Source organism: Agrobacterium sp. CMT1 (assembly GCF_037203725.1).
Classification (GTDB): Bacteria; Pseudomonadota; Alphaproteobacteria; order Rhizobiales; family Rhizobiaceae; genus Agrobacterium; species Agrobacterium pusense.
This window is the reverse complement of record NZ_JBBCAR010000003.1, coordinates 1-57671: the sequence shown is the minus strand read 5'-3', so window position 1 is coordinate 57671 and position 57671 is coordinate 1. Positions and strand designations below refer to the sequence as shown.

Below are 57671 nucleotides of genomic sequence, written 5' to 3'. Positions count from 1 at the left end.
CCATCCTCGCCCACAAGACGCCGGTGGAACTGGCGATCATGAAGGTCGAGGTCTTCCTCGGCGTCTTCATCGGCGCGGTGACCTTCACCGGCTCTGTCGTTGCCTTCGGCAAGCTTGCCGGCAAGGTGGATGGCAAGGCGAAGAAGCTGCCGGGCGGGCATCTGCTGAACGCCGGTGCTGCGATCCTGTCGCTGGTGTTGCTCATCATGTATTGCAACGGCGCAGGCGCATGGACGCTCGTCCTGATGACACTTGCCGCCTTCTTCATCGGTTACCACCTGATCATGGGCATTGGCGGCGCCGACATGCCTGTCGTCGTCTCGATGTTGAACAGCTATTCCGGCTGGGCGGCAGCAGCCATCGGCTTCACGCTCGGCAACGATCTGCTGATCGTCACGGGCGCGCTGGTCGGCTCCTCGGGTGCGATTCTCTCCTACATCATGTGCAAGGCGATGAACCGCTCCTTCATCTCGGTCATCCTCGGCGGCTTCGGCGGCACGACGGGCCCGGCGATGGAAATCGAGGGCGAACAGGTCGCGATCGACGCCGAAGGCGTGGCCGCAGCGCTGAACGATGCCGACAGCGTCATCATCGTGCCCGGTTACGGCATGGCGGTGGCGCAGGCGCAATCGGCCGTATCGGAACTGACCCGCAAGCTGCGCGCCGACGGCAAGACCGTGCGCTTCGCCATCCATCCGGTGGCTGGCCGTCTTCCGGGCCACATGAACGTGCTGCTCGCCGAAGCGAAGGTGCCTTACGACATCGTGCTCGAAATGGACGAGATCAACGACGATTTCCCAAGCACCGACGTCGTCATCGTCATCGGCTCCAACGACATCGTCAACCCGGCAGCGCAGGACGACCCCAACTCGCCCATCGCGGGCATGCCGGTTCTGGAAGTGTGGAAGTCGAAACTCGTCATTGTCTCCAAGCGCGGCCAGGGCACGGGCTATTCCGGCATCGAGAATCCGCTGTTCTACAAGGACAATACGCGGATGTTCTATGGCGATGCGAAAAAGTCGATCAACGACCTTCTGCCGTTGATCAAGTAAATGAGAAGGGCGTTTCCGGGAGACCGGGAACGCCCTTCGACTTTCTGAGAAACGACGATAGGTTTCGTCCGTCATGCCGGACTTGATCCGGCATCCAGCCATGGCGCGTCTGCGCCGTGAAAAGAGTCTTACGCGATCGAGGACTTGATCGCGCTGGACCCCGGATCAAGTCCGGGGTGACGGTGTGCGGATGCTATGGCCGCGCCAAACAGAATCGTCCCGCGGGATGTTGTCGATAGACCGCCTTCAAAGCACCCGGTAACGCCGGTTGAAATACATCAGCGCCTCATCACCCGCATTGATCTTCATATCCACGACCTCGCAGATGAGAATATCGTGCGTGCCGCCGTCATGGGCCTCGCGGATACGGCAATCGAATGAGACGAGCGCATCTTCGAGAACCGGCGCACCGGTTTCGAGCACGCCCCAGTTGCCCGCAGCGAAACGTTCCTCAGCAGGCGTCTTGCCACCGAAAAGCGTGCTCAGCACCTCATGATGGGCGGCGAGCGTGTTGACGCAGACCACACCATTGGCCTTCACCACCCTGTAAGCGGAAGAATTGCGGTTGAGGCAGATGAGAAGTGTGGGCGGATTGTCGGAAACGCTGCAAACCGCCGTCGCGGCGAAGCCTGCCCGGCCTGCGGCGCCATCCGTCGTGACGATATTGACCGCCGCACCGAGCCGCGCCATGGCGTTTCTATAATCGAGGCTGCGTTGCTCTGCAGTCTTCGTCTCCATTGCCGCTTCCTTTTCAAGAGACATCATCTGCATCTAACTCATCCTTCCTTAACAGGCCCTCAAGCCAGCACACAGGCGTCGTCAAAGCCAAGGCGCGGCAGGCGGCCAAAGAGCTTTGACGGATCGCCATAACCGAGATTGATCAGGAAATTGGATTTCCACGTCGTGCCGGCAAAAAACGCCGCATCCACCTTGCCCTTGTCGAATCCAGACATGGCCCCGGTATCCAGCCCCAGCGCGCGGGCGGCAAGGATCAGATATCCGGCCTGAAGCGTGGCGTTGCGAAAGGCAGTTTCTTCGGCCACGGCAGGGCTGGAGGTAAACCACGAACGCGCATCGGCGTGCGGAAACAGTTCCGGCAGTTTCTCGTAAAATTCGCTGTCGATGGCAGCGATGACGGTGACCGGCGCGGCCATGGTCTTTTCGAGATTGCCCGAGGAGAGTGCCGGCCGAAGCTTTTCCTTGGCTTCCGGGCTGCGCACGAAGACGAAACGTGCCGGCGAGCAATTGGCCGAAGTCGGTCCCATCTTCGTCAGGTCGTAAAGCGCGTGCAGCGTCTCGTCACTGATCGGCTTGTCCGTCCAGCCATTGTGGGTGCGTGCTTCGGTGAAAAGCGTTGCGAGTGCTGCATCATCCAGTGCTTTCGTCATCGTGCTCTAAAATCCTGTCAGAATGTTTGGTCAACCGGCAGCAGAAACTGCAAAAGCCGGGCGTTGAAAATGTCGGGTTCGGTAATGTTGACCGCGTGAGCCCCGAAATCGAGAAGGCAAAGCTCGCTTTGCGGCAAACCGTCGACAAGACGCAACGAGCGGGTATAGGGCACCAGAAGATCGTCCTTCGTTGCCACCACCAGCACCGGATTGCCTATCTCGCCAAGCCGTGCGTCCACATCGAAGGCCCGCAGCGCCGCAATGCGGCGGAGCACATTGTCCTTGCCCTGAAAATGCGCCACGCCATGGGCATCGTCGCGTGCCAGCCGCTCCTGATTTTCAGACATCCACGCCGCCGGATAAAGGAACAGCGGCTGCGCTTTGACAAAAGCCTCGACGCCCGACTTTTCCAGAAGCTCGATCCGCACATCAAAGCAGCGTCCGGAATGCGGATCGGCCTTGCTCCACGCGTTGATAAGCACCAGCCGGTCGACAAGGCCGGGCCGCCGCAGCGCGATATCAAGGCCGATCAGGCCACCGAGGGCATGTCCCATGAAGTGGAATTTTTCGAGGTTCAGGGCTGAGACAATTTCCAGCACATCATCCGCCATCGCCGATATGCCGCCATCTTCCGGCACCTTGCCGCCTGTCCTGCCTGTTCCGCGATGGTCATAGGCGACGACCCGGAAATGGCCGGAAAGAGCCTCGATCTGCGGCGTCCAGTAAGCACCCGATCCGCCCAGTCCCGAGGACAATAGGATAGTGGGGGCCTCAGGCTCGGTGCGACCATGAACCTCGAAATGCATCATCTGCCTTTTCGCCCTATTTGCCGATATGGGCGACGGTGGCGATTTCCACCAGCGCATCGGGCTTGACGAGGCCGCACTGGATGCAATAACGCGCCGGCTTGTCGCCGGGGAAATATTCCGCATAGACTGTGTTGACGGCCTGATAATTCGCCCAGTCGGTGATGAAGATGTGGTTCATCGTCACGTCTTCCATCGTGCCGCCGGCGGTCTCGATGACCGACTTGATGGTTTCGAGAACATGGCGGGTCTGCGCGCTGGCATCGCCCACATGCACGACATTGTTGTCCTTGTCGAAGGGCAGCGTGCCGGACACGTAAACCACGCCATCGGCGAGGGTTCCCGGCGAAAAGGGAGCGATGGGTTTGCTGGTGCCAACGGGCACGATGATCGTTTTCGGCATTTCGTTCTCCTCTTTGTGGTTCTCAATCAATCGGTGACGGGGGCTGCCTGCGAAATCACGCCGCAGAAATCATTGACGGTGGCAACCCAGCCGAAAAACTTCTCGACATTGTAGACCGTCGCCTGCTGAATAAAGTCCGGACCGAGATGATGGGTGGCATCCTCCAGCATCACCCCGAAATATTCGAGGTGGAAGGCATCGCGCAGCGAGCTTTCCACGCAGACATTGGTGGCGATGCCGACAAAGACCAGATTGCGGATGCCGCGGGCGCGCAACACGCTGTCCATATTGGTGTTGAAGAAACCGCTGTAACGCGTTTTCGGCACCAGAATATCGCCGGGCTGCGGTTGCAGCTCATCGACAATGGCGTAGTCCCATGTGCCCTTGGCCAGCAGCTGGCCCTGCAGTTCCGGCCTTTTGCGCATGGTCTTCAGCGCATTGGACTTGTGCCAGTTGGGCGAACCCGGCCCGCCCGCCTCGACATAGTCCTTGTCCCAGCCATTCTGGAAATAGATGACCTGGACACCGGCGGCCCGCGCCGCATCCAGCGTCTTCTTGATGTTGGCGATGGTGCCCTTTGCGCCTGAGATGTCGAAACCGGCCAGATCGACATAACCGCCCTCGGTCGAATAGGCGTTCTGCATGTCGACCACGACAACGGCGGTCTCGCTGGGTTTCAGGGTAATCGGCTCCGGCCTTGCGGGAAGCGTGACACTTTCCGAACGGCTCTTCGGGCCCTTGTAACCTGCCATGACGGCTTCGCTCATTCCGCTGCCTCCAGTGCCGCTTGAACATGCGCGCGGCTCTTCATCAGCGGCTGCACGTATTTGCCGAATTTTTCGACCCCTTCGAGGAAATCATCGAAGGTCAGCATCACGCCCCCCGTTCCCGGCACCTCGCTCATTTCATCCAGCATGGCCGCCACTTCCTCATAGGAGCCGATCAACGTTCCCATGTTGATATTGACCGCAGAGACGGGGTTGGACATATGCCGGACATTGGTGTCGGAGCCGGATTTGGTATCGACGGCGCTCTGAAGGCCAAGCCATTTGATCGCGTCCTCGTCGGCACCAGCCTTGTAATGCTCCCACTTCGCCCAGGCATCCTCGGATTTTTCCTCGGCTAGCACCATGGTCAGCACCACGGACTTAACCTCGCGGCCGCTCTTTTCCGTTGCCGCCAGAAGCCGCTCATTGGTGGGCGCAAAGGCCTTGGGTGTGTTGACACCAACGCCAAAGCAGAAGCTGTAATCGGCGAACTTGGCCGAAAATGCCATGCCGGAATTGGACGAACCGGCGCAGATGAGCTTCACATCACCCTGCGGCACCGGCTTCATGCGGCAATCATCCATCTGGAAGAACTTGCCCTTGTAGTCCGACTGACCTTCCGTCAGCAGCTCTTTCAGCACAGTCGTATATTCACCGAGATATTCGTAACGATCACCGAAATAATCATCGCCCGGCCAAAGACCCATCTGGCTATATTCCGGCCGCTGCCAGCCGGTAATGAGGTTGATGCCGAAACGGCCACCGGAAATGGAATCGATCGTCGTCGCCATTCGCGCAACGATCGCCGGCGGCATGACCAGCGTGGCGGCGGTGCCGAACAGCTTGATCTTTGACGTGACGGCGGCCAGCCCCGCCATCAGCGTGAAGGATTCCAGATTGTAATCCCAGAATTCGGTCTTTCCGCCAAAGCCGCGCAGCTTGATCATCGACAGCGCAAAGTCGAAACCATATTGCTCCGCCTTGAGCGTGATCGCCTTGTTCAGGTCGAAGCTCGGCTTGTATTGCGGCGCGTTTTCGGAAAGAAGCCACCCATTGTTCCCGATCGGGATAAAAACACCAACTTCCATTTTGCTGTTCCCTTTTTTGCGTCAGGTGTCTCCTGACTTGCCAAAAGAGTAGCAGGTTCTGTGCCAGACCAAATAAAATAATTTTATCAAATGGATAAAATTTCGGGACAGATCGAGCTTTGACCGAAAGGCAAATTTTTTATCATTTGGTAAAAATATTTGCCTGTTTATTCAGCAAATATTGAGAGCGGCACATCAAAGGCGAGTGGCCCTTACCACAGTCGCAGACCGATTTAAGAAATCCGAAGGCTCTCCTCCGTCGTGCCGGACCCGATCCGGCACCCAGACACGGCGCGTCTGCGCCGTGAATGGAATCTTTCGCGATCAAGGACTTGATCGCTCCTGACCCCGGATCAAGTCCGGGGTGACGGCGGTAGGGAGTTAAGACTGAATCAAATGCGCACGCGCGAGGGGGCATTTCTGCGCGATGAGGACAACAACCGCGCAGTTATGCGAAACCCTCAGCCCATCCGCTGCTGCGCATAAGCATGGACCGCCCGAAACGCCTCTTCCGCGCCGGCAACAACACGCTCCTCTTCTTCCACCGTCAGCGAAATTTCATCGAGGGCCGCAGTAAAGGTGCGCCAGTGCAGGCCGCGTCCTTCCGGTGCGCCGGCCAGATGGCGCGCGCCGAATTCTTCATTCAGACCGAGCTTGGCTGCATCCTTCAGCAGGAAGGCAGCGCCAAGATTGGAGCCCTCAACCACGTAAAGCCAGCCCATGGCCTCCGGCAGATCGAAGGGCGTTTCGGCGGTAAAGCGTGGTTCGGACGTTTCCGGAATGGCAAGACCGAGATCGGCAAGGTCCTGCTCGATCATGGGAAGACGACGACGGCCCTTGAGGTCGGGGAGCAGACCATCAAGCGTGTGGTTGGAGAAAAAGGCATCGAGATCGCGATGGAAGAGATATTGCGTTTCCACGAATTTGCCGAAGTTCTCCCGGCTCTCGAACGGCTTCGCCGCCATGATGAAGGCATCCAGATCGCCATGCGCACCGCGCGTTGCAGCTTTCAGGCGCTTGACGCGGCTCTGCTCGATCTCTGCTACAGGCGCTGCCGGCTCGGCGATGGTCATGATGATGGTCCCTTTATCCCTATATTCAGACTGCCTGATAAAAATCTTTACTCCAACAGTCAAATTTATTTTCGCACTATCGACACGCCTTGAAAAGAGCATGGGGCCGCCATCTCCCTGGCAGGGCAGCCTACTCTAAACTTGCTTGACCTTTCGTCTCAACACCTGACGGCGCGGCCTGAAACGAAGAGAAACCTCAAATCGCACTTCCGGACAATCATATTGCAATTAGCTCTTTACAACTAACATGTCAGCATGCCATCAATTCGTAGTCACCTTGGAGGAGCATCTTAATTGACCCAGAAATTCGGCCTTTCGGCAGCCCTGACAACCCCTTTCAAAACGGACGGAACGGTCGATATCGATGCCATGATCGCCCATGCCCGCCGTTGCCTGTCCAATGGCTGCGACAGCGTGACACTCTTCGGCACGACAGGCGAAGGATGCTCGGTCGGCAGCCGCGAGCGGCAGGTCATTCTCTCACGCTTCATCGAGGCGGGTGTTGCGCCTGCCCGTCTGGTCACTGGCGTTCTGGTGGATTCCATCGAGGACGCGGCCGACCAGTCGGCTGAAGCGCTGAAAGCCGGCGCCCGCAATATTCTGCTCGCGCCCCCCTCCTATTTCAAAAATGTCAGCGATGACGGCCTGTTTGCCTGGTTCTCGGCGGTGTTCGAAAAAATCGGCAAGGATGCGCGCGACATTCTCGTCTACAATATTCCTTCCGTAACCATGGTCACCTTGTCCGTGGAACTGGTCGGAAGGTTGAAAAAGGCATTTCCCGGCGTCGTCACGGGCGTGAAGGATTCCTCCGGCAACTGGAGCCACACCGAGCGCCTGCTGAAAGAGCACGGCGATCTCGCCATCCTGATCGGCGACGAGCGCGACTTGGCCAAGGGTGTTCGCCTCGGCGGTCAGGGTGCGATATCGGGCGTAGCCAATTTCCTCACACAGGAAGTGCGCGCCATGGCCGTCGACGGCAAGGATGACAAGCGCGTCGAGGATCTTGTTGTGGAACTTCTGAAATTCCCGGTTACACCAGCCGTCAAGGTGCTGGTATCACACACGACAGGGGAAAATATCTGGTCGGATGTGCGTGCACCGCTGGTGGCGATTTCACCTGAGGATCGGCGGCAGATCGAAGGCGCTTTCGACGCGCTGTTTCGCAGGCAGGCCGCCTGAACGGAGCTGAAAGGTTGAGCATGGACGATACCGGCGAACAGACATTGCGGGAACGGGCGTATGAAAGCTTTACGCATCACCTTCTCTCGCGTGATGTTCGCCCGGGGCAATTCATCTCGCAGCGCCGCCTTGTGGAACTGACAGGTCTACCCCTCGGCGCGATCCGGGAGGCAATTCCGCGGCTGGAGGCGGAAGGGCTGATCAAGACCGTGCCGCAGCGGGGATTACAGGTTGCCCATATCGACATCAATCTCATCCGCGAAGCATTCCAGTTCCGTATCTTCCTCGAAAAGGAGGCCGTGGCGCTGTTTACCCGTTCTGCCTCAGACGCAGCTATTGCGAAACTGTTGAAACAGCATCGCGATATCGCCGAAGCGGCCGAAAATGGCGGGGAATCGCCGGAACTTGAGCAGCACGCGCAGCAGGTGGACTGGGGCATGCACGATGCCTTCATCGATGCGCTCGGCAATTCGATCATCTCGAATGCCTACCGGGTCAATTCCATCAAGATGCGCCTCATCAATCAGGAGCGCTTTCGCATCGCCGGCCATGTGAAGTCGGTCATGAAGGAACATCTCGCCATTCTCGAAGCCATCGAGAGACGATCCGTGGAAGACGCCGTGGAACGGCTGACCGCCCATATCCGCAACGCAAGGGACAGGGCGCTGGCGGTTTAGGGCAAATCCGGCGGGACAAAGAGGGTCTGCGCCGGCCTTACAGGGAATAAGCAACAAGCCGGGGTGAGGAGAATTTCCGGCTAACTGGAGGAGAACAGACATGACGCATTCATTGCTCAACCCCACGCGCCGCGCCTTTCTGGCAGGCACGGCGGCGCTTGGCGGCAGCGCGGTGCTCGGCATTCGCCCGGCATCGGCGGCGGTGAACTGGAAGAAACACGCGGGCACTACCCTTGAAGTCAATCTCGTCAAAAGCCCGCGCAGCGAAACGCTGATCAAATATCTCGGCGAGTTCGAAGAGCTGACCGGCATCAAGGTCAATGCCGAAGCGACACCGGAACAGCAGCAGCGCCAGAAGGTGGTTATCGAACTTTCCTCCGGCAAGCCGAGCTTCGACGTTGTGCATCTGAGCTATCACGTCCAGAAGCGCCAGTTCGAAAAGGGCAAGTGGCTGGCTGATATCAGCGGCTTCCTGAAAGACCCGTCACTCACCGATCCGTCGTTGGTCGAAAAGGACTTTGCCGAGGCCGGCATGCTGTTTGCCAAGGATAGCGACGGCGTGCTGCGCTCGCTGCCCTTCTCGGTGGATTACTGGATCGTCTACTGGAACAAGGAGCTCTTCGAAGCCAAGGGCCTGAAATACCCCGAAACTTTCGAGGAGCTGGTAACGGCCGCGGAAAAAATCACCGATCCCTCCACCAACACCTATGGTTTCGTGGCGCGTGGCCTCAAGAACGCCAATACACCGGTCTGGACCTCGCTGATGCTCGGCTACGGCGCACAGCCGATCGTGGATGGCAAGGTCAACACCGAATCCAAGGAGGCGGTTGAAGCGGCAAAGCTTTATCAGCGCCTGATGACCAAAGCCGCTCCTCCCGGCGTCTCCGGCTTCAACTGGGCGGAAGCGCAATCGGCCTTCCTGCAGGGCAAGATCGGCATGTGGTTCGATGGCGTCGGTTTTGCGCCGCCGATCGAGAACCCGGAAAAATCCCGTGTCGTCGGCAAGGTTGGTTATGGCGTCATGCCGAAGGGCCCGGCAGCGCAGGCCGCTGGCACATTCGGTGATGGCCTCGGTGTCGTCGAAGCCAGCAGCAAGAAGGAAGCCGCTTACCTCTTCTGCCAGTGGGCGATTTCGCATGAAATGGGCGCTCGCCTTTTGCAGGCAGGTGCAGGTGTCCCGTTCCGCCAGTCCATCCTCGAAGACCAGAAGGTCCGCGAGGGCGTCAAGATGCCGGCCGCCTGGCTGGATGCCGTTGTCGGTTCCGGCAAGGTCTCGCAGCTTGCCCTTCCCGTTATCATTCCGGTGACGGAGTTCCGCGACATCTACGGCGTCGGCCTCACCAACATGATCGGCGGTGCCGACCCGGCGGCGGAACTCAAGAAGGCAACGGAACAGTTCACACCCGTTCTGGCGCGTAGCGAGGGATAATGGCCTCCGTGAGCATCGAAAACACCAAGACAGGCGCCAGTCGCAAAGAAGGGAGCGGGCCGGCAAGGCTTGCTCCCAACTACTGGCCTTTCGTCATACCGGCACTGGTCGTCATTTCGGCTGTCATCGTTTTTCCATGGGTCTTCACGCTCTGGATGAGCGCGCATCGCTGGACGCTCGGGCAGGAGCAGAGCTTCATCGGGTTCGAGAACTACGTAAGGCTCGCAAGCGACGCCAGGTTCTGGGAATCGCTCTGGCATACGCTCGTTTATACCGTGCTGTCGGTTGTCGCTCCGCTCTTCCTCGGAACATTGGCGGCGCTGGTTTTCGATGCGCAGTTTCCGTTGCGCGGTTTTCTGCGCGGCGTTTTCGTGATGCCGATGATGGCGACCCCGGTCGCCATCGCGCTGGTCTGGACGATGATGTTTCATCCGCAGCTCGGCGTCCTGAACTATCTCCTGTCCTTCATCCACATCGGCCCGCTGGAATGGATCTACAATCAGTCAACGGTCATTCCGTCGCTGGTCCTTGTGGAAACCTGGCAATGGACGCCGCTCGTCATGCTGATCGTGCTCGGTGGGTTGGCGGCTGTTCCGCGCGAACCCTATGAAAGTGCGGAAATCGACGGCGCCAATGCCTGGCAGAAGTTCCGTTATCTCACCATGCCGATGATCGCGCCGTTCCTGATGATCGCCGTCATCATCCGCTCCATCGATGCCGTCAAGAGCTTCGACATCATCTATGCGATGACCCAGGGCGGACCCGGCACGGCCTCCGAAACCATCAACATCTACCTCTACAATACGGCGTTTGCTTATTACGACATCGGTTACGGCTCGGCCATGGCCGTCGTCTTCTTCATCATCATCGTGGCGCTTTCCTTCGTGCTTCTGATGGTGCGCCAGCGCTCGCAATGGAACGAGATGGAGGATCGCTGATGTCCGCAAAAATCCTGAAACGCAGAAATCTCGACCGGCTCGGCCTGTTCTTCGTGGCGCTGGTGATGATTTCGCCTGTTATCCTGTTCTTCATCTGGATGATCTCGCTGTCGCTGAAATATGAAATCGACAACGGCGCCTATCCGCCGATCCTCATTCCCGAACGCTTCGCCTGGTCGAACTATGTGAAGGTGTTCGAAGAGAACAATTTCTTCCTCTATTTCTGGAACTCGGTTCTCGTGACAGGGGCGGCCACCATTCTGGCGCTCGTCATCGGCGTTCCCGCCGGTTACGGCATCGCGCGGCTGAAGGCGGAAAAATCCGCCGTCGTTATCATGATCGCCCGCATGACGCCCGGCCTTTCTTTCCTCATTCCGCTGTTCCTGCTGTTCCAATGGCTGAACCTCTTGGGCACGCTCTGGCCGCAGATCATCATCCATCTTGTCGTGACGGTGCCGATCGTCGTCTGGATCATGATCGGTTATTTCGAGACGACGCCGAAAGAGCTGGAAGAGGCCGCAAGCATTGATGGCGCATCCTCCTGGCAGGTGTTTCGCCTCGTGGCGCTACCGATCGCCAAGCCCGGAATCGTCGTCTCCTTCATCCTCGCGGTCATCTTCTCGTGGAACAACTTCGTCTTCGGCATCGTGCTGGCCAGCCGTGAAACCCGCACCCTGCCGGTCGCGGTCTACAACATGCTGTCCTTCGAACAGGTGAGCTGGGGTCCGCTGGCTGCAGCCGCGTTGATTGTGACGCTGCCAGTGCTGCTGCTCACCATGTTCGCACAGAAACAGATCGTGGCGGGCCTGACCGCCGGCGCCGTCAAGGGCGGCTGAACCATCAAACAAATAAATACGGGAACCCGCACATGGCACCGGTCAATATCCAAAACGTCCAGAAGCGCTTCGGCTCCGTCAACGTCATCCACGGCATCGATATCGACATCAAGGATGGCGAATTCGTCGTGCTCGTCGGCCCTTCCGGCTGCGGCAAATCCACACTGCTGCGTATGATCGCCGGGCTCGAAGAGCTGAGCGATGGCGAAATCCATATCGGCCCGCGCGAGGTCAGCCACCTGCCCGCCCGCGACCGCGATATCGCCATGGTCTTCCAGAACTACGCGCTTTATCCACACATGACGGTCAAGGACAATATGGGCTTTGCGCTGAAACTGAAGAAGGTGAGTGCCGAGGAAACCAAGGCCAAGGTGGACCGGGCGGCCGCCATTCTGGGCCTGGAAAAACTGCTCGACCGTTATCCGCGCCAGCTCTCCGGCGGCCAGCGCCAGCGTGTCGCCATGGGCCGCGCGCTGGTGCGAGACCCGCAGGTCTTCCTGTTCGATGAACCGCTTTCCAATCTCGATGCCAAGCTGCGCGTGCAGATGCGCGGCGAGATCAAGGCCATGCATCAGCGCATCGGCACTACTACCATATACGTCACCCATGACCAGGTAGAGGCCATGACGATGGCCGACAAGATCGTGGTGCTGCATGATGGCGTCATCGAGCAGATCGGCGCGCCGCTCGAACTTTACGACAATCCCGCCAATCTCTTCGTTGCCGGCTTCATCGGCTCGCCCGCCATGAACTTCATTCGCGGCCGCGTTGAGGAAGGCGTCTTCCGCACTGCCAAGGGTCTCAGCCTGCCGCTGCCCTCCCATGCCGATATCGGCAAGCTCGGCGGCCGCGACCTCGTCTACGGCGTGCGGCCCGAACATATCCGCGCGGCCGAGACCGGCATCGAAGGCCGCGTCGAACTGGTTGAAGGCACCGGCTCGGAAATCTATGCCAAACTCGATTGCAAGGGCGACGACATCGCCTGCCTGTTCCGCGAACGCCTCAATGTCCGCTTCGGCGATATGATCCACATTGCCATCGATCCGGCAACGGTGCATCTGTTCGACAGGGACACCGGTAAGCGTCTTTGAACACGGCAGGAGTGAGCAGCATGGCAGACAATCAGGGTGGCAAGCATGTCCTCTGCGTGGGGGCAGCCGTGCTCGACACCCTGTTTCGCGTTCACGACATGCCAAAGGGTGAAGGCAAGGTCCTGCCCTATGAAATGCTGCAGATCGCCGAAGGCATGGCTTCCAGCGCTGCCTATGCCGTGCATCGCATGGGCGGCCGCGCCAGCCTGTGGGGAGCGGTGGGCGACGATGAGACCGGAAGCCGTATCCTGCGCGATCTTAGCGAAAGCGGCATCAACACGAGCGGTATGACGGTCGCGACCGGCGCACGCTCGGCCCTGTCAACGATCATCATCGATAACAGGGGAGAGCGGCTGATCGTGCCGTTCTACGATCACCGGCTGCACGAGAAGAAGCGGTCGTGCACGCCGCAAGACATCGCGCCTTTCGACGCCGTTCTGGTGGATGTGCGCTGGCCGGAACTGGCGCTTGATGTGCTCACGGTGGCGCGCACGCTTGGCAAACCCGCGATTCTCGATGGAGACGTTGCACCCGTCGAAATCCTTGAGAAGCTTGCGCCAGCCGCGAGCCATATCGTCTTTTCCGAACCCGCAGCTGCCCGGCTGACGGGGCTTGAAACGGTGAAAGACATGCTGCCGGTGCTGCATGCTCGCTACCCTGAGACCTTCATCGCCGTTACCGCCGGACCAGCCGGTTGCTGGTGGACCGAGCCCGATGATCCCACGGTGCATTTTCAGGAGACGATGTCCATCGAAGCAGTCGACACACTGGCGGCGGGCGATGTTTTCCACGGCACGTTTGCGCTCGCAATGGCTGAGCGCATGGAAAGCCGCGCCGCCATCCGGCTCTCCTCCGTTGCTGCCGCGCTCAAATGCACAGTCTTCGGCGGCCGTGCCGGCGCACCGACGCGCGAAGAGACGGAAGACGCAATGCGGCACTGGCTGGAGCGTGATGGCGAACCCGCGTTGCGCGCCTCCTGAGGGCATCCATTGCCCGCATAAAACTATTCCATTTTTGCGATGCCGTTTCCCGGCGAACTAGGCTAACGTCAAGTCAGAGCAAAGCTTTTCGCAAGATGCGCTCGCCTCGACCTCAGCCCGAATTCCGCAAAAGTGATCGCCCGATGCATCAGACGACCCGCCCGAGACTGCGCGATATCGGTTTCCGGCCCGGCCATTTCGAAACCGGCCGGCTCAACGCCATCACCGATGTCGAAGGGGTGGCCGTTGGCCATTCGACCGTCATCGAAGGAGACAGAATACGCACCGGCGCAACCGCGATCCTGCCGCATGACGGCAACCTGTTTCAGGACAAGGTGCCCGCCGCCTTCGCCGTTTATAACGGCTTCGGCAAATTTGCAGGCTCAACCCAGATTGAGGAATTGGGCGAACTCGAAACGCCAGTTATCCTCACCAATACGCTGGCAACCGGTCGTGCCATCGAGGCGATCAACCGCCATACGCTGGCGCAGCCGGGGAATGAAAAAGTCGTCTCGATCAATGCCGTCGTCGGCGAGACCAACGATTCCCGCCTGAACGACATCCGCGCCGGCCGGCCGACCGTCGAGGAAATCTCGTCCGCGTTGAAAAATGCGACCATCGGCCCCATCGCAGAGGGCGGGGTGGGCGCAGGAACCGGCACGGTCGCCTTCGGCATGAAGGGCGGCATCGGCACCGCCTCCCGCATCGTCACCATTGCCGGTGATGCTTACACCATCGGCGTTCTCGTACAATCCAACTATGGCGGCCATCTGCTGGTCTGCGGCAAACCCTATGTCAGCCCTGATCACCAGGACAAGGATGGCTCCATCGTCATCATTGTTGCCACCGACGCGCCGCTCTCTTCCCGCAATCTGAAGCGCTTGGCGGCCAGAAGCTTCGGCGGACTTGCCCGCACGGGTGCGGCACTCAGCAATGGCTCCGGTGATTATGCGCTGGCATTTTCCACCGATCAGCGCCTGCGCCGCACGCCTGCGCGCCGCAAGGCCGTTACGGACTACCCCGAGCTTTCCAACGACGCGATCTCGCCGCTCTTCGAAGCCACGATAGAGGCGACGGAGGAAGCGATCCTCAATTCGCTCTGCGCAGCAGAAACGACAACCGGCTTCAATGCCGGCACCGGCAAAGCCTCCACGGTCGAAGCCATTTCCATCGACACCCTCAAAACCCTTCTTTCAGCCTGACTTTTCCAGACGGAGTTTTCATGACTAGCCCATCCGGTCGCATCGTTTACGTCAACGGCGAGTTCCTGCCCGAAGCGGACGCCCGCCTTTCCATCTTCGACCGAGGATTCCTGTTTGGCGACGGCATCTACGAGGTCACCTCCGTTCTGGAAGGCAAACTGATCGACAGCGACCTGCATATGGCCCGGCTGGAGCGCAGCGCCCGCGAAATCGACGTGGCCCTGCCGGTCACGACCGCGGAGATCGTCGAGGCCGAACGCCGCCTGATCGCCGACAACAATCTCGTCGAAGGCATGATCTATCTGCAGCTGACGCGTGGTGCGGAAGATCGCAACTTCCTGTTCTCTGCCGATCTGAAGCCGACGCTGGTCATGTTCACCCAGGCGAAGAAGCTGATCGGCACTCCGGTCGAAGAGGTCGGGATCGCCGTCAAGTCGGTTCCCGACCAGCGCTGGGAACGTCGCGACATCAAGACCGTCTGCCTGCTTCCGCAGGTCATGGCAAAGCGCATCGCGAAGGCCGAAGGCTGTGACGAGGCGTGGATGATCGAGAACGGTTTCGTCACTGAAGGCGCGTCCTCCACCGCCTATATCGTCACCGCCGATAAGAAGATCATCACCCGCGGCAACAGCAACAAGACCCTGCCCGGCTGCACCCGCCTCGCCGCCCTGCAACTGGCAAAGGAAGCAGGCTTCACGCTGGAGGAACGCCCCTTCACGCTGGAAGAGGCGCTGAATGCCGATGAAGCCTGCCTGACCAGCGCCTCCAACTTCGTGGTTTCGGTCACGAAGATCGACGGCAAGCCGGTAGGCAACGGAAAGCCCGGACCGATGGTAAGCCGCCTGCGCGCGCTCTACCTCGAAAACGCACGCCGCACGGCGATCTGATCGAACGCGTTTTGTTTATCGCATTTCCGGTCGGAGAACCGCGGCCGGAAATGCTCTAGTCTTCGAGAACCGCCCAGATGCGCTCGACAACGGGCCGGCGGTTCTCCTTGGAGCGATAGAGCCTGATATCGACCGCGATATCGTAGGTCGGGTCTGCAGCCCGCACCAGAGCACCGCTATCAAGCTCGTGCCGCATCAGGCTTTCCGGTACCCAGGCCACACCCCAGCCGGCCATCGCCATGGCCTTCAGCCCCACCGACATGCTGCCCTCATGCACCCGCTCGAATTGCGGCAGCCGCGCGCTCAGAAGATCGCGAAGCAAAGGCCCGAAGAACGACGCTTTTTCATAATCCAGATAGGCAAAGGGTTTTTTCGCACCTTGCTGAAGCGCGTGCAGCGGTGAACCGTCTTTTGCGGGCGCTGAAACGGGAATGATCTTTTCCGCGCCCAGCACGCGGAATTCGAAAAGCTGCGCATCGAGCAACATCGGCACTTCGGGATGGGCATAGGTCAGAAGGAAATCGCTTTGCCCGTCCACCAGTGAATTGAGGTTTTCCTCCATGCTGCCGGAATCGGGCCGCAGAACCGAAAACAGCGGCCCGGCCTTCTCGTTCACACGTTTCAGCCAATCCGGAAAGAAGGTGAAGGATAAAGTATGCAGCGCCGTCAGACGAACAGTTCTGGCATCGGCCCCTTCTTCCTGCAACAGGGTGCGCCGCGCATGGTAAAGCTGCTTCAGCGTCTCCTGCGCCACCGGAACGAACTTGACCCCGGCCTCGGTCAGCCGCGACGGATAGGATGCGCGGTCGACAAGCGTCGCGCCCACCCAGGCCTCCAGCTGCTTGATGCGCCGGCTGAAGGCGGACTGCGTCACATGCCGTTCATCGGCGGCCTTCGAAAAATTGAGCGTTCCGGCCAGCGCCAGGAAATCCTCGAGCCATTTGACTTCCACGGCTCACACTCCCAACAAAAAATCTTTCCGGTTATTCAGAAGCGTCTTTATTAGGTGCAATGAGGCGTGAATGAAACCCTCTTGTAAGCTGCAAGGCTGCGGCCAAATCGCCGGTCGGCCGGACGGCCTAACGGCTGCGATGATATTCGATCATCCGCGCTCGGCTGGACACGAGTTCGATCCGGTCGTTGCTGAGCCGGTTGAGGCAGACACGCTTCGTCCAGGGCCCATCGGTGAGCGTAAAGAGAAAACGGCCATTGCCAAGCGCCTTAAGCGGCATGCTGCGGCGGGTCGGGCCGATGCCCATTGTCAGCGATGAACCGCCGATCGAAAATTCCGCCCCCTCATCCGAACGCCACGTTCCCGAGAGATCATCCGGCACCGTATGCTCTTCGACAGGCAGGAAACGGCGGGTGGCATGACCGGCCTCGCCGGCAATGGCATCGCCATTTAACCTGAGACGCATCGGAGAAGATGCGGAGCGGGAAGAAACCCAGCCATCGACATCTTCATAGAGCGTGTCGTCGCCATCGATGAAGGTGGATATGCTGCCTTTGATTTCCAGCCACCACGGACCGCTTTCGGTGACATAGAGGCCTTCCGGCAGGCTGGCGGCCGGCTTGGGCAAAGGCAGGCCGGTCAAAGCCGCCATGCTTTCAAGCGCGATCTTGAAACCGTTGGTATCCTCGCGATTGGACACCACGACGAATCCCGTGCCGTTTTCGGGATCGAGCAGGAAGTAAGTTTTGTAGCCGGGATGAGAACCGCCGTGGCCGACAAACCGGCGGCCGCCCAAATGCGACCAGCGCAGACCGAGGCCATATTCGCTCATCCTCCCGTCAGCGAGCGGCCGCTCAGCCGAAAGCCCGTCGAGAACACCCGCAAAGCTGCCCTCGCCCCGCATCAGCCCCTGAAGCCAGCGGGTGAGTGCTTCCGCACTGCCTGCAAGGCTGCCGGATGCGGAGATATGCAAGCCAGCGGCGGAAAGCTGCCAGTTCTCTTCGGACTTCCAGTAACCCGGCACCAGGCCGTTGACCGGATCGTTCCAGACGTCAGGCGCTTTCAGAAACACGTCGAACGGCGCGGCAATATGCTGCTGCACGAAATCGTCAAAACGGAAACCATGGCGCTCCAGCGCCGCTTCCACCAGACGGTAACCGGTATTGGAATAGGAAACTTCGCTGCCGGCATCGAAATTCAGCCGGGTCAGCCGGGACAGGTATTCGAGAAGCGGGCCAGCCTTTGTTTCGGTATAGACGGAAAGGCCAAGCAACGAGAGACACTCGCGCGTATCCGGCAGACCGCCGCTCATATCGAGCGCCTGCCCGACCGTGACGTCGCGCAGCGGCGATTGCAGCTCCGGCAGATGTTTGCCGAGCGGATCGTCGAGCCCGATCAGATCCGCATGGGCCAGCACCATGGCGCAAAAGACATGCTTGGTGACTGAGGCATACCGCACCACGCTCTGCGGCGTGAAGGGCGCAAAGGTCGAAAGGCTCTCGACGCCGCCGGCATGGGCAAAACGAATACCGTCGAGATCGAAGCCGATCACTGCTCCGCCCGGCTCGGAGCCTGTCCATTGCGAGACGAAGGTCTCTGAATGGGCTGACGCGGCGTTCCAGTCGAGTTGCTGTGGCATGGTTTGGTCTCTTATCTCGTCGTCTTTACAGAAAAGCCTCGGCACCGCCGCTTGTTTCTTCTCCCCGCCGGGGAGAAGGTGGCCCGAAGGGATGGATGAGGGGGCGACGCCAGCGATATGCGGAGAGCTGGCCCCCTCATCCCGCTGCCGCGGACTTCTCCCCGGCGGGGAGAAGAAGCGAGCGGCACCCGCTCGATCCATGGTCGCGTGGACTCAGGCCGGCTCTTCCAGCCGGATGCTCAGGCTACGCAGCTCTTCCGTATGCGGATGTTTCGTCCGTCCCTCGCGTAGATCACCCGCGCTCAGCTGCTCCACCATCTCCCCATTCAACATCACGCCCACCTGCGGGCAAAGATGCGCAATGACAGCCAGATTGTGGCTGACGAGAATATAGGTGAGGTTGCGCGCCGCGCGCAGGTCCTGCAACAGGTTCAGGATTTCCGCCTGCACCGACACATCGAGCGCTGAAGTCGGCTCATCAAGCAGCAGCACCTGCGGATCGGCGATCAAGGCGCGGGCAATCGCCACGCGCTGACGCTGGCCGCCGGAAAGCTGATGCGGAAAACGGAACCGCACCGCCTGCGGCAGCGCCACATCCGAGAGCGCCTGCTGGATGCGCTTTTCGATATTGTCCATGCCGTGCACCAGCGGCAGTTCGCTGAGGATACGGTCGATGGTCTGGCGCGGATGCAGCGACCCGTAGGGGTCCTGAAACACCATCTGCACCTGCCGGAAGAATTCCGGCGTACGACGCAGAGGGGCATCCTTGCCGGCAAAGGCGATACGCCCTTCCCAGCTTTCATTGAGGCCGGCCATGGCGCGCAGGATGGTGGACTTGCCCGAGCCGCTTTCACCGACGATGCCGAAGCTGCCGCCCTTTTCCACCGAAAAGGAGACGCCCTTAACCACTTCGCGGTCGCCGAACTTGATACGGAGGTTTTCGACGTCGATCATTGGCTGGACCACGCTGCATCACGGTTGAGAACGGGAAGACGCTCGCGCGGATGCGTCAGCGAGGGAATGCAGTTCAAAAGTCCCTGCGTATAAGGATGCTGGGCTTTCAGAAGCTCGGAAGCCTTCAGCTCCTCCATCACCCGGCCGGAATACATCACCGCAACACGATCGCAGAAATGCGAAACGAGCGGCAGGTCATGGCTGATGAGGATAAGACCCATGCCCCGCTCCGACACCAGCTCCTCGATCAGCCGCAGGATTTCCGCCTGCACGGTGGCGTCGAGTGCGCTGGTCGGTTCGTCGGCAATCAGCAGCTCCGGATCGGGGGCGAGCATCATGGCGATCATCACGCGCTGGCCCATACCGCCTGAAACCTCATGCGCATAGGACGAGGCGACCTGACGCGGATTGCGGATTTTCACCTGATCGAGCAGCGCGATTGCCGCTTCCATGGCGGCTCGCTTGCTGCCGCCCTTATGGGTGCGCCATGCTTCGGCTACCTGCGCACCAATAGTCTTCACCGGGTTCAGCGAATATTTCGGGTCCTGCAGGATGAAGCCGGCCCGCTTGCCGCGGATCTGGCGCATCTGCCTTTCGCTGGCGGACAGCACGTCGATGCCGTCAAAAGCGAGCTTGTCTGCGCGGATATCGGCATTGGAGGGCAGGAGCTTCATCAGCGCACGGGCCGTCAGGCTCTTGCCGGAACCGGATTCGCCGACGATGCCGAGTTTTTCGGTTCCGAGTTTCATGGAGACACCACGCACCGCCTCGAAACGGCTGGTGCGGGTCTGGAAGGCGATCTTCAGATTTTCGATTTCGACCAGCATGGCTCAATGTCCCTTCGGGTCGAGAACGTCGCGCAGGCCATCGCCGAGGAAGTTGAAGGCGAGCGAAACGAGGAAGATGGCGATACCGGGAATGGTGGCGACCCACCATTGTTCGAAGATGAAGCGCTTGGCTGTCGCAATCATCGCGCCCCATTCCGGCGAAGGCGGCTGCGCGCCCATGCCGAGGAAGCCGAGGCTGGCGGCGGTGATGATGATGGAGCTCATGTCGAGCGTGATGCGAACGATAAGGCTCGGCACGCAGAGCGGTGCGATATGCCGGGCGATGATGCGCCAGGCGGAAGCGCCGGTCAGGCGATAGGCCGCGACGAAGTCGCTGCCGCGAACCGTCATGGTTTCAGCGCGCGCCAGACGCGCATAAGGCGGCCAGGCGGTGAGCGCGATGGCGAGAATGGCGCTCTCGACGCCCGGTTTTAGCGCCGCGACAAAGGCAAGCGCAAGGATGAGCCGCGGAAACGCTAGAAACACGTCCGTCACGCGCATCAGCACCGTATCGACGATGCCGCCGAAATAACCGGCGATGCAGCCGATGGCGAGACCGATGGGGGCGACGAGAACGACGACGGCAATGACCATGCCAAGCGTGACGCGACCACCGTAGAGAATACGCGAGAGAATGTCGCGACCAAGCTCATCCGTGCCGAACCAGTGCTCGGCGCTCGGGAACGCCAGGCGGTTGCCGAGGTTCTGCGTCGCCGGATCGTAGGGCGCAAGCAGCGGCGCCAGCAGCGACAGCGCGATGAAGAGGACGATGATCGTTAGACCGACCACCGCCAGCGGATTGGACTTGAGGTTGAGCCAGATGCGATACCGGTTGCCCCAAGCAGCCTGTGTTCGCGAATGCGGCGTCTCATCCAGCGCCCAGTTTCTGAAATTAGCTAACATCATCGAACGCGAGGATCCATAACTCTGTAAAGCACGTCTGCGAGCAGGTTGAGGGCGACATAGATGAAGCCGATCAACAGGGTGGCTCCGACGACGGGGTTCATGTCCGCGTTCATGAGCGAGACGGTGAGGTATTGACCAAGACCCGGCCAGCTGAAGACGGTTTCCGTCACCACGGCGCCTTCGAGAAGGCCGGCATAGGTGAGCGCGAGAACCGTGACGAGCTGCACGGCGACCGTCGGGAAGGCGTGTCCCCAGATCACGGTCATGGCAGAAAGCCCCTTGGCGCGGGCGGTGATGACATATTCGCCCTTCAACGCATCTATCATGAAGGCGCGCGTCATGCGGGTGATATAGGCCATGCTGAAATAGGCGAGAATGCAGACGGGCTGCACCATATGGGCGATGGCGTCGTAAAAGGCGTCCCAGTCGCCCGCAAGCAGCGTGTCGACCGTCATCAGGCCGGTAACCTGCGTGATCATGCCGTCATAGATGATGTCCTGTCGGCCCGGTCCCGGTGCGACGCCAAGCGTGGCGTAAAAGACGAGCAGCGAAATAAGCGCCAGCATGAAGACCGGCACGGAGTGGCCGGCAAGGCAGACGACGCGGATGACCTGATCCGTCAGCTTGCCCTGCTTGACGGCGGCCCAGACACCAAGCGGAATGCCGATCAGCGCGGCAAGAATGAGCGCTGCGGTGGCAAGTTCGAAGGTGGCGGGGAAAACGCGCTTGATATCGATCCAGACCGGATTGCGGGTCAGGATCGAATTGCCGAAATCGCCATGCAGAACCTGCGTGACATAATGGAAAAACTGCACGACCAGCGGCTGGTCGAGACCCATTTCGGCCCGGACCCGCACGATGACGTCTTCGGGCGCATTGTCGCCGACCGCCGCGATGACGGGATCGACGGGCATGACGCGCCCGATCATGAAGGTGATGATCATCAAACCGAACAGCGTCAGAAGGACGCTGCTCAGTATCGACGATATGCTTTTAACGCGCTTGTTCAATGTCACGCTTTCTTCGCATCGTGGTAGGAATTGCCCTCGGAGAGAACGCCGAGTTCAAAGCCGGAAACGCCCTTGCGGAAGGCTGCCGTCTTGGTGGTCTGGAACATGAACACGAAGGGGCTGTTCTCCATATGCTCGCGCTGCAGGGCTTCATAAAGCTCCACGCGCTTTGCAGGATCCTTCTCGTCACGCGCGGCTTCCGCCTTGGCGGCAAAGTCGTCGTTCTTGAAGCGCGAACGCCACAGGAAGGGCTTCGACTTGGCGTCGTCGCCATTGTCCTTGTTGATGTTGAAGACATCGGCGTTGGAATGCGGATCGAAATAATCCGTGCCCCAGGCCGACAGCGCCATCTGGTGTTCGCGGGCGCGCATCTTGGTCAGAACCTGGCGGTTCTCGGCCGATTGCAGGCGTACCTTGATGCCGATATCGGCAAGGTTTGCCTGGATGGCCTGCGCCAGATCCGGATAAGGCTGGGCGGAATAATGGTCCATGCTGATTTCGAAACCATCGGCAAGGCCGGCTTCGGCCATCAGTGCCTTGGCCTTTTCGACATCGCGCTGGAACGGAATGTCGTTGACGGCGCCGGGGAAGCCCTTCGGCTCGAAGCTCTGGTGGATTTCGTGCGTCAGCGGCACGATGTTTTCCTGCATGCCCTTGTAGTCCAGCGCCCACTTGATCGCCTGCCAGACCTGCGGCTTCGCAAGGTTCTCATTGCCCTGGTTGAGCGAGATCAGCACCAGCGAAGCGATGGACTTGCGCTCCAGCTCGATGTTGGCGTCGTCCTTGACGGTACGCAGCTGCTCCGAGGTCAGGTCACGGGCAATGTCGATATCGCCCTTCTGCAGCATCAGCAGCTGGGAAGACGGATCGGTAACGTGACGCAGGATGATACGCTTGATGTTGCCCTTGTAGGGACCGTTCGGGTTGACGTTGAGCGCGACGCTTTCGCTGGGTTTCCAGGCCTGCAGCACGAAATCGCCGGAACCGGCGCTGTTCTTCTGCAGCCAGCCATTGCCGAGGTCTTCACCGGAAGCATTGGCAAGAACCACCTTCTTTTCGACGATCGCGCCAATATTGGCCGAGAGGCAATAAAGCAGGAAGGAGATGGCGGTCGGCCTCGCCGTCGTCAGCTTCACCGTCTTCTCGTCGGCGGCAACAATGGTCGTCTCGACATTGTCAGGCGCAAAGCCGAACTGGCTGATGATGAAGGCCGGGCTCTTGTTCATCTTGATGGCGCGCTGCAGCGAGAAGGCAACGTCTTCCGCCGTGACCTTGGCGCCGCTCGAGAAGGTCGCGTCGTCGCCGATGGTGAAGGTGAAGACCTTGCTGTCCGCATCGGCTTCCCACGACTTGGCGATGACGGGATCGACCTTGGTGGAGTCCTCGCGGTTGGCGCGCACCAGCTTCTGATACATGTTGGAGATGATTTCACCGCCGACAGCCTCGAAACCTTCATGTGGGTCAAGGCTCGTCATGTTGTCCAGCTGCTGCGCGACGACCAGAATATCCTTCGGCGTGGCGGCAAAGGCCGGGATGCGCGCATAGGACAGGAACGGAACGGCGGCGCCGGCAATCAACAGGTTGCGTCTTGAAATCATCGAAAATCCCCTTTCGGACCTTATTTTTCGGAAAATGGTGGGTTTGCCCCAATCCAGTCGTTTTTCTTATGTTTTCCCGCGATTACCACGAGCAAACGAGGCCCGACCAATTCCAAATTTGGCAGAGCCTATGCACGGATTGCATTTGCTCCCGCCTTGACCTTTCCTCTACCAATTCCGAAAACTCGTCAGCAGGCGCGTCCGCGCAATCCCATTTCCGAAGGTGAGACCATGACCGATCAAAAAACCGTACCCGTCTTCGACGGCCACAATGACGTGCTTCTGCGGTTATGGCGATCGGGCAACGCTTCTCCCGAAACGCTTCTGATCGAAGGCGATACCGTTGGCCATATCGATCTGCCTCGTGCAAAAAAAGGCGGCCTCGCCGGTGGCCTCTGCGCCGTCTATGTACCTTCGCCCAGCATGGATAAGGACGCCAACGGCGACTACCCGACGCCCACCGAGGCGGATGCGCTGAAGGCGACGCTTGCCATGGCGGGCCTTTTGTTCCGGGCCGAGAAGCAGTCAAAGGGCGCGCTGAAAGTCTGCCGCACGGCCGCCGATATCCGCAAGGCCATGGCCGAGGGCGCCTTCGCCTCCGTCTTCCATATCGAAGGCGCAGAAGCGATCGGTGCTGATCTCGATGCCCTCCACGTTCTTCACGAGGCGGGCCTGCGCACACTCGGACCGGTCTGGAGCCGCCCGAACATCTTCGCCTACGGCGTTCCCTTCCGTTTCCCCTCAACACCGGATATCGGCCCGGGCCTGACGGATGCCGGCAAGCGGCTGATAAAGACCTGCAACGAACTGAAGATCTTGGTCGACCTGTCGCATATGAACGAACAGGGTTTCTGGGACATCGCCAGGATATCGGATGCACCGCTGGTGGCATCACACTCCAACGCTTACGCAATCTGTAACCACAGCCGCAACTTGACGGATCGTCAGCTGGACGCCATCCGCGATACGGGTGGCCTCGCTGGCATCAACTTTGGTGTCTTGTTCCTGCGTCAGGACGGCGTGAAGAACCCGGATACCGATCTCAACGAACTCGTTCGCCATGTGGACTACATCGTGAACCGCATCGGCATCGATCACGTGGCGCTCGGTTCGGATTTCGACGGCACCACCATACCCGCCGCCATGAAGGATGCGGCCGATCTGCAATTGCTGGTCGAAGCGATGCGCAAGAGCGGTTATGACGACGTGGCGCTTGCCAAAATCTGCCACGGCAACTGGATTCGGGTGCTGGAAAAGACCTGGGGCGCGTGAGCCAAAAATAAAGTTTCATCCCCGGCGCAAAGCGCCGGAGACAGAAAGCGGCGGGCCTTCAGGCCTTTGCCGCTTTTTTCCTGCCGGTCGCACGGAAGGTCAGAAGCCCGGCCACCAGCCCGATCATGGCCCATTTCATCGGCAGCACGTCCGCCGTCTCGCTGCGGATCGGCAGCACGGTTACGGTTCCCGGCTGCGATTCGTAACCCATCTGGCCCTTTGCCTTAGCCTCGGCAATCTGCTGCGGCGAAACGACCCATTCGGCACCGCGCATCTTGTCCACCGCCATATATCCGGCGCCCGCCACGAGCGCGACGACGAGTGAAACGACTATTCTTGTGGGCGTGTTCATTGGTATCTCCTTCAATCCAAAGGAGCGTGTAGTTGCATCAAATGCCGCCACCAAGCAACCGGCGCGATTAATTTCATCGCGTTTTCATCAAACTCGGAAATCGCACATTTCGTGGTTGCATTCATCGGAATATAATTGGCAAATCATCCGGAAACCTGTCCAAACTTCACATCGACACGTCACGCATTTCTGCTAAGCAAATTTCCGCAACTGAAACGAATTAGCGACACAATCCTGTGGTTCGCCAACCGACGGGACGGCGCTGGAAAAGATAAATGGCAGACAAGAGCGAAATTACAGAGACCGATATTGCCGACTCCGCGGTTGAAAGCTTTTTTGCCAGGAACCGCGCCTACCTGACGGCCGCGGCCATAACGCTCATCTTCGTGATGATGACGTTTGCAATTTATCGTCTCACCTCGGAAGTAAGATACGACGATGTGATTGCGGCCCTTCTCGACACGTCCTTTTCCTCGGTTCTTCTTGCTATCGTCTTTACCGCGCTGAGCTTCCTGTCACTGATTTTTTATGATGCCAATGCCATCGAATATGTCGGCAAGAAAGTGCGGTTTCCGTCAATGGCGGTCACGGCCTTCGCGGCCTATGCCATCGGCAACACCGCTGGCTTCGGGCCGCTGAGCGGCGGCGCCATCCGCTTCCGCGCCTATTCCCGGCTGGGGCTTTCCCCGGGAGACATCGCACGGGTCATCGCCTTCGTCACGCTGTCGTTCGGCCTTGGGCTTTTGTCGGTGAGCGCGCTTTCAACCTTCATCGTCGCGCCCCGCATCGCCGCAATCATCGGTTTCGACCCGCTCGTGCTGAGAGGCGCGGCGCTCGCCGTCATCGCCATTCTCGTGGCCACGGCCTATATCGGGCGCAATGGCAGAGCGATACGCCTCGGCAAATGGCGGCTGCGCCTTCCAGACAGCCGTACGTCTTCGCGGCAGTTCCTGGTGTCTGCATTCGACATCGCCGCCTCGGCTTCCGTTCTTTACGTGCTCTTGCCGGAAACGCATCTCGGCTGGCCGACCTTCTTCGCGATCTATGCCACGGCCGTGGGGCTTGGCGTTCTCAGCCACGTGCCCGCCGGCCTCGGGGTCTTCGAAACCGTGATGGTCGCCGGTCTCGGCAATGCGATCAGCGTTGATCAGTTGCTCGGAAGCCTCGTTCTCTATCGCGTCATTTACCACGTGCTGCCGCTGGTGGTCGCCATTCTGGTGATGATCGTTTCGGAAATGAAGCAGTTTGCGGCAAAGCCCGTTGTATCCGATATCAGCCAGCTTGCCGTGCGGCTGGCGCCACCGCTGCTGTCCACATTCGCGATCATTCTCGGGACCATGCTGATTTTCTCGAGCGTGACACCGACGCCGGGCAGCAACCTGGATTTCCTCTCGAACTTCGTCCCGTTGCCTATCATCGAGGCCGCTCACTTTCTGACCAGCATTCTCGGCCTTGGCCTCGTCGTCGCCTCCCGTGGCTTGGGGCAGAGACTGGATGGCGCATGGTGGATCGCCCTCGTCGCGGCATCTCTGGCGCTCATTCTCTCGCTTCTCAAGGCGATCGCGGTTTTCGAAGCGATCTTTCTCGGCTTGTTCATCGTCGCGCTCGCCGCCAACATGCGCAGCTTCAACCGTCACGCCTCTCTGGTCAAACAGGCGCTCGGGCCAAGCTGGCTCGCGGCCATGGCCGTCATCGTCGCCGGCGCGGCCACCATCCTTCTCTTCGTCTATCGCGATACCGATTACAGCCATACGCTCTGGTGGCAGTTCGAATTCTCCGAGGAAGCGCCACGCGGACTGCGCGCCCTTTTAGGCCTCGTGCTTGCCTCCTCCACCATCGCCATCTTCAGCCTCATGAGGCCGGTGGCCTTCCGCCCGGATGCCATCAAGGCCGAAGATATCGCAAGTGCTACAGACATTGTCATGAAGCAGGATGCGGCCGATGCCAATCTGGTGCGCATGGGCGACAAGCACGTGATGTTTTCCGAAAGCGGCAATGCCTTCATCATGTACGGCATTCAAGGCCGCTCATGGATCGCGTTTGCCGATCCGGTCGGCGATGAAGATGATTTCCCTGATCTCGTGTGGCAATTCGTCGAAGGAGCCCGTGCGGCTGGCGCACGTGCCGCCTTCTATCAGATTTCGCCCTTCCTGCTGTCCCATTGCGCCGACGCGGGTCTGCGCGCCTTCAAGCTGGGCGAACTGGCCCTGGTCGATCTCACCGCATTCGAACTCAAAGGTGGCAAGCTTGCCAATCTTCGCCAGTCGCTGAGCCGCGGCGCGCGCGACGGGCTGACCTTCGAGGTCATCGAAAAGACCCAGGTGCAGGATGTTCTGGAAGAGCTGAAACAGGTTTCCGACGGCTGGCTCGCCCACCATAACACCCGCGAAAAACGCTTTTCGCTCGGTGCTTTCGAGCCGGACTACATTCTGTCGCAACCCGTTGCCGTGCTGCGCAAGGATGGAAAGATCACCGCCTTCGCCAATCTGATGGTGACGGATACGAAAAAGGAAGCCACCGTCGATCTCATGCGCTTTTCCCCGGATGCGCCGCGCGGCTCGATGGACTTTCTCTTCGTCAGCATCATGCAATATCTGCGCGAGGCCGGTTACGAGAGCTTCAATCTCGGCATGGCGCCCATGTCCGGCATGTCTAAACGCGACGCGGCGCCCGTCTGGGACCGGATCGGCAGCACATTGTTCGAACACGGTGAACGATTCTACAACTTCAAGGGGCTTCGCGCCTTCAAGGCCAAGTTCCACCCGAAATGGGAACCGCGTTACCTCGCCGTACAGAACGGTGCAGATGCCGCTCTGGCGCTGATGGATGCGACGGTTCTGATCAGCGGCGGTGTCAGAGGAGTGATCGGAAAATGAGAAGATTCAGCATGCTCAAAGCAGTTCTGGCCGCCTCCGCCCTGTTTGCATCCCCCTTGTTCGTTTCTAGCGCCGTTTTTGCTGAGGACAAGCCCGCATACGAAACCGGCATGATCCCCGCCGGGCACATCATGGTGCCTGATGGCGACATCCTCGCCAGCGTCTTCCTGATTTCCGATGCGGACGGATGGTCGGCGGCCGATGAGACCCGTGCCAAGGCGCTGGTAGAAAAGGGCGCCGCCGTGGTCGGCATCGACTTCAAGGAATATCTGAAGGCGCTCGAGGCCGACGATGACGAGTGCATCTATATGATCTCGGACATCGAGTCACTCTCGCAGCAGATCCAGCGCACCGCCGGCACCAGCAGCTATCGCCAGCCCATCCTTTCCGGCATCGGCAAGGGCGGAACGCTGGCGCTGGCGATGATTGCGCAGAGCCCTGTCTCCACCGTGCGGGAGGCCATCGCCGTCGACCCCAAGGCCGGCCTGCCTCTCGAGAAGATCCTCTGTACCCCCGCCACCAAGGATAAAGTGGATGGCGAAACCGTTTATGGTCTGACCGACGGTCCCCTTCCTGCCCCCGTCAGCGTGCTGTTCACCTCTGCTGCGGATCAGAAGGGCCGCGACCACGTCAACGCGCTTGTCAAGCTGCATCCCGATATCGACGTGACGGATGTGGATGACAAGGCGGACGAGGTTCTGACCCAGACCCTCTCCGACCAGGTCGACGCCGCAGGCGACACCGACAGTCCGCTCGGCCTGCCGATCAAGGTTCTGGAAACCAGCCCTGTCATGGACACCATGGCGGTGATCTATTCCGGCGACGGCGGCTGGCGCGATCTTGACGAAGAAGTGGGCGGCGCCTTCCAGAAGGAAGGCATACCCGTCATCGGCGTCGATTCACTCCGCTATTTCTGGAAGGAAAAGAAACCACAGGAGGTCGCAAGCGATCTCGGCCGCATCATCGATACCTATCGCAAGGAATGGAAAGTCCGCAATGTGGTGTTGATCGGCTATTCCTTCGGTGCCGATATTATCCCCGCCACCTATAATCTGCTGCCCGACCGCGACAAATCGCATGTCGTGCAGCTGACCCTGATGGGTCTTTCCACCGAGGTGGATTTCGAAATTTCCGTCGAAGGCTGGCTTGGCGTGGCCGGCGAAGGCAAGGGCGGCAAAACGGTGGATGACATCGCCAAGATCGATCCGAAGCTGGTGCAATGCATATATGGCACGGAAGAAGAAGAAGAAGACCCCTGCCCCGGCCTGAAAGCCAAGGGCGTGGAGGCGGTCGGCATCGAGGGCGGCCACCACTTTGACGAGGATTATGAGGGGTTGGCCAAGCGTATCGTGACATCGCTGAAGACCCGGCTACCGAAATAACGGCGTCTCACTCACCACCTTGACCCGGGCTACGACAGGAGCCCTCGACAATCCTTGGCGGCGAATGGGCCGCCGACGCTTTTCCGCATCGCGCTTGCGGAATCGCCTAAACTATTATTCAAAAGAACCGGACTGCAGTGGGTGTTGATCTATTTCTGCAACCCTGCTGCTGTTGATCGCGAACCATCGATTTATATATCCGGACCGGTTCAGGGAGCCGCCGCATGCTTTCCTCAAAACGAAAAACAAAAACGCCGGTCCTGGTGGAACGCATCGACCACTTTGTCGCACAAGTCAAAGAGGCGATGAAAAACGACGACGCCTCGCGCAACAGAAAGATCCGCGATCTGTGGGACGCCGAGGTCCGCTACCATTTCGACAATGGGCGTACCGAAAAGACTCTCGAACTTTACATCATGAAGTACCGTAACGCCTTGAAGGCCGAATTCGGTCCCAAGAGCACGCCGCTTGCCATTTGCAACATGAAAAAACTGCGCGAGCGGCTGAAAACCTACATCGAACGTGCCGACTATCCGAAAACGGGCGTAGCAACCTCGATCGTCGAGAAAATCGAACGCGCGGAATTTAATACAGCCGGCCGCAAACCCACCGTTCTTCTACGCATCGCGGATTTCATTTCTGCGATGAACGGCATGGGCACGAAAGAAGAGATGCAGACCCTGTGGAATGCTGAAATCAGCACCATGAAGGGCAGAGCCCAGACAACGATCATCTCCTACATCACCAAATATCGCAACGCCATCCGCGAGGCGTTTGGCGACGATCACCCGATGCTGAAAATCGCCACCGGCGACGCTGCGATGTATGACGATGCGCGACGGGTGAAGATGGAGAAGATCGCCAGAAAGCACGGCGCGCTGATCACCTTCGAGAATTACCGCCAGGTTCTGAAGATCTGTGCCGACAAACTCCTGTCAGCCGATCCCCTGATGATCGGCATCGGCCTGATCGGCATGACCGGACGCCGACCCTACGAAGTCTTTACCCAGGCGGAATTTTCGCCTGCTCCCTATGGCAAGGGCATTTCCAAATGGAGCGTCCTGTTCAACGGCCAGGCCAAGACAAAACAGGGCGAGGGAACGAAATACGGTGTGACCTATGAGATCCCGGTGCTTGCCCGCTCGGAAACCATTCTTGCCGCCTACAAGCGCCTGCGCGAAAGCGGGCAGGGAAAATTGTGGCATGGCATGTCGATCGATGATTTTTCATCGGAGACGCGCCTGCTGCTCAGGGACACGGTTTTTAACCTGTTCGAAGATCTCTGGCCTAAGGAGGAGCTTCCCAAGCCCTATGGTCTTCGGCATCTCTATGCGGAGGTGGCCTATCATAATTTCGCACCTCCCCACGTGACCAAGAACAGCTATTTCGCCGCCATTCTCGGGCATAACAACAACGATCTCGAAACCTCCCTCTCCTATATGACCTACACGCTGCCGGAGGATCGAGACGATGCGCTTGCACGGGCAAAGCGCACGAACGAGCGGGCATTGCAGCAAATGGCCGCCATTGCACCGGTTTCCCGCAGCAATCCATAGCGCAGCCGCTCCTGCCTTGCGGCCAAGCACGCGATGGATAACCCAACGCGCAGGACTGTCCCCGCGGAGATTCGACATGCCGTTGCGCCCCGATCCGGGCGCGCGCTCCCGTTCCCCTGCTTTGGATAAACCGCCGATTTTTCTGCCACTTCCAGCCACGATGTATTGTACCGACACCGCTGCGAACAAAATAATTAAATGAATCAATATTTTATAAATTAAACACTAACGAATTATATGAAGTATAAATTAAATAATACAGCCACATGCAAGTTATATCCGAGACAATATTGACAGTTTTCACGAATGAATATTGTCCGGAGGCTTGGGGTGCTGCCCGCATATACAACTTACACCCTCTATAATCGCGACCTGGCATCGTCACTGAAACGCGTCGCAAACGATCCGATCGTATCGCGCGACGCCAAATACTACGCCGACAATATTGGCAAGATCAAAAATCTCGATGAGTTTCTGAAGGACCACAGGCTATATTCCTACGCCATGAAGGCCCATGGCCTCGGCGAGATGACCTACGCCGCCGCCTTCATGAAGAAGGTACTGGAAAGCAATCTCAACGACCCGAACAGTTTCGCCAACAAGCTGAAGGACACCCGCTACCGCGACTTTGCGGCGGCGTTTGATTTCGGCACTATCAAATCGGAAAAAACGGTTCAAACGCAAACCCAGCAGGACCGGCTGGTTGCCGCCTATCACGATGCACACAAACAACGAGACGACGAACTGAAGGAGGAAACGCGGTATTACAACATCGTCATCGACACGGTCGGCCATGTGGATGACATCTTCAAAAACACGCGGTTGCGGGACTATGTTTTCAAATCCTTCGGCATCGACGCCGAAGCCTTCAACTACAAACATCTGCGGGATGTTTTGACCAGCGATATCAGCAGCGCCGACAGTTATGTCAACAGAACCTACAAACCTCTGGTCGAGGAATGGCAGGCAAAGACCGCCGATCTGCGCATCGAACGCGCAAAAGTTCCCTCCGCCGATAAGGCGTCGCTGGCCAAAATCGATTATCTGCTCGGCCAGTACAACAAGCGCATCGCCAATGCACACAAGCTCTTCGAAATGGCGGCAGCGTTTAATTTCCGCGATGACGGTTTCGTGGCTGACGGCACGAAAGCGCAGACGGCAACCCAGAAGCGGCTGATCAACGAAACCTATGTTTTATCGTATCCTCGCCTGACGCAGACCGGCGCAGTTCTCAATCGCGACTTCTTCGCGCAAAAGATGAACGAGATTACCGATGCCCAACAACTCATATCCAATTCCCGTCTTAGAACGATGTTGATCGTCGCCTTCAACCTCAGGGACGACACCGATACCGACAGGAAAATCCAGTGGGCGCTTCGCGAAAATCCCGACGATCCGCAAAGCGCGCTTCACGCCGAAAAGGACAAAGGCTTCATCGATCTTGCGAGAGCGTTCAATTTCGACGGGGAAGGCAAGATCGCTGCCGGAAAGACGATCCAGACCGCCGCCCAGCTCAGTACGATGATGACACTTTATTTTAGCCGCTACGACGACGCACAGGAGGCGGCTGACCAAAAGACGATCAAGGACTACAGACGCTATATCGGCCTGACGAAAAACCTGGAGGACTTCCTCTCCGCTGCACCGGCAGCCGTTACCATTCGCAACTTCGCGCTGAAGGCATTCAACATCAGCCCCGAAGAGGTTTCCACGTTCAAGTTGAAGAAGGTCTTCACCAGTGACCTGTCGGACCCGAAAAGTTATGTCCGCAGCCTCAAAGACGAAAGGTTCGTTCGGCTGGCGAAAGCCTATAATTTCGATGCCGAAGGCAGGATCGGCTCGCCACGGCTGGCCCAGGCCGAAAACGAGATTACCCGCATCTCCCGGAACTACGTTCTCGAAATGACCCGATGGAACACGGCCTCGAAGAGCAGGGAGACGACAGGCAAGCAGGATGAGGAACTCGCCGCCTATCGCCAGAAAAACAGCAAAGACAAGATAAAGGAAAAGGCAAAGACGGAGGCCGCCTATTACCGCCAGCAGATGGAGACGTTGGAAACCGTTGATCAGTTGCTTGCCGATCGCCGTCTGGTGGATTTCATGCTTGTTGCCGAACGCATCGACCCCAAATCGGTCAGCACCGATTATCTGAAAAAGATCTTCAAATCCGACCTCAAAGACCCGAAAAGCTTCGCCAACACCGAAAAGGATCCCCGCTTTCGCGCGCTTGCCGGTTCCTTCAACTTCGACACCAAGGGGAATATTCGCGCGACAGCCAGCCAGCATGTCCAGAACAACCGCGGCCTGATGGAAACGCGTGACAAATACGTTCGGCAGACGCTGGAGGAAAGGGCGGGAGAAGAAAACGCCGGTGTTCGTCTTGCTCTCTATTTCAAGCGGATGGCCGGCGGCATTTCCAATGCCTACGACATACTGGCTGACAATGCGCTTTCGGAATTCACCCGCACCGCCCTTGGAATTCCCGCGGAAACCACAAATTCCAAGGTCGAGATGCAGGCAAAGATGATCGAAAAGAAACTGAAGATGAGGGACCTGCAGGAAGCCGGCAAGGTCGACAAGCTGATTGACCGCTTTTTGCTGAGGTATGAAATGAACAATTCGCCTTCCGATCCCCGTCTCGACTTGTTCGGCAATGGCAAAATGTCCATCAGCGGCAATACGCTGGCAACCCTCGCCCAGCTTCGGAACGCCCGCAGCCGCTAACTCGTCTGCCTGAAAAGGCTGGCTGGCTCTCGGATGGAAGCTGATACTGGCTCCGGTGGCCAGTGTCAGGGCGGTCAATCCCGCCCGTAGCCCTGGTGCTGTAGAGCAGTATCATCACAGTCAACAACAGCCTGTCAGCGCACCAAAGCCGAAATTCCGTTCAGGTGCGCCCCGCTGAAGCACGGGCCCGTCGAGACGACCGTCCATCGCGCCGTCTGCTAGTGTAATGTACCTGCAATGACCTGTTCCTATCCCTGCTGAAATTTACCGCAGCTGAAAGGAATTCCCATGTCCGACAGGTCATCACTTGCAGTCCCGCCAGCAATCACCCTCATCGCCGCCACATCGCTCTTGCTCACAGCCTGCGCATCAACCGTGATGAAAACTTATGTCGGCGCACCCATTACCAGCGTGATGCTGGACTATGGGCCGCCTGACAATGTCTATAGCCTCGGCCCCGGCCAGCAGGCCTATCAGTGGCGCAAGAACAAGACGCAGGTTGTGGCCGGATCATCAAGCGGCGAGGTCCGCTCGACGCGGCATGGCGAGCGTTACGACGTGTCCGAAACGCCTGGTTATGTCGAGCGCATCGATTGCTACTACACTTTCTACACCCGCAGTTCCGGTAACGACTGGTATGTAACGAGCTTCCGGCAACCCTCACTCGAATGCGAATGAACCTCTTACGGCCCCCTCGCCGTTCGAGCCATTTCCCCTTACCGCCGCTTCGACCCGAAAGCGGCGGTCTTATGTTTCTGTGGCACATGTCAGCGGATCAGAAACGATAGTTCAGGCCCGCCTTGACGACGTGATCGCTGACATCCGTCTTCGATCTGCCGCTGGAGGCCGTCGTCGATACATTTCCCGTGTTCACGTAGTTATATTCAAACTTGGCCGACAGGCCGCCGCCGAAACTCTGTTCGACACCCGCTCCCACGAGATAGCCCCGCTTCCAGTCGTCCGGTCCGGTAACGCCGTTTCCATCCTTGAATTTCGTCGTGGTCAGACCTGCGGTGCCGTAAAGAAGGGTACGATCAAGCGCCACACCGGCCTTCAGCTTGGCGGCGCCACGAAAACGCTCTCTCAGGCGGCCATTCGGCACCCGCGCCTCGTTGCCGAGATACGAGCCCTCCAGCTCCGCCCCGACGACACCGGAGCCGAACTGGAAATTGTAACCGGCCTGTACGCCACCCGTCAGACCACGGCCACTGGCCAGAGGATTGACTTTTGGTGAGGCGACGCCGCCATGTGCGCCGATATAAGCCCCATTCCAGGAAAAGGCTGGCGGACTGGTATAATCGAATTGCTGCGCATTGTAGTTGGCAAGATCAGCGGAATAGGCGCTCGGTGCCGCCATAATACTGATGGCAACAAGCGATTTTGCAATGAACGACATGAATGACTCCAGACGAAACCAGGGGCGTCTCAATCTGAGGCGCCAGGATTTCCGTTCGCGTTGAAGAACCGGAAACCGGCTCCCATGGTCTCCTGTGCGAATGAGCGCAGCAGATACGGGCATTTTCCGCGCGAGAATTGCGCCTGGATTACACGCGCCCATTTTATTTAAACATAATTGTTATTTTTCAGGTGTTTATACTTATTTCTTTAATCTTATTTTAAGAACTTCAGGAGTCCGGACTTCCCGGAAGCGATTCATGGCCCCGCACCGCTCCCTGCGTGACGGAGCCGATCTCCAGCCGAACGCAGAAGCCGGGATCAAGGTCGAGGAACAGCACTCTGCCCCCATGCAGCTCAGCTGCTTTCTGCACGAGATTGAGGCCAAGGCCGGCACCGGAGGAGCTGGTGTTGATGCGATGGAACGGTTCGAACACCTGCTCGCGTTCGTCAACGGGTATGCCTGGACCTTCATCGCAGACATCTATGGTTCCTGCTGCACCCACCCGGACGACAATGGCGCCCCTGCCGCCGCCGTGATCGATGGCATTGCGGATGAGGTTGACGACCGCCATCTCAATGATCGACGTCTGGACCGTCAGCAGGGCTTCTTTTTCGCCCGGCTCGAAATCGAACTCGTAACCGGCATCCATCGCAATCGGGGCAAGATCGGTCGCGATGCGTTCGACGAGAACATTCAAATCCTGCTCTTCCGCAGGCAGGTCTACCGCGCCCACCGCCTGCATTTCGAGAAGCTGGTGTGCGACGCGGGTAAGCCGGTCGATATCCGTCCGCAGCTGCCGGCTCAGCGCGTCATCGGGAAGAAGATCGGCGCGGACGCGCACGATCGCAATCGGCGTCCTCAGTTCATGGGCGGCGTCGGCCAGGAAGCGGTTGCGGCGATTATAGCCCTCGTCCAGTTTCGAGAGGGCAACATTGAAGGCATCCACCAGCGGAATGATTTCACTCGGCACCTTCGAGCGAGCGATACGGGCGGACCGGTTCTCGAAATTGATCGACTGCGCTTGGGTGACCGTTTCCATGAGGCCACTCAGTGAACGGCGGACCGCACGTGGGGTCACCAGCAATGTCGCAATACCCGTCAGCAGCAACATGGGCACCACGGCCACAAGAATGATGAACCCAATTCCCGGCAGCACGGTCAACCAACGAATGGCACCATCCGCATCCTTTTCCAGATCCAGCTGTATGTTGATCCAGATATTCACGCCATCATTCGCGAGACCTTTTTCCGTCCCGGCAATGAACTGCAGCCGTCCGGCGGGCGTATCGCGGTTCTCCATCGTGGCCCGGACTGTTTCCCCAGCCTCCAGACGCGCCCTTTCGATGCCCAAAGGAAATGTCCCCGTCACGACGGAAGTGGGGATATCTCCATATCGAAGGTCGATTCCTTCCGCGTCCCGCACCATGAACCAGAGATTGCGATAGCGCTGTTTCAGCGCCTCCAGATCGGGTGTAGCCGACACCTGTGTCCGTCCCTGCCCATCCTTTGTCACGCTTTCCGCAATGATGCGCACAGCCTCTTCATTGGCGCCTTCCAGCCTTGGATCGATGATCCAGATCCAGCCAACGAGAAGAACGACGAAGAGAACGAGCAAGAAAGCCTGCAGGACGAGACGGCGCTTCATCAGCCCCCATCGCAGGGATTGGTTGTGCTGCGAACTCATGACTTTGCCCGAATGAGATAACCGATATTGCGCACGGCTCTAATCTCCACCGTGGCTCCCGCCTGCGCCAGCTTCTTTCTGATACGGGAGATGTGGGCATCGAGCGCATTGGACTCGATCTCGTCGTCGAGCGTATAAACCGCCTCGATCAGGTTGGACCGCGTCACGATACGGTTCGGGCGCCGCATCAGGGCTTCGAGCGCCAGATATTCCCGACGCCGCAACTCGAGGATGGAGCCGGCAACGCTGACTTCATTGCTTCTTTGATCAATGCTCAAATTTCCGAAAATCGCATATCTGTCGGAAATGGAAGGGCCGCGCCTGTGAAGGGCCCTGAGGCGGGCGAGCAGTTCCTCTATCGCAAAAGGCTTGGCGAGATAGTCATCCGCGCCGGCATCCAGCCCGTCAACGCGGTGATCGACACTTCCAAGCGCCGTCAGGACAAGGATCGGTACGGAATGTTTGCTGCGGCGAAGCGCCGATACAAGGTTCAGCCCCTCACCATCGGGCAGGCGGCGATCCAGGACAAGCACATCGTAGGAGCCGTCACGCGCAAGGACATCGGCATCGCTGATGGTACTGACATGATCGGCAAGCACATCGCGCCGGCGCAAGGCTTCGAGCAGCGCCCGCGCCATTTCGGGTTCGTCCTCGAGAAGCAGGATTCGCAATGACTTTCCCCCAAAGATGAGCTCTTGCCATCCCCACCACTGATTGGTGAATATTGCAGATAGGTTGCAGCCCGGCCGCCCCTTCTTCTTGTACCATCCCAAACGGCGTAATCCGACTGGCATCGAAGGCGTTGGCCGCGCCACTTATCGCTGTCCCGAGGGTTGTCCGCGCCTGTCGAGATCGGCATGCGGGCGTCAGGCCCCGGGGCCTGGCCTGTATCCGTGCCTCGCATAAAATCGATCAAGCTCCCGTTGTTGCGGCACCTCGCCGGTATAGATGGCGATATAATCCGCAATTCTCTTCATCCGCACTGCCACATCTTCCTCGGCCTGCATGGAAATGTAGCCGATCTGCACGAGATAAGTGGTGCGGGCGCGCACATCCGCAGTATTTTCGGGATGGCCGAAACGGACGAACATGCGCGAAAGCGCCTCCATTCTCACAGCATCCGCCTTGCGAACCTCGGCAAGGATATCATCGGACTGCAGCGCCCAGCTGCGCACCGCGAATTCGAATTTGCTGTCAAAAAGCGAGGGATCCAGCCAGCAATCGAAGACGTTCAGCATCGCCTCGGCCAAGGTTTCCGCGTAGGCCTCCGATTGCCTGAGGATGCTTCCCGTATTCTTGTCGCGCCAGCGGGACAAAAGCGCCGCCAGCAACTCCTCCCGATCCTTGAAGAACCAGTAAAAGCTGGTGCGCGAGAGATTGAGCTTCTTCGCCAACGGCAAAATCTTGACGGAATCCACCCCCGATTCCAGCAGGGACTCGTAGGCGGCCTCAAGCCAACCCTCCTGCGATCCACGCCAACCGGTTTCGTTTAATGTCGCGTCCATGACAGTTGAGTACCAAATCAGTCCCTGCGCGACAAGGCGAGGCGTACACTCTTGTCTAACTTATAGACACTGGTGTTTTGTTAATTGACACATATGTACATTTTCTCTTAGCCTCGCACCATAACCCCCTTGGAGCAGGCCCATGTCGAACGATCCCCTTCTTCAACCCTATCAGCTGAAGCACCTGACGCTGCGCAACCGTATCATCGTGACGTCGCATGAGCCCGCTTATCCGGAAGACGGCATGCCGAAAGGGCGTTATCGCGCCTATACCGTTGAGCGTGCGAAAGGCGGCGTGGCGTTGACTATGACCGCAGGCTCAGCCGCCGTTTCGAAAGACAGCCCTCCCGTCTTCAACAATTTGCTCGCGTACAAGGATGAAATCGTTCCGTGGATCAGGGAAATGACCGACGCCGTCCACGAGGCGGGGTCGGCAATCATGATCCAGCTCACTCATCTTGGCCGGCGCACCCGGTGGGACAAGGGTGACTGGCTGCCGGTGCTCGCACCTTCACACCAGCGGGAAGCCGCTCATCGCGCCTTTCCGAAAAAAATCGAGGATTGGGATATTGAGCGTGTGATCAAGGATTTCGCCGACGCCGCCGAACGGATGAAGGCTGGCGGCATGGACGGGGTGGAATTGGAGGCCTATGGTCATCTCATCGATCAGTTCGTCTCCCCGCTGACCAACGAGCTGGATGGCCCCTATGGTGGCTCGCTCGAAAACCGCATGCGTTTCTGCCTCGACGTTTTCCGGGCGATACGCAGGCGCGTGGGTGAGGACTTCATCCTCGGTGTTCGTTACACCGCCGATGAATGTCTGGAGGGTGGCACCGGAAAAGCAGAAGGCCTCGAAATCTCCAGACTGCTGAAAGAAAGCGGTCTGATCGATTATCTCAACGTCATCAGGGGGCATATCGACACCGATCCCGGCCTGACCGACGTTATCCCGATTCAGGGCATGGCAAGTGCGCCGCACCTCGATTTTGCCGGGGAAATCCGTGCAGCGACACGTTTCCCGACCTTCCATGCCGCCAAAATTCAGGACGTTGCCACAGCCCGGCATGCCATCGCCACCGGCAAGGTGGACATGGTCGGCATGACCCGCGCGCACATGACCGATCCGCATATTGTGCGCAAGATCATGGAAAAGCGGGAGGACGATATCCGCCCCTGCGTCGGCGCTAATTACTGTCTCGACCGCATCTATCAGGGCGGCCTTGCCTTCTGCATTCACAATCCGGCAACCGGCCGCGAGGAAACCATGCCGCACGCCATCACCAGGGCCGCGAAAAGCCTGAAGGTGGTTATCGTCGGCGCCGGGCCGGGAGGCCTCGAAGCCGCAAGGGTCTGTGCCGAACGCGGCCATACGGTCGTGGTCTTCGAGGCAGCGAGCCATCCGGGCGGGCAGATTCGCCTCACCGCGCAGAGCGAACGCCGCCGGGAAATGACCGGCATCATCGACTGGCGCATGAGCCAGTGCGAAAAGCTCGGCGTCGTCTTCCACTTCAACAGCTGGGCGGAAGCGGACACGGTTCTCTCGCAAAAACCCGATGTGGTGATCATCGCCACAGGCGGGCTGCCGCATACCGAGGTGCTGTCTAAGGGCAACGAACTGGTCGTCTCCGCGTGGGATATTATTTCCGGAGACGTCAGGCCGGGTGCCAATGTTCTCGTCTATGACGACGCGGGAGACCATGCCGGCCTTCAGGCGGCCGAGCTCATCGCCAAGGCTGGCGGCAAGGTGGAAATCATGACACCGGATCGCTCCTTCGCCCCTGAAGTCATGGCCATGAATCTCGTTCCCTATATGCGCTCGCTGCAAAAGCTCGACGCCACATTCACCGTCACTTACCGGCTGGAAGCAGCCGAAAGAAGCGGCAACCAGATCGTCGCCCACGTCGGCAGCGACTATGGCGGCATTTCCAGACAGCGCACCGTCGACCAGATCGTCGTCAATCACGGTACAGTCCCGCTGGACGAACTGTATTTCGAACTCAAGCCCGGCTCGACAAATCTCGGGGAGGTTTCCTATGACGCCCTGCTCGCCGGAGAGGCTCAGACCGTCGCTCGCAATCCGACAGGCACATATCGGTTGTTCCGCATCGGCGATGCCGTCGCGGCGCGCAACACCCATGCGGCGATCTACGACGCCCTGCGCCTCGCAAAGGACATTTGAGGCGCGGGTCGCGTTGCGGCCCGGCCCCAGGGCGCATCGAGGGGATCATTCGATGCCGACGATGTTCACTTGTCAGGCAGGATGGCGTCTGTCGCCCGGATCATCGCACAGGCACAAGCTCGAATGGGCCAAAGTAAGATCCACTATATGGACCCCTATACGCGAGTCTAAAACTGCGTAATTGCGGCCTTTTACTATTGATTTTATCATTCTTCCTGTGTATCCCGAACGTATGGTTTTGTAACGGTCCATATCGTGGAGGCGATATACCGATACGCTCAGACTTTTGGAGGGGTCTGGCCGGTCTTGCGATGACAGATATATCCTGATGCCGGCCATGATCGTGGCTGGGGCCCGGACATTCTGCCTTGCTGACCACCATCCATTGCGAAGGTTGTTCTGCGGGAGAGGAGGCCCCAATGACCATGACCGCAAACGCGAATGACGACGTCTTTGTGCTCGACGGCGAGCTACTGCACACGGAGCCGGTAACGGGCTCCTGGTTCATGCGGCCGGTCGAGGCCATGGCAGCCATTCTTTTGGCGCTGATGATCGGCCTGCTTCTGCTCGGCGTGACATCACGTTATGCCTTGCATCTGCCGATTGTCTGGATCGATGAAACGGCATCGTTGTGCTTCCTGTGGTTTGCCATGCTGGGTGCGGCCATTGCCATCGACCGCAGCGAGCACCTGCGCCTGACGCTGTTCCTCAACATGTTTCCGCAGCGTTTTCTGGGTTACATCAATTCCTTGGCGCTGGTGCTGGTGGCGACATTTCTTGCGGCTATCATCAAGCCCGCAATCGAATACGCCATCGAGGAATGGGTCGTCACATCGGCGGCGCTGAACATTCCCATGACTTTCCGCGCCGCAGCCCTGCCATTCGGCGCCTCCCTGATGTTGCTCCTGGTCATGAACAACCTCTTCCGGAGGGAAAGGCTGCGGGACATCGTCGCTGCTATCGTCACGGTTGCGGTGGCTGCCGGCCTGCTGTTTCTGGCGTCGCCCACACTGGAATCCTTTGGCAATTTTAACCTGGCGATCTTCCTCGGTCTGTTCGTGGCGGTGTTTCTGGCGCTCGGCGTGCCCATTGCCTTCTGTTTCGGCCTTGGAACATTGTCCTATCTGACTTTCACCACCTGGGTTCCGATGATCGTTATGGTCGGGCGCATGGATGAAGGAATGTCGGGCATCATTCTGCTGTCGGTGCCGGTATTCGTGCTGCTGGGCTGCGTCCTTGACGCAACCGGCATGGGCAAGGCGATCGTCGAACTGCTGTCCTCAATGTTCGGCCACATCCGCGCGGGCATGTCCTATGTTCTGCTCGGTTCGCTGTTTCTGGTCTCGGGCATTTCCGGCTCCAAGGTTTCAGATATGGCAACGGTCGCACCTGCGCTGTTTCCGGAAATGAAGCGACGCGGCCACAAGCCCAAGGAAATGATCGCACTGCTGGCCACCGGCGCCGCCATGGCCGATACCGTTCCGCCGTCCATCGTTCTCATCGTCCTCGGTTCGGCAGCGGGCGTATCGATTGCCGGCCTGTTTACCTCCGGCTTCATGATCGCCATGGTGCTGCTTCTGGTGCTGGCGGTATTGGCACGGTGGAAAGCGCGCAACGAAAACATGGATGGCGCCAGACGCACTCCTTGGCCGCTGGTCGGCAAGGCGGCACTGGTTGCCGCACCCGCTCTGGTTCTGCCTTTCCTCATCCGCAGCCTTGTGGGCGGCGGTGTGGCAACGGCGACCGAAGTATCCACCATTGCAGTGCTCTATGCCATGATTATCGGCGCGGTGCTTTATGGCGGGATCAGCCTGAAAAAACTCTACTCCATGCTGGTGGAGACAGCGGCGCTCTCGGGCGCGATCCTGCTGATCCTCGGCTGCGCCTCCGCCATGGCCTGGGGTTTGACGCAAAGCGGTTTCGCCTTCGAATTGACCGCGATGATAACCGACCTGCCGGGCGGCTGGATGACCTACATGATCGTGTCGATCCTGATCTTCATGATCCTCGGCTGCGTGCTGGAAGGACTGCCTGCAATCGTTCTGCTCGCGCCGATCATGTTCCCCATTGCCCGCACGCTCGGCATCAACGACATCCATTATTCGATGGTCGTGGTGGTCGCCATGAATATCGGCCTGATGGCGCCGCCCATCGGCATCGGCTTCTACATTGCCTGCAAGATCGGCAATGTCTCGCCCGATGAAGCCATGGGTGCCATCTGGCCCTATCTCGCAGCCATGGTCATCGGCCTGCTGCTGATTGCCGGAATTCCGGGTCTGTCCACAATTCTGCTCTGACACCGTGGCGGGTCCGCACTCGCCATGCCGACGAACGACACATGCTTTTATTTGGGAGGAGAAAGCAATGATCATCAACAGACGTACCATGCTCGCCGGCGCCGGTTCTGCCGTTCTTGCCACCGCGTTCGTATCGCGCGCACGCGCCGCGGAATTCAGCTACAAATATGCCAATAACCTGCCGGCTGCGCACCCCATGAACGTGCGCGCCAAGGAAGCGGCCGATCGTATCGAGAAAGAAACCGACGGGCGGGTCAATATCAAGATATTCCCCAGCAGCCAGTTGGGGGCCGATACCGACATGCTGAGCCAGGTGCGTTCCGGCGGCGTTGAATTCTTCACGCTCTCGCCGCTGATCCTGTCCACGCTGGTACCAAACGCGTCCATCAGCGGCATCGGCTTTGCCTTCCCGGATTATGATTCCGTATGGGCGGCCATGGACGGCGATCTCGGCAAATATGTACGCGGTGAAATTGCCAAACAGAATCTCGTCGCCATGGATACGATCTGGGACAACGGTTTCCGCCAGATCACCAGCGCGTCGAAACCCATCACCACGCCTGCCGATCTCGAAAGTTTCAAGATCCGCGTGCCGGTGAGCCCTCTCTGGACCTCGATGTTCAAGGCCTTCAAGTCGGCTCCCGCTTCCATCAACTTCGCGGAAGTCTACACCGCGTTGCAGACCGGCGTCGTCGACGGCCAGGAAAACCCTCTGGCCATCATTTCCACCGCGAAGCTCTTCGAAGTGCAGAAGTTCTGCTCGGTTACCAATCACATGTGGGATGGTTTCTGGTTCCTCGCCAACAAGCGCGCGTGGGAGCGGCTGCCAGACGACCTGCGCACCATCGTTGCCAAGAACCTCAATCAGGCCGGCAAGGATGAACGCGCCGACGTGGCGAAGCTCAACGCCTCGGTGAAGGAAGACTTGATCAGCAAGGGCATGGCCTTCAACGATACTGACGCATCGCTCTTCCGTGCAGCCCTCAAGGAAGCCGGATTCTATTCCGAGTGGAAAAGTAAATATGGCGACGAAGCCTGGGCCATTCTTGAAAAGGCCGTTGGCGCCAGCCTGACCTGACGGGTCAGCAAATAATCGGTCCCGCCGCAAGCGGGGCCGATCCGATCACTTCTGGCTGTTTTAATGGAGACTGTTTTGACAGGTCGCCTGACGGGAAAACGCGCGCTTGTATTTGGCGCAGGATCATCGGGGCCGGGCTTTGGCAATGGCAAGGCTGCGGCCGTGCAATTTGCCCGCGAGGGCGCGTGCGTGGCCTGTGTCGACCTCTCCGCCGGCGCGGCTGAAGAAACCGCGCAGATCATCCGCGAAGAAGGTTTTGAGGCAATCGCCGTTGCCGCCGATGTCACGAAGCTGGAATCCGTATCAGCGGCAGTTGCACGAACCTGCGATGCCTTTGATGGCATCGACATCCTGCACAATAATGTCGGCGTGACGCATATGGGCGGGCCGGTGGAGCTGGATGAGGAGCGCTTTCGCGCCTCCGTCGATCTCAACATCGGCTCTGTCTATCGCACCGCCAAGGCTGTTCTGCCGGTGATGCTGAGGCAGGGCGGCGGCGCCATCGTCAATATTTCCTCACTCGCCTCGATCCGCTGGACCGGCTATCCTTATTTCGCCTATTACGCCATGAAGGCCGCGGTCAACCAGGCCACCGTGGCGCTGGCGATGCAATACGCACGGCAAGGTATTCGCGCCAATTGCGTTCTGCCGGGCATGATCGATACGCCGCTGATCTACAAGCAGATCAGCAGCCAGTACGCCTCCGTCGAGGAAATGGTGGCGGCGCGTAATGCCGCGGTGCCTGTGGGGCGCATGGGTGATGCCTTCGATATCGCCCGCGCCGCCGTTTTTCTGGCATCCGATGAAGCAAAATTTATCACGGGCATCTGCCTGCCGGTCGACGGCGGCCAAAGTTGCGCAGTGGGGGCGTTTACCTGATATGGCCACGGTGGTTGCGGCGGAAAACGATCTGACAGGGGCACGTGCCGTGGACCGGGCGCTGGCGCTGCTGTCCATGGTGGGGCGGCACGCCGAACGCGGTGTGTCGCTTTCCGGCGTCGTCGCCGAAAGCGGGTTGAACAAGCCAACGGCCCGCCGCCTGCTGCTGGCGTTGATCCGGGCAGGCCTCGTGGAACAGGACGAGGAGACACGCCGATATTATCTCGGCGAGGAAGCCTACGTGCTGGGCAGCCTGTCGTCACGCCGTTTCGGATTGTTGCAGATGGCCCAGGACGGACTGACGCGTATTTCCCGCCGTACCGAGGATTCGAGCTTCCTTTCGGTACGCCGCGATACGTTTTCGCTCTGCCTCTATCGTGAGGAAGGCACCTGGCCCGTGCGTACCCATGCGCTCCAGGCCGGTTTCGAGCACCCGCTGGGTATCGGCGCCGGATCTCTCGCCATGCTGGCCGCCCTGCCCGATGCCGAAGTGGATAGCGTCATCGCCGCCAATAGCGGCCTCATCGCCGCGAATTATCCCGGCATCACGCTCGACGGGCTACGCCGTGATGTCGAATTGACCCGGGCAAACGGCTACTCGCTCAATCCCGGCCTCATCCTTTCCAATTCATGGGGTATCGGCGTCGCAATCCGCACGCCGGATGGAGCGGTGGCGGGAGCGTTGAGCATCGCCGCCGTCGATAGCCGCATGCGGCCGGAGCGTCAGCCAGAACTGGCGGCGCTGCTGCGCGAAGAGGTGACACGTATCGAAACACGCATCGCAGAAATGATGGCCAGCCGCGCACGCACGCGCGGAGACGGCGAACCGAAGCGACAGGCAAGGAGAACGAGCAAATGAGCAAAGCGCAGATCGTCGGCTGGGCGCATTCGCCTTTCGGCAAATCGACCCTTGAAAATACCGAACAGCTGATGGCGTCAGTCGTCGCGCCGGCCATAGACCATGCGGGCATCGACGTTGGCGATATCGACGGCATTTTTGTCGGTGTGATGAACAATGGTTTCTCGAAACAGGATTTTCAGGGCGCCCTGGTGGCAATGGGTGATGAAAGACTGGCCTATACGCCCGCCGTGCGCTTCGAAAATGCCTGCGCGACGGGATCGGCCGCCCTGTACAGCGCGATGGATTTCATCGAGGCGGGGCGGGGCTGCATTGCGCTCGTCGTGGGCGCCGAAAAAATGACGGCGCTTCCCACCGCCGAGGTAGGCGACATTCTGCTCTCTGCTTGCTACCGCGCAGAAGAGGCCAATATCCCCGGCGGTTTTGCCGGCCAGTTCGGTCGCATCGCCCAGGCCTATTTCCAGCGTTATGGCGATCGCTCGGAGGAGCTTGCGATGATCGCCGCCAAGAACCACGCCAACGGCGCGGTCAATCCCTATGCCCATATGCGCAAGGATTTCGGCTTCGAATTCTGCAACACCGTGTCCGATAAGAACCCGTATGTCGCAGGCCCGCTACGCCGTACCGACTGCTCGCTGATTTCCGACGGCGCGGCGGCCATCGTTTTGGCCGACGAAGAAACCGCAGCCAGCCTCCACCGGGCGATCGGCTTTCGGGGCAGAAAACAGATCAATGACATTCTGGCGCTGAGCCGCCGCGACCCGCTGGCCTTCGAGGGCGCCCGCCGCGCATGGGCGGGCTCGCTGGAACTTGCGGGCGCTACGCTCGACGACCTTTCCTTCGTTGAAACGCACGACTGCTTCACCATAGCCGAACTTATCGAATATGAGGCCATGGGGCTTGCAAAACCAGGCGAAGGGCACCGGGTCGTCCACGAAGGCACCGCGCTGAAGACCGGCCGTTTGCCAATCAACCCTTCAGGGGGACTGAAATCGAAAGGCCACCCGGTCGGAGCGACCGGCGTTTCCATGCATGTAATGGCAGCGATGCAGTTGATGGGCGAGGCTGGAGACATGCAGATCCCCGGCGCCTCGCTTGCCGGCGTTTTCAACATGGGCGGCACCGCGGTTGCCAACTATGTTTCGATCATGGAGCGCCTGAAATGAGGACACCTGGCCCCGTGCAGCATCCTCCGGGCGGTGTCACACCATCAACCACGCGGGTGATGAACCTTTCGCATTTTCTGACGCAGGCCGCGCGCCGCAACCCGCATCATATCGGCTTCGTCTGGGGTGAAAAGACCTGGAGCTGGGCGCAAATGGAAGCCCGCGTCGACGCCATGGCGCATGCGCTGGTCAATGAATTCGGTGTCGTCAAGGGTGACCGTATTCTGGTGCAGTCTTCCAACAACAACCAGATGTTCGAATCGATGTTCGCCTGCTTCCGGGTGGGCGCGGTGTGGGTGCCGACCAATTACCGCCAATCGCCAGATGAAGTCGGCTACCTGGCGAAGGCCAGCGGCGCACGCGGCATGATCTGCGCCAGCGCTTTTCCCGAACATGCGAAAGCAAGCCGTGAAGCCGCAGCGATCGATTTCACCATCGCCATCGGTCAGGCGGAATTCGGTGAGGATTATGATGCGATTGTCGCCCGTCATCTGGGTCAGAAGGTCAAGGGCGAGGCGGTGGATCGCGACGATCCCTGCTGGTTCTTCTTCACGTCCGGCACCACCGGGCGCCCCAAGGCGGCGGTGCTGACCCACGGGCAGATGGCCTTTGTCATCACCAACCATCTCTGCGATCTGATGCCCGGCACGGGAACAGGCGACGCATCCATCGTTGTCGCTCCGCTTTCGCACGGCGCGGGTATTCACCAGCTGGTGCAGGTGGCGCACGGGGCAAAGACCGTGCTGCCGGCAGCGGAAAAACTCGATGTCCCAGCCGTTTGGGCGTTGATCGAGAAATGGCGTGTCACCAATGCCTTCACCGTGCCGACCATTCTGAAAATGCTGGTCGAAGACCCGTCCGTGGATCGTTTCGATCATTCCTCGCTGCGCTATGTCATCTATGCCGGCGCGCCGATGTATCGCGCCGACCAGAAACGGGCATTGGCAAAGCTCGGTCCGGTGCTGGTGCAATATTTCGGCCTCGGCGAAGTCACCGGTAATATCACCGTGCTTCCCCCTTCCTTCCATAGCGCAGAAGACGGTCCGGAAGCGCGGGTCGGCACCTGCGGGTTCGACCGGACAGGCATGGAGGTGCAGATCCAGAACGACGCAGGCGAAGAGGTGGAGGCGGGAGAAACCGGCGAGATCTGCGTGATCGGTCCCGCCGTCTTCGCCGGTTATTACAACAACCCCGACGCCAATGCCAAAGCCTTCCGCAACGGCTGGTTCCGCACCGGCGATCTCGGCCACCGCGATGAAAACGGCTTCGTTTACATCACCGGGCGCGCCTCCGACATGTATATTTCCGGCGGCTCGAACATCTATCCGCGCGAGATCGAAGAAAAAATTCTCATGCATCCCGATATCAGCGAGACGGCGGTTCTGGGTGTGCCAGATGCGGTGTGGGGTGAAGTGGGCGTGGCGGTCTGCGTGGCGAGAGAAGGCGCTGACATCGCCGGCATCGACCTCAGGGCCTATCTGGAAGGCAAGATGGCCCGTTACAAGCTGCCCAAAACAGTCGTGTTCTGGGATGCCATGCCAAAATCCGCCTATGGCAAGATCACCAAGAAAATGATCCGCGAAGAGCTGGAAAAGCGCGGCCAGATGCCGGTTTTCGAGGAAAAGCGGACAGGCTGACGCGCGCGGCATTCAACCGGGAGGAGAGGGTATGACACAACGGACGGCAGGGACAAAAGGGGCTGTCGCGATCACCGGCGGAGCATCCGGCATCGGTTTTTCCACCGCGCAGCTGCTGATGGCGCGCGGATGGCAACCCTGGCTGCTGGATCTCAAGCGCGAAGCGCTGGACGCGGCCTGCGAGAAGCTCGGTATCGACGCCTCGCGTGGCATCGTGTGCAACGTGGCGGATGAAGCGTCGATAGAGGAGGCATTCGCCGCATTGACGGTGAATGGCGTTGAACAGGCGGTTGATCTGGTGGCCGTCGTCAACAGCGCCGGCATCGGCATCGACAAGCTTTCCGTCGAGACCAGCGTCGAAGAATTTCGCCGCATCGTCGACGTCAATCTCGTCGGCAGCTTCGCGGTGGCTCGCGCGGCGGCGCGTTACTGGCTGGACCGTGAGATTCCCGGCTCCATCGTCAACATCAGCTCGGTTTCCGGCATGTGTGGCAACCGGGGCCGCAGCGCCTATGGTGCCTCGAAAGGCGGCGTCAATCTCCTGACGATGGTGATGGCGAACGAGCTCGGACAATCGGGCATCCGCGTCAATGCAATTGCACCCGGCCCGGTCGATACACCACTGACCCAGGCGGTCCATACCGAGAATGTTCGCGATCAGTGGCATAGCCGTGTTCCCATGCACCGCTATGGCAGAACCGATGAAATCGCCTCTGCCGTGGCGTTTCTGGTGTCGGATGATGCGAGCTACGTCAATGGTCAGGTTCTTGCCGTGGATGGCGGCTTCATCACCGCAGGGCTGGCGGTATGACGCCGATGGCACAGGCAGCGCTTCCGCGCAGCATCGTCCACCCCGGGCCGGAGACACCCGAGCGCTTTCGCGCCATCGGCTGCCGTGTCCATCCTGTCACGTTAACCGTCCGGGCCGGCATGTGCGTTAACGAAGCGATTGCCGCTGCCTTTGCGGAACGGGGTTTCGAAGGTGGCTACATCAGGCTGAAAAACGTGCCGATGAAGCGGCTGGAATACGTTATGCCCGCGGCCGCTCCTGATGCCTCCCATGCGGCCTGGTACAGCGAAACCTTTTCCATGCCTGAGGGCACGATCATCGATGCCGGCCTTCATATGGGACGGCGCGATGGCCAGCCGTTTCTGCACTGCCATGGTTCGTGGAAAAGTGCTCAGGGCGTCGTCTCCATGGGACATCTGCTTCCCTTCGAAGCCGAATTTGCCCAAGAAATACAATTTGAGGCGCTGGCGCTTGACGGAGCGATCCTCGACGCTCGGCAGGATGAGGAAACGAATTTTCCGCTTTTCACACCCATCCCCCGGCCGCATAGGCATCAGGATGCGGGACTGAGGGCGCTTTTATGCACTGTTCGGCCTAACACCGACATCTGCCTCGCCCTAGAAGCGGCCTGCACGGAATTCGGCCTGCCGGAAGCCGATGTCAATGGCATTGGAAGCCTTATTGGCGCGGACTACGATGACGGAACGACCATTACCGCCTACGCCAGCGAAATCCTTATCCGCGCAGGCCATATCAGCTCCGACAGTGAACGCACGGCGCTGGATATTGCGATGGTCGACCTCACCCGCCACATCAGCGGCGGGCGGTTGGTGCGCGGCAAAAACCCCGTTTGCGTCACCTTCGAACTTCTTCTGACGGAGAAACGTGAGGCCGCAGCTTGAGCGGCGCAGGGACGTTTGGCGACACGGCGCCCCTGCTCGTCCCATCTTGTTCACGCCGCTTGCGATTTTTCCGTCGGCAGCCATTCCTCCAGCGTCACCTCGAAAGTCATGCAGACAGGGTTGGCGCCTGCGATGAAGGGGCCGCCGTAAACCGCACCCTCCGTATCGGCCACAACGCCGGTCAGCGCGGCGCGCAACGAGCCATCAGGCTGGGCACGTACCTCGCCGGCTATCGAAACGATTTCAACGGCGGGGCCGCTTATCTGCAGAAAATCGCCGCTGCGGGTGCCGAGGCACGCATCCACCAGGCTGCCCAGCGCGCCGCGCACGAAGGCATTGCGGAAGCCCTCGGCCAGGCACAGTTTCTCGACGCCGAGCACAAGATCTTCATTGGGGGCTATGCGGGCATAGGCCACGCGTCCCATGGAACCGGATTCGACAATATCATGCATGTTCATCGGCGCGCTCCATGCGATTTTTCGGTTGAAGAAGGGGAATATTCGTTTCTGGATCGAAAGACTGTTGCAACAGAAAACTGTCGAGCGAGGTCACAAGCGCGGAAATGCCACCCTCGCCGACAATGCAGGATTCTGTCAGCAAATGACCGCCCCTGACCAAACCCGCCGCGGTTCGCATGGCGGCATGGCAATGCACGATCGGCTCGCCCTTCATGCTGCGCCCGAGCGTGGCGTTGCCGAAGATGAGCCACGCCGCACCGGCGTCGATGGGCTTCGTATAAGCGATGACGGCGTTGCCGGATGGATCAGGCGGAGCAACGCAATAGGACAATCCATCGAAGTGCCCTCCGAGTATGGTCAGGGAGGCGCTTTCAATGCCTTCCCCCGCAAGCGGCTGAACGATGCCGTCGTAAAGGCTGCGCCCCGGCTTGATGAACAGCCGGACATGGCGCGCCGAGGGCGAGCGCAGGCTGTTGATGCGCACAGGCGCGGAAATACCGGGATGGATCAACGTCCTGGGTCTTGGAAAATGCTGCTGCGATATCGGTGCCATGCCCGCTCCTCCCTGCTGCCTGTACCATGCAGTACGGTACTAAAAAACCAGCCGAAGGTGCTTTCGAATGGCGCAGCCAAAGCATCGAAACCAAGACACTTCTTTCGCACGCCGACTGATCGGCGACAGATTTTTTTGCTGCATGTTTGGGAGAGACCGGCATGACGAAGCCGCTCGACAGGATCGACCGCAAAATACTCCGCGCCCTGCTGGAAAACGGCAGGCTGAGCAATACGGAACTATCCGAGAAGGTGGGACTTTCACCCAGCCCCTGTTGGCAGCGAGTCAAGCGGCTGGAAGAGGAAGGTGTCATCCGCGGCTATACGGCAATTCTCGATCAGGCGCAGCTAGGCTTCACCGAGACGGTAATCATCGAGGTCATGCTGGAGCGTCACGATGATGAGGTTCTGGAACGCTTCGGCGAAGCCATGGCGGCTCTTCCAGAGGTGCTGGAAGCTTATCTGACCACCGGCGAATATGATTATCTCATCAAGGTCGCGGTGGCGGGAACCGCAGGTTGCGAGCAATTTCTGCGCCGCAAGCTCTACAAGATCGAGGGCGTGCGCCATTCGCGCTCCTGCTTTGCACTCAAATGTCTCAAGCACACCTTGTCGGTCGTGCCCGATACCGAGCCTCCGTCTCGTCCGACCTGAAAACACTTGTAGGTCGGATAAGCGCCCGTTGCATTACCCGTGATGCAACGGGCACTTTTAAGCTCCTGCCCGCGGCCCCGCACCATGGGTAAGCGACCCTTTCGGTAACAGCTTCATGACGAAACTCGCCACGGACGATTTCTCGTGCAATGCGGATGCAGGGCTGGGATGAAGAAGCTTGCGACGGTGGGCCTTCCGCAGCTCTCCGTCCGGCACCCCAACATCCCGCCCTATTTTAGTGGCCGCCCTTGGTGGACGGGGCCGGCGTGTTGAGCAACTGCTGCTCCCAGAGATAGGCGATGCCGCTGCCGCCGAAGTGCTGGATGAGAATTTCGGTCAGCTCCTCAACATGCTCGGTGCGGGCCCAATCGCGTTGCCACTCACCCGCAAGCGCCATTACCGTCATCACATTTGCGCCGGCCGCGATCATGCGCTGGATGGCAACTTCATGAGATTCCTTCGAAATCCCGCCGGATGCGTCGGTGATCACGGTCACGTCCCAGCCTTCGCCAGCGGCCTGGATCACGGGCATTGCAACGCAGACTTCGGTCCACAGTCCGGCAATGATCAGCTGCTTGCGGCCGGTCGCCTTGACAACGTTCACTACATTCTCGTCCTGCCAGGTGTTCACCCAGGTGCGATCGATGACTTGCTGATCAGCAAACACGTCGGTGATCTGCTTGAAGAGAAGTCCGCCGCGTGCCGCAATTACGCTGGTGAGGACAGTCGGAACATCGAAGGCTTTGGCCAGCTTCGCCAGCGCCGTTGTGAGATTGACCACAGCCTGCGGATCATGGCTGTTCAGGTTTGCGAGCTGATAGGGCTGATGATCAATCAGAACGAGGACGGAATCTTCGGGGCGGAGAAGTGAATCAAGGCCGTTACGAAAGGTCATGGGTTCATCCTGTGTTGGCGGTTTATCGAGGCGCTTGCGCAAGGGACCTACATCCCTTCGGGCGTTGCCGCGGGAGGAACTTGTCATTCCTGTTTATGATGCGGTAGTCCTTGTCAGCGTTGAGCTGTGTTGCAGAATGGGGAACGCAGAGTGGATATCGAAGACATCAGGACATTTGTCGAAGTTGCAGATGCGGGAGGTGTCTCTTCGGCCGCAGTGCGGCTCGGCATCTCCAAGTCCATGGTCAGCAGGCGGCTGGCGCGGCTTGAGGCTGAACTTGGCGTTCAGCTTCTGGCCAGGTCCACGCGCGGCGCTTCCCTGACGGAGGCGGGCGCCACCTTCCGGGACTATGCCGCCAGGATTTCAGCCGACATCGATATGGCGCGGGAGACGATTCTTCCGGCTGGTGAGCTTCGCGGGCGTCTGCGGATTGCAGCGCCGCTCTCTTTCGGCCCAACGCATTTCGCGCTCGTGATTGCGCAAATGGCGCGCCGCTATCCCCAGCTTCAGATCCAGACCTGCTACACTGATCGTTTCGTGGATCTGATCGCCGAAGGATATGATTGCGCGATCCGGGTCGGGAACCTTCCGGATTCAAGCCTCGTCGCCAGACGCGTCGGTCCGCTCTATGGAATTTTTGTTGCCAGCCCGGATTACATCAAGGTCCACGGCTCGCCGCAAACACCCGAAGAACTTGTGGCTCATCAGGCTCTCATGCAAGGCACGGAAACCTGGCAGGTGATGGACGGAGACAGGGTGATAACCGTTCGTCCGCAGGGACAGTTCAAGGCCGATAACGGAGTTGCTCTTGCTGTCGCCGCGGCGGCCGGATTGGGAGTCGCCGTGCTGCCTTACGACCTCGTCAAAAATTATCTGGCTGCGGGCGAGCTGGTGGAAGTGATGAAAGGTCATCCTCCACCCCCGGCCGGGATATATGTCGTCCGGCCGCCGGGTCAGCATCCCGCAAGAAAAGTCCGGGTGCTGACCGAAATGCTGATCGAGTGCTTCGGCAGTGGGAAGGGCTCAAGCGCCTGACCGCATGAATGGGTGGCAGCAACCTCAAGGTGTCATCACGACGCGGCCAAGCGGCTTGGCTCTCTCCGCATATTCATGTGCCATCGAGGCGTCGCTCAACGGAAACACGCGATCGATCACGACCTCCATGCGTCCCTCGGCCACGGCCTTGAGAAGCTGGATGACAGTTCCGTATACCGCCGGCCTCTCGAAGAGCGGCCCCATGAAGACACCGTGCAGCGTTTGATTGTTCTGCATCGGCGGCCAGAGGTCGGCATGGAGGCTGCCGCCACCTGCATTCCCGACGAACACGAGGCGACCCTCGGGCGCGAGAGCGGATAAGGACGCTTGCAAAGTCGAACCGACAGGATCGATGACGAGGTCAGCCCCCATGCCACCGGTCAGCCGGAGAACCTCCTCAACGACATCCTTTTCCAGCCGATCGATGACATGTGATGCGCCGAGGCCGCGCAGGCGTGCCTGTCTTTCACTACCACCTGCCGCAGCAATGACGGTCGCGCCGGCGTCACGCGCCAATTGGACGGCAGCCAAACCCACGCCGCCGGCGGCAGCCTGTATCAGAACTGTGTCTGCCTTTTGCAAGCCGCCTTTGGTGATCAGACAATGATGAGCCGTGCCGAACGAAATCGGCAGGGCCGCGGCCTGTGCCATTCCCACGCCCTCCGGCACAAGCCATGTGCGCGAGGCCGGGACGGACCAGAGTTCCGCATGGGACCCCTGCATATCGAATGCAGCCACCCTTTCGCCGACCGCCCGGTCGCGGACATTTTTACCAACGGAAATCACGGTCCCTGCAGCGGCATAGCCGACAATCCACGGGGATTGCTGTGGTGTCGACCGGCGATTGATCAGATCGCCGCCTTCAATGGAAATCGCCTCGACGGCAATAAGCACATCATCCGGCCCGCAAACCGGATCGGGCACATCAGCATATCTCAAAACTGTCGGAGGACCGGGGTTGTCGTAAACTGCGGCTTTCATGTATTTTTCCTTGGCTGGCAGGGAGCATGATGCGACGCTATTTTTTCGCTTCGCGGTTCGAACGAATGGATGTGCAGACTGCGCCGATTTTTCAACAGAGATCGGTTACCGATCGGTGCCCCGTCCGATTTTCATCGAGCGAAGCACCGGCTGCAGTGCGCTTTCACGCAAGCGCGCCGCCGTCGACGGTAAGGATCGTCCCTGTGATCTGCCGGGCGGCAGGCGTTGCGAGAAAAGCGACGGCGGCCGCGACATCTTCCGGCTGATTGAAGCGGCCAAGCGCGCTCAGGCTGCGCTGGTAGTCCGCTGATTCTCCCGTCTCGGGATTCGAATCGGTGTTCGTCGATCCCGGCTGAACCAGATTGACCGTTATGTCCCGAGCACCCAATTCTCGCGCAAGTCCGCGATTGAATGCCTGAAGCGCACTCTTGGTCATATAATAGACCGTACCGGGCACGCCGACGATGCGATCCGCGCCCGCTGAGCCGATATTTATGATCCGGCCACCTTCCTTGAGGTGTGGAATGGCTGCCTTGGACGCCAGAACAGGCCCACGGACGTTAACCGCCAACAACGCGTCAAGATCCTCGACTGCGAAATCGGCAATATTATTGTATCGTCCTATCGCGGCATTGTTGACGAGAATGTCGAGGCCGCCCAGAGCCCGGACCGTCTCGTCCACGGCGTGTTGTATTGCGGCCGGATCGGCGCTGTCAGCCTGGATCGCGACGGCCGTGCCCCCCGCGGCCTGAATCGCCCGAACGAGTTGCGCGGCGCTCTCGGCTGACCGCTCATAGGTTATTGCTACATTCGCTCCCTTCCCAGAAAGAGCGCGCGCAATTGCTGCGCCTATGCCACGCGAACCACCCGTTACCAGAGCGTTCTTTCCAGCCAGTTCCTGCATAATCCGGACCCTTTCAATCTCATGTCGCCCCGATGCGCGGTCCCGAGGTATGTTCCACCTGATTACCGGGGATCGTGGCAGCTCAATTCGTTAAGCCTGAAGATAGGCGGGCACGGCGAAAGCTACATGCCCGATCTTCCCAGAGACTTGCCTGATCCTTCCAAATCACTACATGCCTGAGATGATGGCCGGCTCTGTGAAACCAATCACCCAACTGCTGAAGGACGTTGCTCCCTTTGTTGAGCGTCAGGGGGGAACCGTCGCCATCCCGACCCCTGTCCCGCGCCTGACGCTATGGACAAGTACACGCACCACGCCACCCACACCGGCGGTGTTCGAGCCTATGTTCTACGCCGTTCTACGGGGCACGAAGGTTTTGACCATGGGCGCCAATCGTTTCGAACTGCTGGCGAGCGACTGCGCGACATCGTCCTTCGGCCTGCCCTATGTCCACCAGCTGACTGACGCGACGCCAGAGCTTCCCTACATCGGCATAAGCCTTCATCTCGATATCGGAATGCTCACGCGTGTCGTGCTCGACATGCCCAAGCATGAGGATCGCTGGACATGTGCGGTCGCATCAGACAATCTGAACGGACCTGTCGGCGATGCATTTGTTCGCCTTGTCGGACTTCTGGCCACGCCCGATGACGTCGGTGCGCTCGCGCCACACTACGAGTTCGAGCTCTATTATCGGTTGCTGCAAAGCTCGATGGGCGATACGCTTCGGCAGGTCGGACGGCGAAACGACCGGTTCCAGCAACTCAAGACGGCGGCCGACTGGCTTGCCACCAATCACAACGAACCGATTGTCATTCCCGAGCTGGCGGCCTCGTCCGGCATGAGCGTCACCTCTTTTCACCGGCACTTCAAGGCTGTCACGGGATTTAGCCCCCTGGCCTTCCAGCGTCATATACGCCTGCTGGAAGCCCGAAAGCTTCTCGCCTCCGGAAGCACCAATGTCTCCCGCGTGGCGTATGACGTGGGCTATGCAAGCCCTTCGCAATTCAGTCGGGAGTATAAGAGCATGTTTGGCACAGCGCCCGTCGCCGACCTGCAGCGCTGAACTCTTCCGGGGACGGCAGGCCAAAGCCTTCCGCAAGCAATAATCGTAAAACGGAACACTGAAGACCTATTCCGGTTATTCCCTCGGCGTGTTGATGATCAACGCTGCCATCCTGAATGAAGATTTTCGGCGTTATCGCCAGACAAGAAGCTTCTCGGCGGAGTGCACAAGCACGTGCTGCGGTTCAAACCGGCTCCACACACGGCAAAACCTTTAAGGAGACAATGTATGGTCATTCATAAATTCGCCATTGCTGATGCAGCATTTGAACGCTCGCCAGGACAAGACGGTGACATTTTCACCGCCAACCTCCTCGATCAGCGCCATGGCGGGCCGGTCACTATCGGATTCGGGCGTTATGGACCAAACCAGATTCTCGAAGAAACAATGGCCGTACACGACACGATGGTCATCCTGGAAGGAAGTATTACCGTTTCCGATAGCCACAAGACGGTGATGGCAGGTCCGGGAGAGATCATCGCCATGCAGAAAGGCGACAGGGTTACGATCCGGTCTCACGAAGTAGGAGCGTTGACTGCTTATGTGACCTATCCTCATTGGCAGCAGCCGTAGACGTGATCGGCACAGGCAAGCACGGCTTCGGGCCAGGGTGCATCCGAGACTTTGTGAAGCCGGGTTGTTTTCGGAGTGTTCGACTGTGTTTGGGTGCGCCCACTTGCGCGCGTGCTCGGGGCTGGATTTGTGCTATCGTTGAGCTATGCCCAAAACGCAAGAAAGCCTTCTTTTGGGAGAGGGCTTTCGTGTTTGCTTTCTTCGTAATTTTGGTTGCGGGGGCAGGATTTGAACCTGCGGCCTTCAGGTTATGAGCCTGACGAGCTACCGGGCTGCTCCACCCCGCGTCCAGCGCATTCGGCAAGGCCGAATGTCGCGGTTACGTCGTTGCTTT

The 57671-nt window shown here is 59.3% G+C and carries 53 protein-coding genes and 1 tRNA gene (1 of these 54 running past the window's edge); 29 read left to right on the top strand and 25 right to left on the bottom strand.

The window, feature by feature from the left end; all coding sequences use genetic code 11:
• Positions 1-1052: the 3' portion of an NAD(P)(+) transhydrogenase (Re/Si-specific) subunit beta gene (locus tag WA845_RS05285; RefSeq protein ID WP_077987245.1), read on the top strand. 394 nt of this gene lie to the left of the window's left edge; the window shows 1052 of its 1446 coding nt (coding positions 395-1446); the start codon falls outside the window, past its left edge; the stop codon is at positions 1050-1052.
• A gap of 246 nt (positions 1053-1298) precedes the next feature.
• Here the strand turns inward: WA845_RS05285 and rutF are convergent, their stop codons facing one another.
• The 7 genes from rutF to WA845_RS05250 all read right to left on the bottom strand — a co-directional run bounded on the left by rutF (position 1299) and on the right by WA845_RS05250 (position 6577).
• Complete coding sequence (rutF, locus tag WA845_RS05280; protein WP_004443483.1) at positions 1299-1823, bottom strand: NADH-dependent FMN reductase RutF; 525 nt, start codon at positions 1821-1823, stop codon at positions 1299-1301.
• A gap of 26 nt (positions 1824-1849) precedes the next feature.
• A complete protein-coding gene (locus WA845_RS05275; RefSeq protein ID WP_006697604.1) occupies positions 1850-2440 on the bottom strand; it encodes a malonic semialdehyde reductase in 591 nt (196 codons plus the stop codon).
• 17 nt (positions 2441-2457) lie between these two features.
• Positions 2458-3249: a pyrimidine utilization protein D gene (rutD, locus tag WA845_RS05270; RefSeq protein ID WP_162719313.1), complete on the bottom strand. Its 792-nt coding sequence runs from the start codon at positions 3247-3249 to the stop codon at positions 2458-2460.
• A gap of 13 nt (positions 3250-3262) precedes the next feature.
• Positions 3263-3649, bottom strand: a complete 387-nt coding sequence (rutC, locus tag WA845_RS05265; protein ID WP_112556963.1) for a pyrimidine utilization protein C — start codon at positions 3647-3649, stop codon at positions 3263-3265.
• A 26-nt stretch (positions 3650-3675) separates the two neighbouring features.
• Positions 3676-4416, bottom strand: coding sequence for a pyrimidine utilization protein B (gene rutB / locus WA845_RS05260; RefSeq protein ID WP_072494805.1), 741 nt, complete (start codon positions 4414-4416; stop codon positions 3676-3678).
• On the bottom strand, positions 4413-5504 hold the full coding sequence (rutA, locus tag WA845_RS05255) for a pyrimidine utilization protein A (protein ID WP_072494806.1): 1092 nt from the start codon (positions 5502-5504) through the stop codon (positions 4413-4415). The genes rutB and rutA overlap by 4 nt, the downstream gene beginning before the upstream one ends.
• Before the next feature lie 461 nt (positions 5505-5965).
• Positions 5966-6577 (bottom strand): biliverdin-producing heme oxygenase, encoded by a 612-nt coding sequence (locus WA845_RS05250; protein ID WP_022556855.1) that lies wholly within the window; start codon positions 6575-6577, stop codon positions 5966-5968.
• A gap of 294 nt (positions 6578-6871) precedes the next feature.
• On the opposite strand from WA845_RS05250, the gene WA845_RS05245 reads away from it, so the two are divergent.
• The 9 genes from WA845_RS05245 to WA845_RS05205 all read left to right on the top strand — a co-directional run bounded on the left by WA845_RS05245 (position 6872) and on the right by WA845_RS05205 (position 15796).
• Positions 6872-7756, top strand: coding sequence for a dihydrodipicolinate synthase family protein (locus WA845_RS05245; RefSeq protein ID WP_006697602.1), 885 nt, complete (start codon positions 6872-6874; stop codon positions 7754-7756).
• 20 nt (positions 7757-7776) lie between these two features.
• Positions 7777-8433 (top strand): GntR family transcriptional regulator, encoded by a 657-nt coding sequence (locus tag WA845_RS05240; protein WP_004443498.1) that lies wholly within the window; start codon positions 7777-7779, stop codon positions 8431-8433.
• 100 nt (positions 8434-8533) lie between these two features.
• The gene (locus WA845_RS05235) at positions 8534-9862 is read left to right on the top strand and encodes an extracellular solute-binding protein (RefSeq protein WP_112556961.1); all 1329 of its coding nucleotides are present in this window, start codon (positions 8534-8536) and stop codon (positions 9860-9862) included.
• Positions 9862-10800 carry an ABC transporter permease subunit gene (locus tag WA845_RS05230; RefSeq protein ID WP_112556959.1) on the top strand — a complete coding sequence of 313 codons (939 nt, stop codon included), beginning with the start codon at positions 9862-9864 and terminating at the stop codon, positions 10798-10800. The genes WA845_RS05235 and WA845_RS05230 overlap by 1 nt, the downstream gene beginning before the upstream one ends.
• Before the next feature lie 14 nt (positions 10801-10814).
• Positions 10815-11636, top strand: coding sequence for a carbohydrate ABC transporter permease (locus WA845_RS05225; protein ID WP_169538611.1), 822 nt, complete (start codon positions 10815-10817; stop codon positions 11634-11636).
• Between the two features lie 32 nt (positions 11637-11668).
• Entirely contained in the window at positions 11669-12727 is a 1059-nt protein-coding gene (locus tag WA845_RS05220) for an ABC transporter ATP-binding protein (protein WP_244455431.1), read from the top strand.
• Positions 12728-12747: 20 nt separating this feature from the next.
• Entirely contained in the window at positions 12748-13707 is a 960-nt protein-coding gene (locus WA845_RS05215) for a sugar kinase (protein WP_112556957.1), read from the top strand.
• A gap of 143 nt (positions 13708-13850) precedes the next feature.
• On the top strand, positions 13851-14909 hold the full coding sequence (locus WA845_RS05210; protein ID WP_112556955.1) for a P1 family peptidase: 1059 nt from the start codon (positions 13851-13853) through the stop codon (positions 14907-14909).
• Positions 14910-14929: 20 nt separating this feature from the next.
• Positions 14930-15796 (top strand): D-amino-acid transaminase, encoded by an 867-nt coding sequence (locus tag WA845_RS05205; RefSeq protein WP_112765895.1) that lies wholly within the window; start codon positions 14930-14932, stop codon positions 15794-15796.
• A gap of 55 nt (positions 15797-15851) precedes the next feature.
• Here the strand turns inward: WA845_RS05205 and WA845_RS05200 are convergent, their stop codons facing one another.
• The 7 genes from WA845_RS05200 to WA845_RS05170 form a co-directional block, all read right to left on the bottom strand.
• A complete protein-coding gene (locus WA845_RS05200) occupies positions 15852-16748 on the bottom strand; it encodes a LysR substrate-binding domain-containing protein (RefSeq protein WP_112556953.1) in 897 nt (298 codons plus the stop codon).
• A 127-nt stretch (positions 16749-16875) separates the two neighbouring features.
• On the bottom strand, positions 16876-18387 hold the full coding sequence (locus WA845_RS05195; RefSeq protein WP_337322219.1) for a serine hydrolase domain-containing protein: 1512 nt from the start codon (positions 18385-18387) through the stop codon (positions 16876-16878).
• Between the two features lie 213 nt (positions 18388-18600).
• Positions 18601-19341, bottom strand: a complete 741-nt coding sequence (locus WA845_RS05190) for an ABC transporter ATP-binding protein (protein WP_022556864.1) — start codon at positions 19339-19341, stop codon at positions 18601-18603.
• Entirely contained in the window at positions 19338-20168 is an 831-nt protein-coding gene (locus WA845_RS05185) for an ABC transporter ATP-binding protein (protein ID WP_004443518.1), read from the bottom strand. The genes WA845_RS05190 and WA845_RS05185 overlap by 4 nt, the downstream gene beginning before the upstream one ends.
• 3 nt (positions 20169-20171) lie before the next feature.
• A complete protein-coding gene (gene nikC, locus WA845_RS05180) occupies positions 20172-21074 on the bottom strand; it encodes a nickel transporter permease (RefSeq protein ID WP_004443520.1) in 903 nt (300 codons plus the stop codon).
• Positions 21071-22084 (bottom strand): ABC transporter permease, encoded by a 1014-nt coding sequence (locus tag WA845_RS05175; protein WP_034498671.1) that lies wholly within the window; start codon positions 22082-22084, stop codon positions 21071-21073. Before WA845_RS05175 ends, nikC begins: the two co-directional genes overlap by 4 nt.
• Positions 22085-22086: 2 nt before the next feature.
• Complete coding sequence (locus tag WA845_RS05170) at positions 22087-23682, bottom strand: ABC transporter substrate-binding protein (protein ID WP_004443523.1); 1596 nt, start codon at positions 23680-23682, stop codon at positions 22087-22089.
• 231 nt (positions 23683-23913) lie between these two features.
• Here WA845_RS05170 and WA845_RS05165 point away from each other — a divergent pair, with 231 nt between their 5' ends.
• Entirely contained in the window at positions 23914-24954 is a 1041-nt protein-coding gene (locus tag WA845_RS05165) for a dipeptidase (protein WP_004443525.1), read from the top strand.
• A 58-nt stretch (positions 24955-25012) separates the two neighbouring features.
• Here the strand turns inward: WA845_RS05165 and WA845_RS05160 are convergent, their stop codons facing one another.
• Positions 25013-25306 carry a hypothetical protein gene (locus WA845_RS05160; RefSeq protein ID WP_004443527.1) on the bottom strand — a complete coding sequence of 98 codons (294 nt, stop codon included), beginning with the start codon at positions 25304-25306 and terminating at the stop codon, positions 25013-25015.
• 275 nt (positions 25307-25581) lie between these two features.
• Here WA845_RS05160 and mprF point away from each other — a divergent pair, with 275 nt between their 5' ends.
• From mprF to WA845_RS05135, 5 genes are all read left to right on the top strand, one after another.
• Positions 25582-28182 (top strand): bifunctional lysylphosphatidylglycerol flippase/synthetase MprF, encoded by a 2601-nt coding sequence (gene mprF, locus WA845_RS05155; protein ID WP_004443529.1) that lies wholly within the window; start codon positions 25582-25584, stop codon positions 28180-28182.
• Complete coding sequence (locus WA845_RS05150; protein ID WP_162719304.1) at positions 28179-29564, top strand: virulence factor family protein; 1386 nt, start codon at positions 28179-28181, stop codon at positions 29562-29564. The genes mprF and WA845_RS05150 overlap by 4 nt, the downstream gene beginning before the upstream one ends.
• Positions 29565-29788: 224 nt before the next feature.
• Positions 29789-31120 (top strand): telomere resolvase, encoded by a 1332-nt coding sequence (locus tag WA845_RS05145; RefSeq protein ID WP_004443532.1) that lies wholly within the window; start codon positions 29789-29791, stop codon positions 31118-31120.
• Between the two features lie 330 nt (positions 31121-31450).
• On the top strand, positions 31451-33844 hold the full coding sequence (locus WA845_RS05140) for a DUF1217 domain-containing protein (protein WP_112556895.1): 2394 nt from the start codon (positions 31451-31453) through the stop codon (positions 33842-33844).
• A gap of 288 nt (positions 33845-34132) precedes the next feature.
• Positions 34133-34522, top strand: a complete 390-nt coding sequence (locus WA845_RS05135; RefSeq protein WP_006697587.1) for a hypothetical protein — start codon at positions 34133-34135, stop codon at positions 34520-34522.
• Between the two features lie 97 nt (positions 34523-34619).
• Here the strand turns inward: WA845_RS05135 and WA845_RS05130 are convergent, their stop codons facing one another.
• From WA845_RS05130 to WA845_RS05115, 4 genes are all read right to left on the bottom strand, one after another.
• Positions 34620-35240: an outer membrane protein gene (locus WA845_RS05130; RefSeq protein WP_112556889.1), complete on the bottom strand. Its 621-nt coding sequence runs from the start codon at positions 35238-35240 to the stop codon at positions 34620-34622.
• 229 nt (positions 35241-35469) lie between these two features.
• Positions 35470-36888, bottom strand: coding sequence for a sensor histidine kinase (locus WA845_RS05125; protein ID WP_443111964.1), 1419 nt, complete (start codon positions 36886-36888; stop codon positions 35470-35472).
• 35 nt (positions 36889-36923) lie between these two features.
• Entirely contained in the window at positions 36924-37598 is a 675-nt protein-coding gene (locus tag WA845_RS05120) for a response regulator transcription factor (protein WP_022556873.1), read from the bottom strand.
• Between the two features lie 195 nt (positions 37599-37793).
• Entirely contained in the window at positions 37794-38432 is a 639-nt protein-coding gene (locus WA845_RS05115; protein ID WP_006698730.1) for a TetR/AcrR family transcriptional regulator, read from the bottom strand.
• Positions 38433-38574: 142 nt separating this feature from the next.
• On the opposite strand from WA845_RS05115, the gene WA845_RS05110 reads away from it, so the two are divergent.
• The 9 genes from WA845_RS05110 to WA845_RS05070 all read left to right on the top strand — a co-directional run bounded on the left by WA845_RS05110 (position 38575) and on the right by WA845_RS05070 (position 50219).
• Entirely contained in the window at positions 38575-40611 is a 2037-nt protein-coding gene (locus tag WA845_RS05110) for an NADH:flavin oxidoreductase (RefSeq protein ID WP_309777909.1), read from the top strand.
• A gap of 419 nt (positions 40612-41030) precedes the next feature.
• A complete protein-coding gene (locus WA845_RS05105) occupies positions 41031-42908 on the top strand; it encodes a TRAP transporter large permease (RefSeq protein ID WP_004443556.1) in 1878 nt (625 codons plus the stop codon).
• Between the two features lie 67 nt (positions 42909-42975).
• Entirely contained in the window at positions 42976-43986 is a 1011-nt protein-coding gene (locus WA845_RS05100) for a TRAP transporter substrate-binding protein (RefSeq protein ID WP_004443559.1), read from the top strand.
• A 75-nt stretch (positions 43987-44061) separates the two neighbouring features.
• Positions 44062-44865 (top strand): SDR family NAD(P)-dependent oxidoreductase, encoded by an 804-nt coding sequence (locus WA845_RS05095; RefSeq protein WP_162719315.1) that lies wholly within the window; start codon positions 44062-44064, stop codon positions 44863-44865.
• Position 44866: 1 nt separating this feature from the next.
• Entirely contained in the window at positions 44867-45724 is an 858-nt protein-coding gene (locus WA845_RS05090; protein ID WP_037091933.1) for an IclR family transcriptional regulator, read from the top strand.
• Positions 45721-46890, top strand: coding sequence for a thiolase domain-containing protein (locus WA845_RS05085; protein ID WP_112556981.1), 1170 nt, complete (start codon positions 45721-45723; stop codon positions 46888-46890). Before WA845_RS05090 ends, WA845_RS05085 begins: the two co-directional genes overlap by 4 nt.
• Positions 46887-48527: an acyl-CoA synthetase gene (locus WA845_RS05080; RefSeq protein WP_112556983.1), complete on the top strand. Its 1641-nt coding sequence runs from the start codon at positions 46887-46889 to the stop codon at positions 48525-48527. The genes WA845_RS05085 and WA845_RS05080 overlap by 4 nt, the downstream gene beginning before the upstream one ends.
• 31 nt (positions 48528-48558) lie before the next feature.
• Positions 48559-49338, top strand: coding sequence for an SDR family NAD(P)-dependent oxidoreductase (locus tag WA845_RS05075; RefSeq protein ID WP_004443568.1), 780 nt, complete (start codon positions 48559-48561; stop codon positions 49336-49338).
• The gene (locus WA845_RS05070) at positions 49335-50219 is read left to right on the top strand and encodes a DUF296 domain-containing protein (RefSeq protein ID WP_337322217.1); all 885 of its coding nucleotides are present in this window, start codon (positions 49335-49337) and stop codon (positions 50217-50219) included. Before WA845_RS05075 ends, WA845_RS05070 begins: the two co-directional genes overlap by 4 nt.
• 50 nt (positions 50220-50269) lie before the next feature.
• Here the strand turns inward: WA845_RS05070 and WA845_RS05065 are convergent, their stop codons facing one another.
• Entirely contained in the window at positions 50270-50677 is a 408-nt protein-coding gene (locus WA845_RS05065; RefSeq protein WP_004443574.1) for a PPC domain-containing DNA-binding protein, read from the bottom strand.
• Positions 50664-51230 carry a hypothetical protein gene (locus WA845_RS05060; protein ID WP_004443577.1) on the bottom strand — a complete coding sequence of 189 codons (567 nt, stop codon included), beginning with the start codon at positions 51228-51230 and terminating at the stop codon, positions 50664-50666. The genes WA845_RS05065 and WA845_RS05060 overlap by 14 nt, the downstream gene beginning before the upstream one ends.
• A 161-nt stretch (positions 51231-51391) precedes the next feature.
• Here WA845_RS05060 and WA845_RS05055 point away from each other — a divergent pair, with 161 nt between their 5' ends.
• Positions 51392-51883, top strand: a complete 492-nt coding sequence (locus WA845_RS05055; protein ID WP_112556985.1) for a winged helix-turn-helix transcriptional regulator — start codon at positions 51392-51394, stop codon at positions 51881-51883.
• A 235-nt stretch (positions 51884-52118) separates the two neighbouring features.
• Here the strand turns inward: WA845_RS05055 and WA845_RS05050 are convergent, their stop codons facing one another.
• The gene (locus tag WA845_RS05050; RefSeq protein ID WP_112556987.1) at positions 52119-52778 is read right to left on the bottom strand and encodes a hydrolase; all 660 of its coding nucleotides are present in this window, start codon (positions 52776-52778) and stop codon (positions 52119-52121) included.
• A 150-nt stretch (positions 52779-52928) separates the two neighbouring features.
• On the opposite strand from WA845_RS05050, the gene WA845_RS05045 reads away from it, so the two are divergent.
• Complete coding sequence (locus WA845_RS05045; protein ID WP_004443585.1) at positions 52929-53813, top strand: LysR family transcriptional regulator; 885 nt, start codon at positions 52929-52931, stop codon at positions 53811-53813.
• A gap of 24 nt (positions 53814-53837) precedes the next feature.
• Here the strand turns inward: WA845_RS05045 and WA845_RS05040 are convergent, their stop codons facing one another.
• Both WA845_RS05040 and WA845_RS05035 read right to left on the bottom strand, forming a co-directional pair.
• Positions 53838-54794 (bottom strand): quinone oxidoreductase family protein, encoded by a 957-nt coding sequence (locus WA845_RS05040; RefSeq protein WP_112556989.1) that lies wholly within the window; start codon positions 54792-54794, stop codon positions 53838-53840.
• A gap of 163 nt (positions 54795-54957) precedes the next feature.
• The gene (locus WA845_RS05035; protein ID WP_077987219.1) at positions 54958-55698 is read right to left on the bottom strand and encodes an SDR family NAD(P)-dependent oxidoreductase; all 741 of its coding nucleotides are present in this window, start codon (positions 55696-55698) and stop codon (positions 54958-54960) included.
• Positions 55699-55894: 196 nt separating this feature from the next.
• Between WA845_RS05035 and WA845_RS05030 the strand changes: the two genes are divergently transcribed.
• Both WA845_RS05030 and WA845_RS05025 read left to right on the top strand, forming a co-directional pair.
• Positions 55895-56764: an AraC family transcriptional regulator gene (locus WA845_RS05030; protein ID WP_337322216.1), complete on the top strand. Its 870-nt coding sequence runs from the start codon at positions 55895-55897 to the stop codon at positions 56762-56764.
• Positions 56765-56992: 228 nt separating this feature from the next.
• Entirely contained in the window at positions 56993-57337 is a 345-nt protein-coding gene (locus WA845_RS05025) for an ethanolamine utilization protein (RefSeq protein ID WP_112556991.1), read from the top strand.
• A 210-nt stretch (positions 57338-57547) separates the two neighbouring features.
• On the opposite strand, the gene WA845_RS05020 is transcribed toward WA845_RS05025, so the two are convergent.
• Positions 57548-57624: transfer RNA gene (locus tag WA845_RS05020), tRNA-Met, on the bottom strand.
• Positions 57625-57671 lie beyond the last annotated feature (47 nt).

What these genes read in the sequence shown, in the direction of transcription:
- rutF (WP_004443483.1), bottom strand. Translation starts at nt 1,823, where the DNA reads ATGCAGATGATGTCTCTTGAAAAGGAAGCGGCAATGGAGACGAAGACT.
- WA845_RS05275 (WP_006697604.1), bottom strand. Translation starts at nt 2,440, where the DNA reads ATGACGAAAGCACTGGATGATGCAGCACTCGCAACGCTTTTCACCGAA.
- rutD (WP_162719313.1), bottom strand. Translation starts at nt 3,249, where the DNA reads ATGATGCATTTCGAGGTTCATGGTCGCACCGAGCCTGAGGCCCCCACT.
- rutC (WP_112556963.1), bottom strand. Translation starts at nt 3,649, where the DNA reads ATGCCGAAAACGATCATCGTGCCCGTTGGCACCAGCAAACCCATCGCT.
- rutB (WP_072494805.1), bottom strand. Translation starts at nt 4,416, where the DNA reads ATGAGCGAAGCCGTCATGGCAGGTTACAAGGGCCCGAAGAGCCGTTCG.
- rutA (WP_072494806.1), bottom strand. Translation starts at nt 5,504, where the DNA reads ATGGAAGTTGGTGTTTTTATCCCGATCGGGAACAATGGGTGGCTTCTT.
- WA845_RS05250 (WP_022556855.1), bottom strand. Translation starts at nt 6,577, where the DNA reads ATGACCATCGCCGAGCCGGCAGCGCCTGTAGCAGAGATCGAGCAGAGC.
- WA845_RS05240 (WP_004443498.1), top strand. Translation starts at nt 7,777, where the DNA reads ATGGACGATACCGGCGAACAGACATTGCGGGAACGGGCGTATGAAAGC.
- WA845_RS05235 (WP_112556961.1), top strand. Translation starts at nt 8,534, where the DNA reads ATGACGCATTCATTGCTCAACCCCACGCGCCGCGCCTTTCTGGCAGGC.
- WA845_RS05230 (WP_112556959.1), top strand. Translation starts at nt 9,862, where the DNA reads ATGGCCTCCGTGAGCATCGAAAACACCAAGACAGGCGCCAGTCGCAAA.
- WA845_RS05220 (WP_244455431.1), top strand. Translation starts at nt 11,669, where the DNA reads ATGGCACCGGTCAATATCCAAAACGTCCAGAAGCGCTTCGGCTCCGTC.
- WA845_RS05215 (WP_112556957.1), top strand. Translation starts at nt 12,748, where the DNA reads ATGGCAGACAATCAGGGTGGCAAGCATGTCCTCTGCGTGGGGGCAGCC.
- WA845_RS05210 (WP_112556955.1), top strand. Translation starts at nt 13,851, where the DNA reads ATGCATCAGACGACCCGCCCGAGACTGCGCGATATCGGTTTCCGGCCC.
- WA845_RS05205 (WP_112765895.1), top strand. Translation starts at nt 14,930, where the DNA reads ATGACTAGCCCATCCGGTCGCATCGTTTACGTCAACGGCGAGTTCCTG.
- WA845_RS05195 (WP_337322219.1), bottom strand. Translation starts at nt 18,387, where the DNA reads ATGCCACAGCAACTCGACTGGAACGCCGCGTCAGCCCATTCAGAGACC.
- WA845_RS05190 (WP_022556864.1), bottom strand. Translation starts at nt 19,341, where the DNA reads ATGATCGACGTCGAAAACCTCCGTATCAAGTTCGGCGACCGCGAAGTG.
- WA845_RS05185 (WP_004443518.1), bottom strand. Translation starts at nt 20,168, where the DNA reads ATGCTGGTCGAAATCGAAAATCTGAAGATCGCCTTCCAGACCCGCACC.
- nikC (WP_004443520.1), bottom strand. Translation starts at nt 21,074, where the DNA reads ATGATGTTAGCTAATTTCAGAAACTGGGCGCTGGATGAGACGCCGCAT.
- WA845_RS05170 (WP_004443523.1), bottom strand. Translation starts at nt 23,682, where the DNA reads ATGATTTCAAGACGCAACCTGTTGATTGCCGGCGCCGCCGTTCCGTTC.
- WA845_RS05165 (WP_004443525.1), top strand. Translation starts at nt 23,914, where the DNA reads ATGACCGATCAAAAAACCGTACCCGTCTTCGACGGCCACAATGACGTG.
- WA845_RS05160 (WP_004443527.1), bottom strand. Translation starts at nt 25,306, where the DNA reads ATGAACACGCCCACAAGAATAGTCGTTTCACTCGTCGTCGCGCTCGTG.
- mprF (WP_004443529.1), top strand. Translation starts at nt 25,582, where the DNA reads ATGGCAGACAAGAGCGAAATTACAGAGACCGATATTGCCGACTCCGCG.
- WA845_RS05150 (WP_162719304.1), top strand. Translation starts at nt 28,179, where the DNA reads ATGAGAAGATTCAGCATGCTCAAAGCAGTTCTGGCCGCCTCCGCCCTG.
- WA845_RS05145 (WP_004443532.1), top strand. Translation starts at nt 29,789, where the DNA reads ATGCTTTCCTCAAAACGAAAAACAAAAACGCCGGTCCTGGTGGAACGC.
- WA845_RS05135 (WP_006697587.1), top strand. Translation starts at nt 34,133, where the DNA reads ATGTCCGACAGGTCATCACTTGCAGTCCCGCCAGCAATCACCCTCATC.
- WA845_RS05130 (WP_112556889.1), bottom strand. Translation starts at nt 35,240, where the DNA reads ATGTCGTTCATTGCAAAATCGCTTGTTGCCATCAGTATTATGGCGGCA.
- WA845_RS05125 (WP_443111964.1), bottom strand. Translation starts at nt 36,888, where the DNA reads ATGAAGCGCCGTCTCGTCCTGCAGGCTTTCTTGCTCGTTCTCTTCGTC.
- WA845_RS05115 (WP_006698730.1), bottom strand. Translation starts at nt 38,432, where the DNA reads ATGGACGCGACATTAAACGAAACCGGTTGGCGTGGATCGCAGGAGGGT.
- WA845_RS05110 (WP_309777909.1), top strand. Translation starts at nt 38,575, where the DNA reads ATGTCGAACGATCCCCTTCTTCAACCCTATCAGCTGAAGCACCTGACG.
- WA845_RS05105 (WP_004443556.1), top strand. Translation starts at nt 41,031, where the DNA reads ATGACCATGACCGCAAACGCGAATGACGACGTCTTTGTGCTCGACGGC.
- WA845_RS05100 (WP_004443559.1), top strand. Translation starts at nt 42,976, where the DNA reads ATGATCATCAACAGACGTACCATGCTCGCCGGCGCCGGTTCTGCCGTT.
- WA845_RS05090 (WP_037091933.1), top strand. Translation starts at nt 44,867, where the DNA reads ATGGCCACGGTGGTTGCGGCGGAAAACGATCTGACAGGGGCACGTGCC.
- WA845_RS05085 (WP_112556981.1), top strand. Translation starts at nt 45,721, where the DNA reads ATGAGCAAAGCGCAGATCGTCGGCTGGGCGCATTCGCCTTTCGGCAAA.
- WA845_RS05080 (WP_112556983.1), top strand. Translation starts at nt 46,887, where the DNA reads ATGAGGACACCTGGCCCCGTGCAGCATCCTCCGGGCGGTGTCACACCA.
- WA845_RS05075 (WP_004443568.1), top strand. Translation starts at nt 48,559, where the DNA reads ATGACACAACGGACGGCAGGGACAAAAGGGGCTGTCGCGATCACCGGC.
- WA845_RS05070 (WP_337322217.1), top strand. Translation starts at nt 49,335, where the DNA reads ATGACGCCGATGGCACAGGCAGCGCTTCCGCGCAGCATCGTCCACCCC.
- WA845_RS05065 (WP_004443574.1), bottom strand. Translation starts at nt 50,677, where the DNA reads ATGAACATGCATGATATTGTCGAATCCGGTTCCATGGGACGCGTGGCC.
- WA845_RS05060 (WP_004443577.1), bottom strand. Translation starts at nt 51,230, where the DNA reads ATGGCACCGATATCGCAGCAGCATTTTCCAAGACCCAGGACGTTGATC.
- WA845_RS05055 (WP_112556985.1), top strand. Translation starts at nt 51,392, where the DNA reads ATGACGAAGCCGCTCGACAGGATCGACCGCAAAATACTCCGCGCCCTG.
- WA845_RS05050 (WP_112556987.1), bottom strand. Translation starts at nt 52,778, where the DNA reads ATGACCTTTCGTAACGGCCTTGATTCACTTCTCCGCCCCGAAGATTCC.
- WA845_RS05040 (WP_112556989.1), bottom strand. Translation starts at nt 54,794, where the DNA reads ATGAAAGCCGCAGTTTACGACAACCCCGGTCCTCCGACAGTTTTGAGA.
- WA845_RS05035 (WP_077987219.1), bottom strand. Translation starts at nt 55,698, where the DNA reads ATGCAGGAACTGGCTGGAAAGAACGCTCTGGTAACGGGTGGTTCGCGT.
- WA845_RS05025 (WP_112556991.1), top strand. Translation starts at nt 56,993, where the DNA reads ATGGTCATTCATAAATTCGCCATTGCTGATGCAGCATTTGAACGCTCG.